The following is a 46310-nucleotide window of genomic DNA, read 5'->3' as shown; positions in this document are numbered from 1 at the left end:
CTCAGCATCACAAAAAAGCAGCACCGGTAGCTCAGAAAGCTCAGGCCGCTAAAAAAGCTCAGCATCACAAAAAAGCAGCGCCAGCTACTGCTGCAGCACCAAAAGCATAAGTTTAAAAGTTTAGATATCAGTAAGGCCGCAGATTATTCTGCGGCCTTATTCTTTATGCTCTAAGTTTAAAATCTAAAATTGACGCACCATAGCACCACATATCTCTACTTAATACTGCCAACGCAAACACTTCAACCAACGTCTAGCGCTATACCCAGAGTAAAATTCTTTAGGGTTCTACACGCTAATATTTTGCTCTATTTTATTTAGCTAAGAATATACTTATTTATTTATATTCCACACCTTGAACATGGGTATGGGTATGGGTAATAGATAGAATGCTTAAAAATAATTAATAGGTAACTACGTAAAAGTAATAACGCTTGTTATTTTAATTTTAAATATTAGAACTATTAATCACAGGGATGCCATGATGATCATTTTAACCAGCTTATTACTTAAGTTGTTTTTTAAGCAGCTAACCTTGCGCAGTGCCGCCTTCATTGCTGCTCATGTCGTGATGTTAGTGTTTGTCTTTGAAAATTTAATCTTTATTGATATATAGAATCTATATATCCTTTCACACAACTCATGCTTTATTAAAATATTCCCATAATAATCTAAACACCACGGACATGAGTCATATAAACACTCACATTAAACCTAATATTTATTTTATTACCGCGCTATAGATCATCAACTTTGGCTAATAAACATCTGTCATATAATTCATCTTTTTACTGTTGCTACCGAAGGTCATATCGTAGATGGAACACAAAATATGGCTGACTATACGTAGCCGATTATCGATATGTGTCATTGTTTAGCCCCCTACCTCATACCATCCGCATAGAGGTTAATCCTATCCTGGGTGGGTTGAATGCGAGCCCATAGTTTTTCGCCTTAATGAAACGTCGGCTTGGCGACACATTTGACATGATTTGTAAGGATTATTTCATTTTTGCGGGCGAATCGCATTGCAACCTCCTGTTATGATCTATGCTTGTAAAAGACTTACTAAAAGGATGACATAAAATGAAAAAAATTCTTTCGATGCTCTGTATCGGCGCAGCAGTTTTGATGGTAGCCGGTTGTTCAAGTGATTATGTGATGTCGACGAAATCAGGGGAGATGATCGTCACACAGGGGAAACCGAAAATTGATAAAGACACAGGAATGACAAGCTACGTGGATCAGGACGGCGTCAATCGTCAGATCAATACCAATGACGTTGCGCAGATGATTGAAAAAGAATAAATCAAACCCGCTAAAAACAAAAAACCCGCATTTTGCGGGTTTTTTTATGCCATCAGTAAATGAATTACTTCTGGAATTTTTTCATAACCAGCGTGGCGTTAGTACCACCGAAGCCAAAGCTGTTAGACATCACGGTATTCAGATCGCGCTGAGTTGGCTCAGTCACGATGTTCATACCCTGAGCCTGCTCGTCCAGCTCTTCAATGTTGATGCTTGGCGCTACAAAGCCGTGTTCCAACATCAGCAAAGTGTAGATAGCTTCGTGAACGCCAGCGGCACCCAGAGCATGACCGGTCATGGCTTTAGTTGAAGAAATCGCAGGGGTGTTGTCGCCGAAGACTTCACGGATCGCACCCAGCTCTTTCACGTCACCCACCGGTGTAGATGTACCGTGTACGTTCAGGTAATCCACTGGTGCATCCAGATCTTTCATCGCCATACGCATGCAGCGCGCTGCGCCTTCACCTGATGGAGCAACCATATCGTAGCCGTCTGAAGTTGCGCCGTAGCCAACGATTTCAGCATAGATATGTGCGCCACGTGCCAGAGCGTGTTCCAGTTCTTCAACCACAACGATACCGCCGCCGCCAGAGATAACGAAACCGTCACGCTTGGTGTCATAAGTACGTGATGCTTTATCAGGGGTTTCGTTGTACTGAGTCGACAACGCGCCCATCGCATCAAATTCACAAGCCAGTTCCCAGCACAGCTCTTCGCCGCCGCCAGCAAACACAACGTCTTGTTTACCTAGTTGAATCATCTCTACCGCGTTACCGATACAGTGAGCGGAAGTCGCACACGCAGAGCTGATGGAATAGTTAACGCCACGGATTTTGAACGGTGTTGCCAAGCAAGCAGACACGCCAGAACCCATTGCTTTGGTCACCATGTATGGACCCACGCCACGCAGACCGCGTGAACGCATGCCGTCAGCGCCTGCAACCTGATTGCGTGGAGAACCACCGCCGGAACCGACGATCAGGCCAGTACGGTCGTTAGAAACCATATCATCGGCTAAACCAGAATCTTTGATCGCTTCCTGCATGGAGAGGTAAGCGTAGATGGATGCATCACTCATGAAGCGCATCACTTTACGGTCAATCATGCCGGTGGTATCCAGCTTGATGTTGCCCCATACGTGGCTACGCATACCGGCCTCTTTAAGTTCAGGCGCGAAGGTGATACCCGAACGCCCTTCTTTCAGAGACGCCAGAACCTCCTGCTGGTTGTTACCGATGCTGGAAACAACGCCCAAGCCAGTAATTACTGCACGTTTCATGTCTTAACCTCTTACACAGATATTGTTCATTCGGGATTTTGAGACGCACTTTAGCGTACACTTGTACGCCGAGCAAGTCCGATCAGATGTGGTTGAACCAGATAGAGGCATATTTGCCGTCCCTGTCCGAGACCGTTAAAATCCCTTTATATCTGTATTTAGAGTAAAAACCCGTGAGCAATTCAATTATTCAGAATGCAAAATTAAGCTGGAATGAACAGGGAACACCGGTTTCGCAACAGTTTGATGATGTTTATTTTTCCAATCAGGACGGGCTTTCAGAAACTCGTTACGTATTCTTGCAGGGTAATCATCTAGCAGAACGCTGGCTACAAGCACAAGAGCGCACTTTCACCGTGGCAGAGACGGGGTTTGGAACCGGCCTTAACTTTTTAACCCTGTGGCAAGCCTTTGATGCCTTTGAACAACAGCATCCTGACAGCCCATTCAAGCATCTTCATTATGTCAGCTTCGAAAAATATCCATTACTGGCTGACGATCTTGCCGCTGCTCACGCACGCTGGCCCGAATTAAAACATTTCAGTGAACAGCTGTGCGCTGTTTGGCCAGCCGCACTTCCCGGTTGTCACCGCGTATTTTTAGCCAATGGGCGGATCACGCTTGATTTATGGTTTGGCGACGTCAATGAGCTTATTCACGCTTTGCCGCACAGCCTCAACCAACAGATCAATGCCTGGTTTTTAGACGGCTTCGCTCCATCCAAAAACCCAGATATGTGGACGCCTGAGCTGTTTGACACCATGGTCAAGCTAGCAAAAAAAGACGGCACGTTTGCCACCTTCACCGCCGCAGGCTTTGTGCGCCGTGGTTTACAGGAGGCCGGTTTCAACGTGCAGCGCGTCAAAGGCTTTGGTCAAAAACGTGAAATGCTGACGGGGATCCGTGCAGAGAGAGAATCACCCTCTTCGCCAACGCCGTGGTTTGATCGCCCCAAGGCGCAAAATACCCACGACATTGCCCTCATCGGCGGCGGTATCGCCTCCGCGCTAGCGGCCTTGGCGCTACTCAAACGCGGCAGTCATGTCACGCTATACTGCGCCGATCCGAAGCCTGCGCTTGGCGCATCGGGTAACCGCCAAGGTGCTCTCTATCCGCTGCTTAACGGCCGCAATAATCCGTTAGAACGCTTTTTCATCAGCGCCTTCGCCTTCGCGCGTCGCCAATATGATGAATTGTTAAGCATTGGCCTTACGTTCGATCACCAATGGTGCGGCGTTAGCCAGCTGGGCTGGGATGAAAAAAGCAGCGATAAAATTACGCAAATACTCACCACTGACTGGCCACAGTGGCTGGCCGAACAAGGCGACGCAGCTACGCTAACACGGCTTGCAGGATTGGATATTCCTCATGATGGCGTGACCTACGGTGCCGGTGGCTGGCTTTGTCCTTCACAGCTCACACAGGCCGTGATTGATTTAGCTCAGTCTCAAGGATTGGTCACCCGCTTTAACGCCGAACTCACGGAGCTAGCACACGATGAAAATGGTTGGCGGCTGGCATTCAGCAATAGCGAGATCAAACAGCACGGCTGTGTGGTTTTGGCTAACGGACATCGTTTAAATCATTTCATGCAAACCGAGGCGCTGCCGCTTTCGGCGGTACGAGGTCAGGTGAGCCACATTCCGACCAATCCGGTTTTAGGCCCGCTTAAGCAGGTTCTGTGTTACGACGGATATCTAACACCGGTGAACCCCGCTAATCAACATCACTGCATTGGTGCCAGCTATCAACGCAATGAAACCGACCTGAATTTCTCTGCATCCGATCAGCAAGAAAATCGTGACCGCCTATTGAAATGCCTTCCTCAGGTTGCATGGCCGAACCAAGTCGATATTAGCGGCAACGAAGCACGCGTTGGCGTGCGCTGTGCCATTCGCGATCACATGCCGATGGTGGGCGCTGTTCCAAACTACGCAGCAACGCTCGCGCACTATCAGGATCTGATGGCGCAAAAATCCACGCCTGAATCCGTTATCTCAGCGCCGGTTTATCCCGATTTATTTATGATTGGTGGACTCGGCTCACGTGGCTTATGCAGCGCTCCGCTATGTGCTGAAGTGCTCGCGTCGCAAATTTATGGCGAAGCGATACCGCTGGAGCAAGACGTATTGAATGCGTTGAATCCGAACAGAATGTGGGTGCGGAAATTATTAAAGGGAAAAGCGGTTTAATTAAGATATGCGTCGGTAATTACCCTCTCCCAACCTCCCCCTTGTCAGGGAGAGAAGCCGATCAGGTTTCAACTTGCACCGAACGCCCCCTCCTTGCAAAAGGAGGGGTAAGAGGGGGGTATGCCGAGGTTTAGCCAGAAACCTTAGCAAACAGCGATTCCCACATATTGTTCACCAGAATCTGGTCAGGTGGGGAAAGCTCACCGGCTTTAATGGCTTTGTCCAAGCTGTGCTGAACCGCGTCATTGAGCGCCGCCGGCGTATGTTCGCCCTCAGCTTCCAATTCAGCCACTGCCAACGTTAAATGCCCACGCAGATAGCCTCCGGCAAATAATTCGTCATCACTGGCGTGTTCAACCATGTCATCAATCAGCGCCAGAATGCGGGTTTCAAAATCTGCGATCATCGTGGGTCCTCGGGATTATTATAAATCTTCCGGATAGGGGAACCTATCAGCGGTTAGCGTTGGCGTATTGTAAAACGATTGTAACGCTTGAATAAAGCGCGCTGGACGTTCTGGAATGCCGTTTTCTAAATACCAGAGAACCTGCTCACGCACTTTTCGCTGAAACGCGATGCGATCGGGATCGAAATCCCCCTCAAGATTGTCGCAACTGACGTTAAATGGATAACCTGCCGCTTCGCAGAATAGCCAGTCAAACGCCTGCGGTTTAATCTCTACCACTTCAAATTCACACTGTGTTTTAGCATCGCGACCGTCTGGGCAATACCAATAACCATAATCAACCTGCTGACGACGCGCTTCACCGGCAATACACCAGTGAGAAATTTCATGCAGGGCGCTGGCGTAAAAGCCATGGGCAAAAACGATACGGTGGAAAGGTGATGTTTCATCCGCAGGTAGATAAATCGGCTCATCATCACCGGCTACAAGCTGTGTTTGATAGTCGTCACTGAAGGTCTGATTGAACAGATCGATTAATTGCTGAAAATGGTGAGTTTGAGACATGATGGCCGTCGACAAAAAAATCATTAAAAAGCGGCATCGTTGAAACGATACCGCTAACCCATACCCAAGATAATTGGAGTTGCATCAAGGCGGCAAAGGAGCGAACCCCGATGAGCTTACTCAAGTAAGTGATTCGGGTAAGTGAGTGCAGCCAACGCTGATGCAGCTTCAAATATGACGGGTATGAGGAAATTATCTCACGCTCACCGCAAAGGCGCACTATCAATAGCGTTAATACGCAAATAAAGTGTGGTTATTCAGAACCAATGGCCTAGCCATTGCATAATTTCTGGCCCATGGTTGTCATACATCAGCTTACAGGTCATTGCTAACGACACAAAAACGATCATCGGCCTTATCAGCTTTTGTCCTTTACTGAGCACCATTTTTGCACCCGCTCTGGCACCAATCACCTGCCCTACCAGCATTACCAAGCCAATCGACCAAATGACTTTGCCACCGATGATAAAAAACATCAGCGCGGCCACGTTGGAAGTAAAATTCAAGACTTTGGCGTGCGCCGTAGATTTGGCGAGATTAAATCCGCATAGCGTGACATAAGCCAACGCATAGAACGAACCCGCACCAGGGCCAAAAAAGCCGTCATAAAAGCCCACACAGCCGCCTGCCACGACGGCAAACGGGATATACGATAACCGCCGCAGACGGTCTGATTCACCTAATCGAGGCGTGAGCAGAAAATAGACGCCAATTCCCGCCACCAGCAGCGGCAGCAGTTGGCGCAGAATATCTGCCCGAATATTCTGTACCAAAATCGAGCCGATCATTGACCCGATAAAGGTCAACGCAATCACCAGTTTCTGGTCGTTTAGATCGATGGCTTTGCGACGAATAAAATACAGGCTGGCAGAAAACGAGCCGCCTACCGATTGCAGCTTATTGGTTGCTAGCGCCTGCGCAGGCGGTACGCCCACGGCTAACAGCGCGGGAACGGTTAATAACCCACCGCCTCCAGCAATAGAATCAATAAAACCCGCCAGCATTGCGACGAAAAAGAGTATCCCCAATAGCTCAAGACTTACCGGCAGCCCACTGATTAAATCCATCATATTTCACCCATATTTCCTGCCAAACATTTGTTCATTGCTCACGCCGAACCAAACAGCATGAATTCTTATTATTTAGCGCACCGGTAACGCTGAGTGAGCAGCGCAAGATGGGTGCTGTCTTGTGATTCGCCGCACACCTTACGCTGTACGTAACAAAAAATAAACATCACACCCAGCAATGTTCAACTTTCCCTCGCCAATCTTCATTATCATTTTTCATAACCATTTTATCAGCGCTCATTTACCTATGCGTTTTGCGCATTACGACTAAGCAATCGGCATTTATCCTTTTAAGTTCAGATTGATAGTGTGTGGAACAAGCAAATGGTCAATGAGGTTGAATGTATGCAGCACACGATAGGTATTCTTGGCGGGATGGGCCCCGCCGCCACGGCAGATATGCTGAGTAAATTCGTACATTTTCGACATGTGGGGCAAGATCAGCAGCATATTCCGATTATCGCTTGCTCGATTCCGGATATTCCCGACCGCAGCGCGTGTCTGCTTTCTGGTGGCCCTTCGCCCTATGATTATCTTGAGCGCTATCTGCATATGCTCGAGAGCGCAGGTGCCGAATGCATCGTCATTCCCTGTAACACCGCGCACTACTGGTTTGAACGCCTTCAGCACAGCGCCCATGTTGAGATGATTAATATTCTTGATGCCACGTTGTCCGAACTGCCCCAACACAGCCAAACCGTAGGATTGCTAGCAACCGACGCCACGCTGGCTACCGGACTTTACCAACGCAAACTGGTGCAGCAGGGGAAAACGTTATTCGTTCCTGAAGGGAAACATCAGTGCGCGGTGATGCAGGCGATTTATGCCTACAAAGCAGGCAATCTTTTGCTGTCTCAGACGCTGTTATTCCCGCAGATTGAGGCGTTGATTGAACACGGCGTTGATACGCTGATTATGGGCTGCACGGAAATACCGTTGATTATCAATACGGAGGTAGCGCGGTTTAACTGTACCTTTATTGACTCAACCGCCGCACTGGTGAGGGCCGCGATCCGCTGGTACGAAGAAAAAAATGGAGAAACGGTTTCCCCTGAACGCCCTGAATTACTCGGTGTGGAATAATTTTCTCAGATCGCGCCAAAAGCTCTCTGCGGTCATGCTCATACGCGTATCCATTCGATACGCGTAAGCATAAATAGGAATCGTCAGAGCCTCTTCGTCCAGACGTATCAATGTCCCCTGCTCTAACTCAGGTGAAATTAAACAATCTGGCAGCCATGCCACTCCAGAACCATCAAGCACAACCTGCTTTAATAGCTCGCTCATCGATGAAACAAACACGGTACGAAAACTCAGATGCGTATTTTTGGCCAGCATTCGATTGACCAAACGTCCCATGTACGACGTTTGACTGTAATTTAGCAGTGGAAAATCGTGCTGTTCCAACGAGTAAAGTGGCTGTCCCTGTTCATCACAGGCGCATACTGGAAACAGCTGGGCTTCGAATAACCGAATATGTGCGAAAGGTGCCTGCAATAAATACTCGTCGTGATAGGAAAATATAAAATCGCTTTTCCCTTCACGCAGCGTGTTAACCGCGCTGTCCACGTCGATGGCTTCAACCGCGTAGGCAAAACGACTCGGCATTTGTTTCACGATGGAAGGCAGTAGCCCTAAGGATAATGAATGCGCAGCCGCTATTTTGATTTTGTGTTCAATAAAATCGCTGCCGCCGCGCAGCTCGGTGAGGTTGCTTTCAAGCTGCTGTAATAAATTGCGTACCTGCGAGTGAAATACCTTACCGGGTTCAGTCAACTGTAAAGGAGAGACTTCTCGGTTGAATAACTCGACGCCAGCGGCCTGTTCTAAAGAACGAATCCGACGGCTGAAAGCGGGCTGCGATAGATTGCGCTTCACTGCGGCCTGAGAAAAATTTCGACACTCTTCCAAGGTCAAAAAATCATATAGCCATTTCGTTTCAATATTGTGCACAATGCTCATCTCAATTCCTGTTGTCGCACCGAGTCTCATCCAAAACATACTATTAGCATGAGGATCGGCGCGACAACAGACAAACCGTTATTCGAAGGTTCCTTTCACGCAGGCTTTGCCCTCTTGCACCATCAGACGCCCATGGGCATAAACCTGATGAATTGCCAGCGCCGGTGTTAACACCACAAAATCAGCATCGTTACCCACCGCGATTTCACCTTTGCTTTCCAGCCCAAGGAATTTTGCCACGCTGCGGGTAAATGGAATTAACGCATCAGCAAGCGGCATATTCTGTTCTTGCACCAGCGCCACCAGTGTTTCGAGCAGGCTCTCAAAGCCTGCGACGCCAATCCCCGTGAGGTTACCCTGAGCATCAAAGACAGGCTGGCTTCCGTTACCGTCAGAGCTCACAGAGAGCAAATCAAGCGCGACACCAGAGTCTACGGCTCGTCTCACCGCCTGTGACGGCGTGACAGGGCCCGGAATCCCGCTGGTGATATCGATATGTCCGCCCTTTAACGCAAACTCGATGGCCGCATCAAACAGCGTTTCGCTGCGATTAACATGCGTTGGCAACAGCTTACTCATAGGCACATCGCTGTTTTCCAGAATGGCGTAGAGCGGCGCTAATCCTTTTTTGCTGCTCCCCATATGAAACACGCTGATGCCAGCTTTGTTACCGAGTAATCCGCCCACCCGTGACTGAGCCGCCATGTTCGCTAATGCGGCGTCATGCGGTGCTGAAGAGCGGTGATCGGACACCGCACACTTCACGCCGATAACGCGGTCGATCAACGCTACGTCGCGCTCGATACTGCCGGTAATCGTTGGCGACGGAATGCTGTAGGCGCCCGTCAGCATATAGGCAGTAATTCCTTCTTCGTTAAGCGCCCGTGTTTTTGCTAATAATGACTCAGGATGTCGAGTCACCGAATCGGTGCCGAGCAGGCCGATAGCCGTTGTCACGCCCGCCTCAACCAACTTCGATAAACGCACTTCCGGCGTGCGCGTGGCAGGCCCCGCTTCACCACCACCACCGATGAAATGAATATGCTGATCGATAAACCCGGGACACAGTATTAATCCATTTAGATCGATAACCTTGCAGTCGGGTAAAACATCGCTTGGGATCTGCGGGGCAACGGCCAATATTTTGCCGTAGGCCAGTAAAACATCCTGAACCCCCAATGACTGAGGTGCATAAACCTGAGCCCCACGTAACAACATAAATCCTGCGGAAGTTAAGTCCATTTCAGGCTCCTCGTTATCTCACAATCAGTTGCATAACCCAGATCGACAGCAGCGAGTTAATCACGCAAATGCCGATAATATGGGGATAATATTTGGCGTTAACTTCCGCCGTACCGAGGCAACGCCCAACGTTTTGAACCGGGTTTCCCATCAAGTAAATGGCAGGTAATAACACAGTAACGTCATGCCCACTGAGCGTTCCCGCCGTCACTAAACTCGCGGCAACCCCAACTGCGCCGCCCATACTGAGCAATGACGCCAGCAGAACCGTCGCCGCTTCACCGGGCAATCCCCATAGAGCCATGATCGGCTGACAAACGTCACCCACTAAAGTGAGTAATCCGGTAATTTTCAATGCTTGAATAATAACGAACGCCATCACCACGTTAGGCAGTAAATTCGTTGTTGCGATGGTAAAGCCTCGTCGAGCGCCATCAATAAACATATCCATCACATTTTTGCGTACTTGAGCCGTCATGGTTTTAGTCCTTATTTTTGGCAACGCGCTGCTCAGCAACATTGATATATATCCGCAGAATGTTCGCACCGACGAATTTAAATAATAAAATAACGCCAAGTGGAACAATTACCGAAGTTCCTAAAAAAGCAAATACGGCAACGCCTGATGAAAAATAGTTAGTAATAATGGCACTTCCGCTGGTTTGATAGGCGGCAAAAATAACTTTTTCCTGCTCGGTGATTTCACCATCTTGCGCCAATTCTTTAGTCATCCCTGCTGCTGCATCGGTATTTTGTAGGTTGGCAATCAGCGCCAGCGAGCAAATCCCTGGGATGCCGAGCAATGGGCGTAATATAGGCGTCATCAGCTGCTGGGCGGCGCGCAGCCCTCCGAGTCCATCGGTAACGGCAATAATTCCCAGCGATAAAATCACCGACGGCGCCAGCTCAAGCGCAAACAGAAAACCATCTTTAGCGCCTGTCCCATTCACGCCTCGGAATGTTAATGCCGTCTTTGCACTATCACCATTTACGTGACCAAAGGAACCGTTAAGAACGGTGAAATCAAAAACTCGCCACCAGCCATCACTGCCGGAAAACATACCTGAAAAGAAAATAATGGTGAGAAAAAATGAAAGGTAACCTACCCACGTGACTTTTATTTTCTGGCTGGGTATTGCCAGTTCTGATTCTTGATTTGCCATATATTCCCTGTCCTGTGTTTATAAATATATCCCTGCCATATTTGAAATTACTGTTTCGATGCAATGCCAATTATTGGGGATATAGATTAATAATGTTTATGGAAATCTATTCTGCACTTCTTCGCGCGCTTAATAATTTAAATAGCATGGCCAGAAGACCGATTTCGAACATAACATGTGATGAATAAAACAGGAAAATGCAAGAATGGTTTTTGCTATGCAAAAAACGCATAGCGAGGGAAATAGCGATAAAAAAACGCTCCATGATAGGAGCGTTTTTATTTCACCGAATTAACCCGCAAAGTGGTTATCCAACAATGCCTGACACGATGGTGGCAATGGCGGCGGCGTTGATGGCCTTGACGGTTTACTCCCCGGAGGCGGTGGCTGGAACCAGCTCGCCAATTCGGCACCACAGCCATCACCGGCCGGCGGTGGCATTTGGTCTTCACACTCAAGACTGTTTGCCGGGCAGCGCAAACGTACATGCATATGAGCACGATGCGCAAACCAAGGTCGAACCTTGCGCAACCAGTCACGGTCGCTGCCTGCGGTGTCACACAGCTTTTGTTTAATCGCTGGGTTAACAAAAATGCGCGTCACTTCGTTATCTTTTGCCGCCAGCTTAATCAGCTCACCGGTTTCAGGGCGCCATTGTGAAGGGATCACGTTGCGGCCATTCACAGCCACTAAATCAATCGGCGTTGGCTTCAAAAGCTGCTGCTGGCTCCAGCGCTGTTTAGGCAGTTGCAGCCAGATATCAACGTCTAAGCCGGACTGGTGGCTCGCATGTCCGCCGTTGAAACGCCCACCGGCAGGCATTGCCATATCACCAATCAGCAGCGTTCCCATTTGGCGTTGATTCACTTCTCCCGCCAAACGGTTAATAAACGCTAACAAATCCGGATGACCATAATAGCGGTGCTGATCGGGACGCATCACCTGATAGTCATTAGCCTGTAACGGTAGCGGGTTAGCTCCCACGATGCAGCCATTGGCAAAACCACCAATCGCCTGTGCGGCACCCGGTACAGGCTGAGTAATCTGCTGCCACGGCGTGAGCGCCATCGCTTGTGCGCTGACCGCCAACGCAAACAAACCCGCCATGTAACACTTCATTTTTTGCATAAAAGACAACCCATCATCAAAAATGAGCCCAAGGCCATTTAGAAACGCGGAACGTTAGAAATCACGTCCCCACACTGCGCACGCTGGCGCAGCAAATGATCCATCAACACGATCGCCATCATCGCTTCCGCAATCGGCACCGCACGGATGCCAACGCAGGGATCGTGACGTCCACGCGTCACCATTTCAACGGCTTCGCCTTGGCGATTGATGGTTTTGCCCGGTACCATGATGCTAGACGTCGGCTTTAAGGCTAAGTGCGCAACAATATCCTGACCGCTGCTGATGCCGCCCAAAATGCCGCCAGCATGGTTGCTTTGGAAACCTTCCGGCGTAATTTCATCGCGATTTTCACTGCCGCGCTTGTTCACAACCGCGAAACCATCACCAATTTCAACGCCCTTCACCGCATTGATGCTCATCAGCGCATGGGCCAAATCCGCATCTAAGCGATCGAATACCGGCTCGCCTAAGCCAACCGGCACTTTTTCAGCAACCACGGTCACTTTAGCCCCGATGGAGTCGCCCTCTTTTTTCAGCGCACGCATCAGTTCGTCTAAGTTTTCTAGCTGAGAAGGATCGGGACAGAAGAACGGGTTTTGCTCTACCTGATCCCAATCTTTGATTTCGCAGGTGATATCACCCATCTGAGTCAGACAGCCACGGATCTGTACGCCGTATTTTTCTTTTAAGTATTTTTTGGCAATAGCGCCAGCGGCAACGCGCATCGCGGTTTCGCGCGCAGAAGAACGACCGCCACCGCGGTAATCGCGCGTACCGTATTTTTGTTCATAGGTGTAATCCGCATGGCCTGGACGGAATAAGTCTTTGATAGCGCCGTAATCTTGCGAACGCTGATCGGTGTTTTCAATCATCAACCCAATGCTGGTGCCGGTGGTAATACCTTCAAACACCCCCGAAAGAATACGTACCTGATCGGGTTCACGGCGTTGAGTGGTGTAGCGCGACGTCCCTGGGCGACGGCGATCTAAATCGTGCTGAAGATCGGCTTCGGTCAGAGGAATGCCCGGCGGTACGCCGTCAACGATACAGCCTAATGCGATACCATGTGATTCACCGAACGTGGTGACTCGGAAAAATTGCCCAATGCTATTGCCTGCCATGCGCGGCTCCTTAGCGTTGTTTTCTGACTTGCAGATGAATGTTGTGTTTTAGTGTCATGAACCGCGCAGAGTCTCTACGCCCCTTCCGTTCATTAAGAAGAGGCGCATACCTGCGCGATTTGCACGCGTAACCTGTTTCTACGAACGGTAGAGCGCGAAGTGTGGTGCACAGTCGATCAGTTGCTGTTTGGTCAGCATGAAGACGCCGTCTCCGCCGTTTTCAAACTCTAACCATACGAATGGAATATCCGGGTACTGATCCATCAGATGCACCATGCTGTTACCCACTTCGCAAATCAATACGCCGTCATCGGTAAGATAATCAGGCGCACAGGCCAGAATACGACGTGTCAGTTTCAGACCATCGCTGCCTGCGGCCAAGCCCAATTCGGGTTCGAAGCGGAACTCTTCCGGTAGATCAGACATATCCTCTTCGTCCACATACGGCGGATTAGTCACGATCAGATCGTACTGCAGCGGAGGCAACTCGCGGAACAGATCCGAGCGGATCGGCGTAACGCTTTGATCCAGACCATGCTCCTGAATATTTTGCTCGGTGACAGACAGCACGTCCGTTGAAATATCGACGGCGTCAACTTCGGCTTCAGGGAATGCATAGGCGCAAGCAATGGCAATGCAGCCGCTGCCGGTACACATATCTAAAATGTGGCTTGGATTGTGGTCGATAATGCCGCTGAAACGATTGTCGATCAGTTCACCAATCGGAGAACGCGGAACCAGCACACGCTCATCCACATAGAATTCATGTCCGCAGAACCACGCTTTGTTGGTCAGATAAGCAACTGGGATACGATCGTTCACGCGGCGGATCACGCGCTCAACGATACGATGACGTTCGCTTAGCGTTAGACGCGCAGAACGCATGTCTTCTGGAATATCCATTGGCAGGTATAAGGTCGGCAGCACCAGTTGCACCGCTTCGTCCCACGGATTATCTGTGCCGTGACCATAGTAGATATTCGCTGCATTAAAACGACTGACGGTCCAGCGCAGCATATCTTGAATGGTGTGCAGCTCATTCACCGCTTCATCGACGAAAATCTTGTCCAAATTAGCCTCCAACAGACCTGTTCTTTGGCTTCATGCGCGCCATAAAAGCGGTCATGAAACCTCAATAATGAGAAAAGTAAGCAATCCCGTAGTTTGCCATGAAGAGCCCCACAAATCAGCAGGAATATAGCCGTCGCGGATATGAGCGCCTAGCGTTGAGGAAAGATAGGTGACGAGTTTTTCTTAGATGCAGCGTGAAGTTTAGATACACTATGCATAAGAGTGACTAAGGCAGATTAATAATGAAGAAAAATAAAACAATCAGCGGCGAAGATGCCGCCCTTTTTCGTGAGTCCATCAGCGGAGCACGTAGGATTGCGCAAGATACCGTGGTACATAAGCCCAAGCGCAGTACACGCAAAATAGCGCCAGAAAAAATGCTGCAAGAGCAAATTGATGCCAGCTTCTATTTTTCAGATGAATTTCAACCACAGTTGGATAGTGAAGGGCCGACGCGTTATATCCGCCCCGATGCCAGTCATTTTGAGCTCAAGAAACTACGCCGTGGCGATTATTCCCCCGAGCTATTTTTAGATTTACACGGTTTAACCCAGCAACAGGCAAAGCAGGAGTTAGGCGCGCTGATCGCGGCGTGTCGGCGGGAACATGTGCATTGCGCCTGCGTGATGCACGGTCACGGCAAACATATTCTTAAACAACAAACGCCGCTTTGGCTCGCTCAGCATCCAGACGTAGTCGCATTTCACCAAGCGTCTCGTGAATGGGGCGGCGATGCGGCGTTGTTAATATTGATTGAAATTGATGAGCGGGAAGAACGTCGGTAATCGATAGATATTCGATATAGATATTCGATAGATGTGGCGGCGATTGCCGCCACATCGGCAAAACGAGAAGCGTTAAACTTTTGCCATGACCTGTGCAGGACCAACCTGCCAGTCAAATACGCCGCGTTCGGCGTTGATGTCAAAAGAGACACCGGCAACCGCAGACGTTGCAAACATCGGAGGTGCTTCTTCAGGGCAGAGCTCAGATACCAGATAGCCAACCAAGGGCAGATGCGAAATCACTAACACGCTGCCGATACCGGTTTTCGCTAACGCTTCCAGATAGCACCCTACCATAGCGGCATCGCCGCCTGGTGTTAGCTCTGGCATCACCTCAACATCTTCAGGTAATGCTAAGCCTTCTCGTACTGCCGTCAGCGTTTGCTGGGCTCGCAGATAAGGGCTAACCAACACCTTTTCAATTTTGCATGATTGCGTCTGTAGCCAAGAGGCCATACAGACTGATTCATCGTGACCACGGGTCGTCAGAGGCCTAATTGAATCGCTAGCTGCTTCAAGAGCGGCCTCACCATGACGCATAATAAAAACTTGCATATTGCACCGCTATTGTTGGCTGAATCCTGCACCGTCAGGCCAATGGGCATTTGACGGTCGGGCATTCTGCCTGATTCGACACAGAATTAACACGCTAATTTTACCGCGCGTTAGTCACGCAGACTGAAAACAGCTACGTGGGTATTGATAACAACATACATAACTGCTGTTTATCTTTTATCCAATATCTAAATATACTACGAAACGCCGTTCGGCGCATCAGCACCGATATCGTTAAGTCTAAGGTCGTAAATTACCCTGCACAGAATTGCCTGTACAGAGGCGAACGCTGAAAGAGTTGCAAGCAGTGATCGGTCTCTCATTCCCAGATTAATGCTTGCAACCAAGTAACCTGTACTTCTAGATGACGCTCTGCGGGCTACGAATAAAAGCGCTGATTTTGCGCTTTCATTCGCAATAATCTCTCACATGGCGTGAAATGCGCACCATGGCGCAGGCTGAGCGTTTGCAATACATCAACCATCTTATCAATGCCTAAACGGTCCATATAACGGAAAGGCCCCCCTAGGAATGGCGGGAAACCGATGCCAAAAACGGCACCAATATCGCCGTCTCTGGGGCTGCGAATAATCCCTTCATCCAGACAACGGGCAGCCTCGTTGAGCATCAGCATCACACAACGCTGAAAAATATCCGTCTCACTCATCTGTGGTTTCGGCGTCACACCGAGCAATGAGTACACTGAGGTATCAACCTCTTTCTTGCCCTTTTTCCCTTTAGCTTTATAGAGATAAAAACCTCGGCCGTTCTTACGCCCTTTACGGTTATCTTTAATCAACGCATCAAACGCTGGGGGTGCCGCAAACCGCTCACCCAGTTCAGCGACCAGAATGGGAATAATTTTGGTGCCTACGTCGATACCCACTTCATCCAACAACGCAAATGGCCCAACCGGGAACCCCCCTTTCAGCATCGCTTGGTCTATTCCATTGATGGACTCCCCTTCCAATAAACAACGTGCCGCTTCGCTGATATAAGGAGCCAAAATTCGGTTTACGTAAAAACCAGCGCGATCGCCTACCACAATCGCCGTTTTTCCCTGCTTCTGCGCCAATGCCACCGTGGTCGCAATAGTTTGCTCGCTGGTTCCGGCATGTGGGATCACTTCCACCAGCGGCATTTTGTCGACCGGACTGAAATAGTGCAGGCCGATCACCTGTTCTGGTCGCTGCGCCTGCGCCGCAATCTGGCTAATCGGCAACGACGATGTATTCGAGGCAAAAACAGTATGCGGTGCGCCATAATGTTCAATATCAGCCACCATTTGCTGTTTGAGCTTCAGATCCTCAAACACGGCCTCTATCACTACGTCCATCTGATTAAATCCGCTGTAATCCGTGCAGCCAGACAACAATTGCATCTGCTTTTGTCTCTCTGCTGGGCGCATACGGCGGGCACGAACGCGCTTGGTTAGCGTGTCCCAGCTATAGCTGAGTGCATGGCTAATCCCCTGCTCGCTGATATCTTTGATACGCACCGGCAGTCTGCCACGTGTGGCCGTTACACAGGCAATACCGCCGCCCATCAGCCCACCGCCTAATACGCCGATATGATGTAATTCATGCGGCTTTGCGGCACCTCCAGCCTCTTTTTTCAGCGACGTAGAAGCAAAGAACAGGCTGCGTAACGCCGCAGACTCTGGCGTCATAACCAGTTCACCAAACGCTTTCGCCTCGGCTTCATAACCACTGGCGCTGCCATGCTCCACCCCTTGGCGAACCACCTGAATGATTTTTTCCGCCGCCGGATAGTTGCCCTGCGTTTTGGCTAAGGTTTTCTTGCGTACGATGCTAAACAGCAGCGAACGCCCTAATGGCCCGTTAAGCAAACGTTCGATCACTGGCAGTTCAGGGCGGGTACGCCATCCCTGACGTGCTAGCTGGATCGCGCTTTCTAACAAAATCGAGGCAGGAACCGCGTCATCGACCAGCCCCATTTTCAGTGCTTGTTTCGCTCGCACATGCCTACCGGTCAGCATCAAATCCAAGGCTAACGAAGCGCCAATCAAACGCGGTAATCGCTGAGTACCACCGGAGCCCGGCAGCAAACCAAGCTGCACTTCGGGCAGCCCTAAAGCGGTTTTATCATCCAGTGAACAAATACGACGATGGCAGGCTAATGCCAACTCCAAGCCGCCGCCTAAGCAAGCGCCATGGATCGCTGCGACCACAGGAATAGAAAGCGCGGCTATCTTCGCCAGCGTAACCTGCCCTTTTTGCGCCAGTGAACGCGCCTGCTGCTCACTTTGGCAGGCATCCAGCATGGTGATATCCGCACCAGCAATGAATGAATCCGGCTTTCCAGAAATAATCACAATGCCCTGTAACTTGTGCGTTTGCGCCTGTTGTAATACCTCTTCAATCTGCTGCACAAATTCTGCTTTAAGCGTATTCACGCGCTCGCCGGGAACATCGATGGTAATCACACCGATATCATTATCTACCACGCTAAAACGAAAAGCGCTCGGCTGAGTTTCTTGCATGGCGAGGTTTTCCTGAGCTGACATTATTCCACCTCCACGATCATGGCGGCACCGAGCCCACCCGCGGCGCAGGCGGTCGTCAACCCAAGCCCTCCGCCGCGACGGCGTAATTCATTCAACGTCTGTGTGATCATGCGCGCTCCGGTGGCGGCAAAAGGATGACCATACGCAATAGAGCCGCCCAACACGTTGAACTTGCTCATATCGACTTCACCAATCGCCTGCGGGCGGCCTAATTTTTCACGAGCAAACTCATCGCTGGCAAACATTTTCAAATTCGCCAACGTTTGTGATGCAAAAGCTTCATGCATATCGATCAGGGTAAGATCCTGCAACGTGATACCGGCGCGGTCTAACGCCAGCGGGGTCGCATACGACGGCCCGAGCAACATATCCTCCCAAACATCAATAGCGGAGAACGCGAAGCTGCGCAGATAGCCCAAGGGGACTAACCCCAGCTCACGCGCTCGTGATTCGCTCATCATCAGCACCGCGGCTGCACCATCGGTTAATGGCGTACTATTCGCCGCCGTTACGCTACCGTGGCGACGATCAAAGGCGGGCTTTAGCTTGCTGTAAGAGGCCATAGAAGAATCGCCGCGCACGTTATTATCTTTATCGAGCGATTGTTTATAAGGCGGGATATAGGCAGTGATAACTTCGTCGCGCAAAACGCCGGACTCCCACGCTTTGGCGGCTAAGGTGTGTGAGCGATGCGCCAAAGCATCCTGCTCTTCTCGGCTAATGTGATGGCTTTTTGCCATCTGTTCCGCGGTGTCGCCCATACGCAGACCCGTTGAATACTCCGCGACCGCAGGAGGCACCGGCAGGAGGTCGCGCAGCTTCAGCTTGCTAAATAGTTTCAAACGTTGAGACAACGTGCGTGCTTTATTGGCATCGACCAAAGTACGCGCTAGCGCCTTGCTCACGCCGATTGGGAGAACCGAAGACGAATCCGCCCCGCCCGCAATACCCACGGAAATAGTGCCCGCCATAATGCTCTCAGCAACGTTGGCTATCGCTTGGAAGCTAGTTGCACAGGCTCGCGACACGCTGTAAGCGTCGGTATGAATACTCATTCCAGTGCCCAAAACAATTTCTCGCGCAATGTTTGGTGCCTCTGGCATTTGTACCACCTGCCCAAACACCAGTTGATCGATGACCTCAGGAGAAATATTGCTTCGAGCCAGTAACTCACTGACCACCATATTGCCTAAGTCAACGGCAGGAATGCCATGGAACGCCGTCGCCTGGCGAGCAAAGGGCGTTCTTAATCCCTGCACAATCGCAACGCGATCGCCTGTGCGAGTCGTCAGAGCCAATGGGGATGACAAAGGAAGTGCCTGACTCATTTTGTGCTCCTGCGCAATACGCTAAAAATATCAAAATTGTTACAAACCCTGAAAAGTGAAAGTTAGCCGAGCGTCATTCGCTTCTTGCTTTCAGTTAACAGGTCTGACCTGATAGCGTAAATTCTTAACTAAATTTTTACATTTAGCAAACAACAAAACGTAAGAACTGAGAACAGAAGCAGGTTTCTTATTCAAGGAGAATGCGGGAGGAGGAAAATGGATTTCGAAGAAATAATAAATTCTGTGAATATATGCAAGGATAAAAATAGAAATACAGCAGCACTAGAATCTTTATTTGAATATAAAAAAAGCGCGGCCTAAGCCACGCTTATAATACGACCAACTAACGCGATGCGATTAACGCAGGCCCAGTTGGAAAATCAGAGTTTCAGCTTCGCAGGCAAAAGCAAAATCAACGGTCAGCGCATAGCCTTCTGCAGTTTTAGCGATGTTGCTCTTGATTTCACATGGATCGGATTCAATACCACGTGCTTTTTGTGTCAGCTGTTCCAGCATGGCTTTCGCATCAGCTTCCGTAGCAAATACATTGCTATAGGATGCGGTGCAGTCGGTGTTATCCATGATGGTGCCGACATCAACGCAACAGCAAGCGGCTGTTTCTTGTGCACTGCATTTTTTAATAGCATCAGTCATTTCAATCATCTCCTCGATGGGGAATGAACCCCTCTTTATATCGCCAATTATGATCTGGCTCAAAAAATATAAAAACTGTGGGTATTTTACTCCTCTCCCACTACAGAGACTAGCGATATGCCAGATGAATGACATTAAGTGAGCAAAATCACATTATTTGGCGGTTATTTCTTCGCACTTGTAATCAATTCTTTATTAGTTCCGTTGTTTTTTGTTACGAAGATCTCTTTTCTTGAATCATTTATGAAATATTCAATAAACATTCTTGCAACATACCGAGAGGTCAGACCTATACTCTGCTCACTGGTCTGATTTGTCAGATCGAACTCGGACCCTACAATCCGCGCTCCTTGTTACAGTACGTAACATAGTTTAAATAAAACACACAATAATGAGGTTTCGGTCATGCGCCAGAAAAACCTGTTTACTAAGTCAGCATTAGCTGCAGCAGTGGCACTGCTTTCATCAAACGTCAATGCCGCTGGTTTCCAGCTGAATGAGTTCTCAGCCGCTGGCTTGGGCCGAGCCTATTCCGGTGAAGGCGCCATCGCAGATACTCCGGCATCTGCCAGCCGCAACCCGGCACTATTGAGCATGTACGATCGCCCAGCGATGTCCATCGGCGGCGTATTTATCGATCCAGATGTTGATATCTCTGGTCGTTCTCCAAGCGGTCAAAGCCTGAACGCGAAAAACATTGCACCAACCGCGTGGGTACCTAACTTCCATTACGTGCAGCCGATCAACGACCAATGGGCCGTCGGCGCGTCTGTCACCTCTAACTATGGTCTGGCAACCGAGTTTAACGACAACTACGCAGCAGGCTCCATGGGCGGTACTACCGACCTGACCACTGCTAACCTGAATCTGAGTGCAGCATACCGTGCCAACGAACATTTCAGCTTCGGTTTAGGCTTTGATGCTGTCTATGCCAAAGCTAAGATTGACCGCTACGCAGGTGACCTACCGCTGCTGATTGCCGGTTCAGGCCAGCTGCCACCGCCTGTTGCGGGTCAAATCGCGCAAATCCCTGCCAATACTCAGATAAGCCACCTGAAAGGTGATGAGTGGGGCTTTGGTTGGAACGCCGGTATCCTTTATGAAGTAGATGAAAACAACCGCTTCGGCTTTACCTATCGTTCAGAAGTTAAAATCGACTTCGATGGCGATTACAAAAGCGACCTGCCATCCGCTCTGAACGGTATTGGCTCAATGATTGGTCTACCAGCGGGTACCGATGGCAGAACCGTACCGGGTTCTCTGACTTTAAACCTGCCTGAAATGTGGGAAGTCTCTGGTTACCACAAAGTGGCACCACAATGGGCCGTTCACTACAGCTTGGCATACACCAGCTGGAGCCAGTTCCAAGAACTGAAAGCGAAAGGCTCTAACGGTCAGACGCTGTTCTATAAAGATGAAGGCTTCAAAGATGCTTACCGCATCGCGATTGGTACCACTTACTTCTACGACGACAACTGGACCTTCCGTACCGGTATCGCATTCGATGATAGCCCAGTACCAGCCGGCACTCGCTCTATCTCGATTCCCGATCAGGATCGTGCATGGATCAGTGCGGGTACCAGCTATGCGTTCAACAAAGACGCTTCTGTTGACGTAGGTATTTCCTATATGCACGGCTCGAAAGTGACCATCAATGAAGGTCCATACGAGTTCAAGTCTGAAGGTAAAGCATGGCTGTACGGTGCTAACTTCAACTACGCGTTCTAATTTTAAAACGCATCACTATCTAAAAGCGCCCTTCAGGATAATGCAGAGCGTTTAAGAGATCGAGATACACGGGGCGAGTACACCGCGGGGCGCTCCGGCAGCGAAAGCTGCTACGACCCCATCGGTGTACTCCCCCTAAAATCATGCTCAAGTAACCAGCATTACCCTTCTGGCCGCTTTTTTATTAGGCGCAACACAAACTTCAGACACAAAAAAAGCGCCCTTAGGCGCTTTTTTCACATCAAGCTCAGCATCAGTTTGAATCGATATCTTTCAATTCATCCTGAATCACAGCCGCATTCGGATTAACTGGCGCAGTTAGCTGACCGCCGGTTGCCAAGAAATCGTAGCGCTGGAAATAGGCTTCACGCATAAACAGATAAGGATCCGAAGAGTTTTTCAGCAGGCCATCAGAATCCAGCAGCTGTGCACGTGTTTCGATACCTTCAATCATCCATTTACCCGCAGACATCCAGAATGTCAGCCAGCTTAGCGTTGGATACAGATAGTCAACGTAGTCGCCGCCATCCTGGCGCGGCGTCACGCTGCCGTAACCCGGAAGCACAACATACGGGCCATAAGGCACGTCGTAATAGCCTAGCGTGCTACCAAAACGGTGTGGTTCCTGCTTCGCTAACTTAGGATTCGCCATCGTGGCAACGTCAATGAAGCCACCCATACCTAAGATGGTATTCAGGAAGAAACGGTTAAAGTGCACGAAGCCATCGTAAACCTTGCCCTCAAGGAAGCTGTTCACCATGCTGGCAGGTTCTTCGAGGTTGCTCGTGAAGTTCGAGATACCGGTTCGTGCAGGTACGGGCACATAGTCTCGCCAAGCGACGGCGACAGGACGCAGTACGTACGGATCCAGATAGTCGTAGTTCACGCTAAACATCGCGCGGTTAAAACCCTCTAACGGGTCAGATCGCCCCTGAGCTTCTGGTTTTGATGAGTTAGACGCACACCCAGCCAGCAATACGCTTGCCAGAGCCACTCCTGTCAGCCGAAGTTTCATATCTTCTCCATGAAAAGGGACCGCTGATAACAGGCTGAAAATTAACGCTGCCCTCAGCGATCCTCATATTTTATTCTGATCGTTCTTATGCCCTGATGCTTAGGTCTTTGCAACAGACGATTTATGGTACTTGATGATCAATCTGTAAGCTAATCTGACTCTCTTTATTATAGGGCATAACCGCACTTTCACCGAACCAGTCGCCCGGCTGTGGATTGGCTAAACCGTCTCGAGAGATCCGCGCACGCACCTTCACCTGCTTTTGTGCCGAAAGCAAACGCTCTGGCATCATAGCGTTAGCATCGGATAGCGATACCTTCACCGGGAAATGCCCCAAAGGCAGTTGTTTAACCGCAACAGGAATTGGCGCGACGCCATCGGTTACCGAAACAACCAGCACCGCCGTTGGCGGCAATTGGCGTTCGACATCCGGTGACAGATTAATCGTGACACTCAGCTGCGTATTATCCTCTCCAGACTGCGCTTTGGCTTGCTCAATACTGCGCTTTAATACTTCGCGACGGCTATCATTTTCCGGCAACACGCGCAGCATCATCTCCCACGCACCGATTGCTTTCTTATAGTCACCCTGCTCGAAAGCATTGAAGGCGAGCAGGCTAAGCACTCGCACATCTTGATGGTTGCGCGCCATCATGTTACCCAGCATATCAGCAGCTTGCTTATTGTCTTCAGGATCGTTGGAGCGAGTGAGCACTTCTGCATAGCCCAATGCGACTTCCGGCTCATTCGGTGCTAATTGATAAGCATGGGAAAACGCCTGTGTCGCGGTCGTCGCGTTATTCAGCGCCATACCGATACGGCCTAACATCACCCAGTCAGCCACGTTACGCGGATCGGTTTGCAGCTCGGTGCGAAGACCTAATCCCAAACGTGCAATCTCTTCCATAGTTAGCGGCTGCTTATCCTCATTCATCACGCGCTCACGCAGGGAAGGCATTTCGCTCATCACCAAATTCCAGCCCTGAACCTGCGCCAGACCGCCGGTTTTAAGATAAAAACCAACGGAAATTAGCACCAAAATAACCACGCCCGGCAGTAAAACCCAACGGTTTAACGGTTCAGCTCTCTCCGCCTGCGCATCAGGAACATCAGACAGCAGATTTTGCTGCAGTTCTTCAATCATCACCTGACGTTCAGCCACCACGCCCTGTTCTTCGTCTTGCTCAAGCTCCTTCAAACGCTGATGGTAAAAACGCGTATTAAGGCGATCGCGATCTTCCGGTAGATCTCGCTGAGGCTGACGTAGCACTGGAACCAGCAATAATGCAGCAGCGATAATCAACAATACTAAAACTATCAACCAAAATGCCATTATCAATGTTCCCTGTCGCTGTCGTTAAGTAGCTGGTTTAAACGTTGTTTCTCGGCTTCGCTGAGCGTTTCACGGCTAGAAACCTCAGGCTCGTTAGGACGGCGGCGGCGTGCTCGGGTAATCACCACGATAGCGCCCAGTAACACAAACAGCGCAGGGCCTGCCCAAAGAATAATGGTCGCTGCAGTTAGCGGCGGCTCATAGGTAACGAAATTGCCATAGCGCGCCACCATATACTCGGTGATCTGCTTGTTGGTATAGCCCTTTTCCATCAATTCATATACTTTCTGACGCATATCGGAGGCGATGATAGCGTTAGAATCAGCGATGCTGTTGTTCTGGCATTTTGGACAGCGCAGCTGTTCGGTTAACTCGCGATACTGCTGCTCTTGTTCCACGCTTTTGAAGCTATAGGTATCAATGGCCGCCCACGCGCTTACCGAAAGCATAATGCCCGCCAGTGCGCTAGCAAATCGTAGCATTCGCATTATTTAGCTCCTTCATATTGGCGATATAAAGGCTCGATCTCTTGTTGCCATACGCGATCGTTGAGATCGCCCGCATGGCGGTAGCGAATGATACCGTTGCCATCGATCAGGAAAGTCTCAGGAGCGCCATAAACGCCGAGATCCAACCCCAGCATGCCGTCGCCGTCATACAGGCTTAGCGCATAGGGATTTCCCAAATCATTCAGCCATTTGACCGCTTTCTGGCGATCGTCTTTATAGTTAAGCCCAACGACGCGGATCCCTTTCGCCGCCAGCTTATTCAGATACTGATGCTCGGCATAGCAGGTTGGGCACCATGTCGCCCACACGTTCAGCAACATGGGTTTACCATCGTGCAGCACGCTTTGGTCAAAGGTTTTACCCGGCTGATCCAGCGATTCTAACTTGAATTCAGGAACGGGTTTACCAATCAGCGCAGATTCCAGCATAGTGGGATCTTCCCCACCCGCGTTGCGCTGTAGCTGGATAACAAACGCCAGCACCAGCAGCATAAATAACACTAACGGGATAAAGAGCAGCTTGCGATTCATGCTGTTTTCTCCGCTTTCTCTGGTTCTGCCTTTTCTTTACGGCTTGAGCGATAGCGCGGATCGAGCATGCATAACACGCCGCCGATCGCCATCAGCACGCCGCCGTACCAAATCCAGCGCACAAAAGGCTTGTAATAAAGACGTACAGCCCACGCGCCGTCATCGAGTTCTTCACCCAAGGCCGCATACAGATCGCGCGTTAAACCGCCGTCAATGGCCGCTTCGGTCATCATGCTACGCGCAGTTGCGTAATAGCGCTTTTCTGCACGCAGCGTGGCTTCTGGCTTGCCGTCGCGCGTAACATCAATGATGCCCACGCCGCCGGTATAGTTCGGGCCTTTGATGTCATGCACATCGCGGAACACGAAGTGATAATTATGAATATCTACGCTATCGCCGGATTTCATGCGCACATCGCGCTCGATGCTGTAGCTTTGACTGAAAGCGATACCGATCACCGTCACGGCAACGCCTAAATGACCTAACACCATGCCCCAGTGGCTGCGAGGCAGCTTGGTCAGCCCCTTCCAGAAACCGTAGCGATGCGTAGCGCGCTCGTGCAATTCCATCAGCGTAAGGATCACGACCCAGAATGCCATCAGCAGACCCACTACCGTCATACCTTCAACGCGGTCCTGCATCAGCCAAGGCAGCAGCACGGAAAGGATCACGGTCACAACCATCGCAACCAACAAACGTTTCCAGAACTTAGCCGGTTCATCACGACGCCAGCGCACCAACGGTCCAACGCCCAACAGCAGCGCGAACGGCGCCATCAACCAAGTAAACATCGAGTTAAAGAAAGGCTCACCGATGGAAATACTGCCCAAGCCAAGCTGTTTATGTACCAGCGGCAACAGCGTCCCTAACAGCACCACCAGCATGGCGGCAACTAACAGCACGTTGTTTCCTAGCAAGAAGGTTTCGCGTGAAAACACCTCATGCTGCGTACGGCTGCGCACCTGAGCACCTTTCACCGCATACAGCAGCAGTGAGCCACCGATAACGATCACCAGATAGGCCAGAATGAACATCCCACGCGCCGGATCGGAAGCGAAAGAGTGCACGGAAACTAATACGCCGGAACGCACAAGGAACGTCCCCAACAGACACAGCGAAAACGCGGTGATGGCCAACAGTACCGTCCACGCTTTGAAGGTCCCGCGTTTTTCGGTTACTGCCAACGAGTGCAGCAGCGCCGTACCCGCCAGCCATGGCATAAAGGAGGCATTTTCTACCGGGTCCCAGAACCACCAGCCGCCCCAGCCCAATTCGTAATAGGCCCACGCAGAACCTAAAACAATGCCCATGGTAAGGAAAATCCAGGCCGCCATCGTCCACGGACGTGACCAGCGCGCCCATGCGGTATCTAAACGCCCTGCCATCAGTGACGCAATGGAGAATGCAAAGGCGACCGAGAATCCAACGTAGCCCATATACAGCAACGGTGGATGGAAAATCAGGCCAATATCCTGCAACAGCGGATTCAGATCGCTGCCGTCAATAGGAAAGTTCGGTAGCGTACGCGTGAAGGGATTGGAGGTGAGAATAATGAACAGCAGGAAGCCGACGTTAATCATCCCCATCACTGACAGCACGCGTGCCACTGAGTCCTGCGGCATGCTGCGGCTAAATAGCGCCACGGCCAGCGTCCAACAGCTTAACAACAGCACCCAGAGAAGAAGCGATCCCTCATGTGCGCCCCAGGTTGCCGCGATGCGGTAATAGACCGGAAGCTGGGTATTTGAGTTTGCCGCCACATAGGAAACCGTAAAGTCGTTGGTAATAAAGGCATACACCAAACAACCAAATGAAATCGCGATGCTAAAGAACAGGCCATAGGTCAATGGCCGCGCCACCGACATCATACGCACGTCTTGCCGCGCAGCACCCCATAGCGGATAAATGCTCAGCAATACGGAAAGCGCTAATGAGAGCGATAGCAGGAAATTGCCAATTTCAGGGATCATGACTGCGGGCTCCCCGCATTCGCATTGCCACTATTCTGCTGATAAGAATCAGCTGGGCGATTATGGTTTTGCTCCATCGCTTCTTTTACCTCAGGTGGCGTATATTTTTCATCGTGTTTTGCCAATACTTCTTTGGCATGCACCACGTTGTCTTCGCCCATCACGCCTTGTGCAACCACGCCCTGCCCTTCACGGAACAAGTCCGGCAAGATGCCTTCGTAGGTCACACCAATAGCGCCATGCGCATCGTAGATTTTAAATGAGACTTTCAGGCTTTGCTGATCGCGCTTCACCGAACCAGGCATCACCATGCCGCCAATACGCAAACGCTGGCCCACTTCAGGCTTCTCATGATTTTCACCTTTACCCTGCAGGATTTCCGTCGGGGTATAAAACAGGTCAATATTCGAGCGCAATGCATAAAGCACCAGAGTGATCGTCACTGCTAAGCCGAGTAAAACGACAATGGCCAGATAGAGGCGACTCTTACGACGCGGGTTCATGATGATTGCTCTCCTTGTGAAGCTGACGAAGCGCGCTGCTGACCCTGCGCTTGTTTAATTCGCTGCTCGCGCGCCTGATGGCGGCGAACTTCAGTCAAAATTTGGCGGCGTTGCCACTGGGTATGGCAAACCAATAAAAGTAATGGGATAAGCGTTGCGGCAACAGAAAGCCAAACGTAAAAGGCATAACCGCCCATCGCGAAGAAATCTTGCCAAGAGGAAAATGCAGGACTCATCAGGAACGCTCCTTAGGCTGATTTTTTAGGCGAGGGTTCACTAACGCATTCACCCAAGGACGCCGACGCTCTTGCAGTAAAATTAAATTACGTAAACGCATCAACGTTAAGGTGATAAAGAAAAACAGGTAACCAAAGATTGCCCAACGCAGCGGATAGCGCATGCTGGGATCAATGGTATTTTGCATATTGGTCGAACCCTGATGCAGGGTATTCCACCACTCAACGGAGAAATGAATAATCGGCAGATTGACCACGCCAACCAGCACCAGAATGCCGGCGGCACGACCGGCAGTGCGGCGATCGTCAAAGGCGTTATACAACGCAATGGCGCCTAAATAGAGGAACAGCAGCACCAGTTCGGAGGTTAAACGAGCATCCCAAACCCACCACGTTCCCCACATCGGCTTACCCCAAGCCGATCCTGTCGCCAGCGCAATAAAGGTAAACACCGCGCCAACCGGTGCCATGGCTGCACTCACCAGATCGGACATTTTCATCTGCCAGACCAAACCGATGAACGCCGCAATCGCCATCGAGGCATAGATCCCCATCGACCAGATAGCCGCTGGCACATGGATGTACATGATGCGATAGCTGTTGCCCTGCTGATAATCTGACGGCGCATAGCCAAAACCCCAGATCCAACCGACTAACAGGCATACCGCCCCGGCTAATCCAAGCCACGGGACGAACTTACCGCAAAGATGATAAAGCCGCTCAGGCTTGGCAAGCTGATGAAGCCATTTCCACATTGAGATTTATGCTCACAAAACGAAAAATTATTGTCTCGGCGTCACTGCCGAAACCCCACAAAAAGGCGCTGTCTTCTACTGCTTGCAGGCTCTTTTCAGACAATCTACTTTGATACCGCCATACATCTTTAATTGTTAGTTTGACGCATGTTGCTAGCGACAAACAAAAAGGTTTTGTAAATAGCTGAATTCGGCTTTACCGAATGGGCTATTGCACGCTAACGCGAAGCGCGGCTGCCGCGGCAAAAGGCGACAGCGTGATACTTCCCGCCAGCATCGCCCCCAAGATGGCTAAATACCCACCGATAGGCATCCCCATCGAAGCCGCATCAATCGCAGACGTCGCAAAAATAAGGATAGGTATATAAAGCGGCAGCACCAACAAACTCAGCAAAACGCCGCCTTTGCGTAACCCAACCGTTAATGCAACGCCAATCGAGCCAATAAAGCTCAAGGTAGGCGTACCCAGTAACAGCGTTAATGCCACCGCCCACCACGTTGCCATATCAAAAGAGAGTAATAGCGCCACTAACGGAGAAAGGATAAGCAGCGGCAATCCGGTCACCAACCAGTGCGCAAAGACTTTTGCCAACACCGTTAACGCCAGCGGCGACGGGGTGAGCATCAGTTGCTCTAGCGTGCCATCCAGATAATCGTCTTTGAATAATCTCTCGAGCGATAGTAACGCCGCCAGCAGAGCCGCGACCCAAACCACGCCGGGTGCGATACGCGCCAACAGCTGGGGTTCAGGGCCGATACTTAATGGGAAGAGCGTAATGACGATCAAAAAGAACCACAGCGGGTTGATAATTTCAGCGCCGTTGCGAAAAGCAATTTTCAGCTCGCGGCGCAAAACGGTCATGATCATCGTGCCGTTTCCTCTCCGCTTAGGCGCAATTTACGCATGCGATAATCCAAATCCTGATGCGTGGTCAGCAAAATAATGCCTCCCGACCGCGTGTGTTGCTCAAACAATGCGATCAACTTGGCAACGCCAGATTTATCAATGGCGGTAAGCGGTTCGTCTAGGATCCAGAGTTTTGCGTTGCTCAGCCAAAGCCGCGCCAGCGCAACTCGGCGCTGTTGCCCGGCAGAAAGCTGAGCAACGGGAACGTCTTCATAGCCAATAAGATCAACCTGAGCCAGTGCGTCCCAAATCGCGTCTTGATTATTATCGCCCTGCATTTCTTGGTAGAACGCGAGGTTTTCAAACGGTGTTAACACCGATTTCACCCCGGCCTGATGACCAAGATAAATCATCTGCTGTTGATACTCTTCGCGCTGTTTACGAATAGATTTTTGTTGCCACTGAATATCGCCACTTTCCGGTTGAGACAACCCGGCAATCATTCGCAGCAACGTGGTCTTTCCTGCCCCATTAGGGCCTTCAATTTGCACCATTTCACCCGGATTAACCTGAAAACTAAGCTGGCTAAACAGCACTCGCTCGTCACGGCTACAGGTTAGTAGGGAGATATTCAGCATCGAAGAATGTATTCCTAAAATCGAGATAGCACATCATATCATAAGCCTATAACAGCTCGTACCCCGCAGCCTGTGCGAAACGTACCTACATAGAGGTAAAATTGTGGTTCAAATCAATAACCACACGCCGTCAAAACATAAGTTGCATCGCCATATTTATCTCCCCACGTAAGCCTTAATCTGCCATAGGTCAATTTTTGCGTTAATTTTTGATATATCAAAAAATGACACAAAAAATGCTGAGCGTAATTCAAATTTTTTGCCCGCCATTGCCCTTTATGATTTTGCGATTCCAACAGGAGAATCATGATAGGAAAATCATAATGAAAAAATCGATATTAGCACTTACATCTGCGGCACTACTTGCTTCACCAGCGGCATGGTCAGCCAACTCAGGGATTACGTTAGATGGGCAAACACTTACGCTAGACGATGTATGGAACATCGCCTATGCAAACGCAGAGGTAAAAATTGCCCCTGCGGCAATGAAGAAAGTTGAGGACGCAAACCATTTATTAATGGCGGCAGCCGGTAAAGGCATTCCCGTTTATGGCTTAACCGTAGGCGTTGGATTAAATAAAGACAAATCGCTGTTTGATACCCACGGCAAACTCACCCCTGAAGCCATCGCAGCATCAAAAGCATTCAATATTAACGCATTACGCGCCCACGGCGCGGGTATTGGCCCTGCTATGCCGGACGCACTGGTGCGCATGGCGATGGTGATCCGCTTGAATACCTTACTGGTAGGAAAAACCGGGGCACAGCCACAGGTAGCCACACTGTACCAACAGTTGCTCAATAAACATATTACTCCCGTCGTCCCTTCACGGGGAACCGTAGGAGAAGCTGACATTACCCTTGCCTCTCATATCGGCGACGTCATGATGGGAGAGTGGCGTGTTCATGTAAACGGCCACGAGCAGGATGCCGCTAGCGCCTTACAACAAGCTGGAATAACAAAATTAGAACCTATCGGCAAAGATGCACTATCAATTTTATCAACCAATGCCATTTCTGCGGCCTACTCAGCACAGGCCCTACTCGCGACCCAACAGATAATTAATGTCACCCCCGAACTCTTTGGACTCTCTCTGGAAGGTCTCAACGGCAACGTTGCTCCCTTTCTGGAACAAAGCCTGAGCGTGCGCCCATTCCCTGGGGTGCAGGACACAGCGAAATCGATACGTTCTGCATTAAAAGGCTCGTACCTTTGGCAGCACCAAGATGGTCGCGCGTTACAAGACCCTCTTTCCTATCGAACCACGGTATTTGTTCTCAATGAAGCGCGCAAAGAGTGGGCCGAAGCCTATCAGATGCTATCCATCCAGATGAACAGCTCAGATGATAACCCTGCGGTCATCGTCAATGCTGATAAGTCGTTGATAGATAATAGTCAAGTTGCACAATACTACGTTCAGGATGGCAAAGTCAGTGGCGCAATCTTCCCAACGTCTAGCTTTGAGCCCCTCCCGCTAACGCTGGCTATCCAAAACCTATCCGTCGCCGTGGGGCACTTAGCTCATAATAGCGTGCAAAGAACGCTGCACCTCTCTGACGATCATTTTACTGGTCTGAGCCGTTTTCTGGCTGCAGAAGAGAATAACGGTCACGCTTTTGGCGCTATTCAGAAACCACAGATAGCTATGCTTACCGACATTCACTCACTGATCAACCCAGTATCCTTAGACGGTCAGCCAATGGCGGGCAGCATAGAAGACACCTATACCAACAACCAGCTGGCTTCAACCAGACTCACGCAAATTGCAGAAGATACACGCTATATCTACGGCCTTGAGCTGTTGCATGCTAGCCAAGCCATCGACTTACGCAAGCATAAAAACCCTGACCTCAAACTCGGTGAACAAACCAATAAGCTCTATTCAGCCTACCGTGGAAAAGTAAAGTTCGTAGATAAAGATCGAATTTACAGCGATGACATCGAAAACTCATCTCGCCTATTGGCAGCATATCCTGCGCTACCGCTGAATCGCTGGGGGCACAATGAATAATAAAATCAACAATTCTCGCCGGGCCTTCATTGCTAAAGGGACGCTGTTGACGACCGGAGCCGCTTTTGCGGCTTTTTCCCATTCTGCCAATGCAGCGCCAAACACGTGTAGCAATGAAGAAAGCATCCGTTATCACCGCGTTTATGACGTTATCGTCGTTGGCAGTGGCTTTGCCGGACTGGCAGCAGCGCTTGAGGCTGTCAAACTTGGTCGAACCGTTTTAGTCATTGATAAAATGCCTGTATGTGGAGGCAACTCTGCCATTAACGGCGGCGCAGTCGCCGTGGCTAACTCCCCGCTGCAGCAAAAAGAAGGCATCAGCGATTCACCAGAACTTATGTACAAAGACATGCTGAAAGCAGGTCGTGGGCTCAACGACAAAGAACAACTCATGATTCTGGTTAATAACACCACCGCAGCCTACGAGTTTACGTTGCAACATGGCGTGGTCTATAAGCCCTTTGTACAACACTTTGGCGGGCACTCTGTCCCAAGAACACTGCAAACGGTAGAAAGTTCCGGTGCAGGAATTGTGATGCCATTAAAGCACTCTGCCATGACCTTAGGAGTGGTATTTCGTACACGCTGCAAGTTACTGGGATTTAATCAAAATGCGCAAGGCAGGGTCATCGGTATCACGGTACGTGACGGCTATCGATTCCCAGATGAAAGCAGTGGGGACGTTCGCCACTATGGCGCTCGTTACGGCGTGGTGATGTGCTCTGGCGGTTTCTCAAACGATTTACGCTTTAGAAAAATGCAAAATCCACGGCTGGATGAGCACGTCGATTCCACTAACCACCCAGGTGCGACCGCTGAATGCCTGGTGCAAATGCTACGTATTGGCGCAACTCCTGTTCAGCTTGATCTGATCCAACTCGGCCCGTGGTCATCACCTGACGAAAAGGGGTTTGGCTACGTATCTCAGTTCAACACCATTTCAGGATTTCCCAACGGGATTATGGTTAACCCACGAACCGCCAAACGCTTTACTAACGAATTGGCGGATCGTAAAGAGCGCGAAGATGGCATTTTGGCTCAGGTAGATAAAGAGGGAAATCCTCTCTATCCGATCTGTTTTACCACCTTAGAAGGTGCCAAACAGGCCCAAAGCCTAGTACATGCGCTGCATTACAATGTCGCTTGGCAATTTGATACGTTGCAACAATTAGCAGACCACTTTGCCATGCCCTACGCCACGCTGCAGGCAGAAGTTGACGAATATAACGCAGCGGTGGAACGCAAAGGCGGCGACCGCATGAATAAGGACGTCAGCCGTGCAGTCCTATTAGCTCCCGGGCCTTTTGTCGCTGTTAGAGTTTGGCCAAAAGTTCACTATGTCATGGGCGGCGTCAAAATAAACGTAAAGGCGGAGGTATTGAACGCAGCCGACAGCGCCCCTATTCAGGGACTCTATGCGGCAGGAGAAGCAACCGCCGGCTCGCACGGAGGCAGCCGATTAGGCAGCTGTGCCGTTGCTGACTGTTTGGTTTTTGGTCGTATTGCAGGTGCAAGCGCCGGTTCAGCAAACCCAAGCAATGATTTCCTAGCCAACGACAAGGATGTCTAAAATGACGAAAATACTTTTAATCTTCATCACTATGGTAATGGGTTGCCTAAGCCAAAACTGCAACGCGTCTGATGCGGAAACGCTCTTTCACAACAAGCTCAACAGCATGCATGCCAAACCCTATCATCAAACGCTAGAAGCAATGGGAAAAGACAATTCATGCCAACTGTGCCACGGCACGAAAACACCCGTTTCTGCTCCAGATGACAATAATTGCCTTAATTGTCACGGCTCACGCGATCAAATAGCGGCGCTAACCACGCCCGATCCCAAAGATAAAAATGCGGAGCCTAACCCGCATGACTCCATGCACTATGGTAAAGATGCTTCTTGCACCATGTGCCATAACGAGCACAAGCCCTCAGAGATTTATTGCAACAGCTGCCATCTTTTTAAATACCCCAACATGAAACCTTAAGGGATCGCCATGACCCATTTATCTTTGAAAAATCAGATAAAGCGATGTCTGCTTTTCGCGATACTCATATTTTCACAAATGTATGTCTGGGCTGAAACAACACCTTCACTTTCGACCACGGTGACTCAATTAAACCAAGCGTGTCTGAACTGCCATGCTGACACGGATATTCACAGCATTGTCACTTCTAAACCACACGACAAATTATTACTTTCCAGCACTGACTACCAAGAAAGCGTTCATGGTGGGCTCCCCTGCATTGCTTGTCATCGAAGCGCACCAAACACTCAGGGCTTTGATGTCACACCGCATCAATTAGCACCGCAACAAGATACGGGCTGCGAAAACTGCCATGCGCTCGTTTTACATGACACCATCGCCGCCGAAAATGCGAGCGTGCACCAACAAAAAATTGAACAAGGGCAGTTTTCCTGTTCGGCATGCCACAACGCACATACCATGCACAGCGGGGAGATCTCTTACCCCAATAGCACGCAGATCGCTAAAAGTAATCAATCATGTATCAACTGCCATTCGAGAGCGAACGTTTATACCCAGCTAGCCAAAGGGAAATCCTCTACCGATCAGGATTTGGCACACAGCATGCTCCCTTACCCTGAACAGCATTTAGCCAGCTTGCGCTGTATAGACTGCCACGTTGCGGCTGACGATAGTACTTTACACAAAATCTTGCCCGCATCTGAAACGGTTACCTGCAAACAATGCCATAGTGACTCTTCCCTACTCGCCGCTCGGCAAAAAACCGCCTTACCTCTGTTTGCCTCCACGGCGGGAAGCTTACTTGGCAAAGGCTGGTTTAATGACGCTGAGATACGAAAAAAACTGGCTGCCCTAAATAAAGCCGACACAAAAGCAGAACCGGTAAAAATTGTTCAAGGGACACTATTCAATAACACCTACATGATTGGCAACAACGGCAGTAGTCATTGGGATAAACCTTATGTTTACGCGTTAGTCGTTTTATTAAGCCTGCTGATATGCCACGGACTAGGGCGCATCATTGCAAAAAAATTATCACCCCATAGCGATGAAATGGCCGAAGAAGACAAGGTCTATCTTTATACTCTGTTGGTTCGTTGCTGGCATTGGCTCAATGCTTTGTGCTGTATTATTTTGCTGATAAGCGGCATCGCAATGCACGTTGTAGCAAAAGGATTCCCTATTTGGGTCAATATTCATAATATTGCTGGGCTCACGCTCTGCATCATTTGGTGCCTATTTATTGCTACGATACTTTCAGGAAATGGCCAGCATTACCGCATTCATTGGCAAGGGATACTTACCCGAATTTATCGACAAACACGCTATTACTTGTTGGGTATTTTTCTTTCAGAGCCACACCCAGAGCATGCGAGTCAACAGAGTAAGTTTAATATTTTGCAGCAACTAGGCTACATTGGGATTATGTTTATTATTTTCCCTTTATTTATTGTAACTGGCTTATTCATGCTCTTCCCAAGCTATTCACCGAATAAAATATTAGCTTGGCCTGGGAAACAGGTTATTGCATATTTGCACTATGCGCTGGCGCTGGTTATGGTCATGTTTATCCCGATACATCTTTATCTCTGCACCACAGGCCATACCTTAACCTCACTGGTTAAAGGTATGATTGATGGTTTTCATCGCAGTCGGAAAGAAAAATAGGTTATAAACCACGTAGTCTTAGGTAAACAATGAGAAGCCAAAATGATACATTTTGGCTTCTTTATTTCTAAAATAACCACCTATTGGATTATCGAGTAAAGACCCCTAATTTTTTCATCTTGCTATATAATGTATTACTGTTAACGCCTAATATTTCCGCAGCTCCATTTTTTCCAGATATTCTGCCATTACTCTGACGTAGTGCTTTAACAATATGCTCACGCATGGCTTCATCAAGAGGTAATATATTATTCTGTTTTTTTACTCTCGGCATAGTGAACATTAATTCGCTTCCTTGCTGAAAGAATTCTGATGATTCAACAAGATGAATAAGCTCACTTATATTCCCCGACCAATGATATTCCCATAACACCTGCGTTGCCTCTGGACTTAAACGTGGTATTTTATTAATACCATCCGAAGTAAATCGCAATGACAAATAGTGAGTTAACAGTAATGGAATGTCTTGATAACGACATCGTAGCGGGGGGATGACAACCATTAAGCAAAGAATCTGATGGTGAAACTGACTGAATAAATACTGTTGAGTCTGCTCTTCGTCATCCTCATAAGTTTGGCTTTGAATAGCTATAATCTTAATACGGCAGAAATCAGGGTATCGACTCATAAGTTCCAGAATAAAAACCTGCCAATTTTCGGGCAAAGAAAACAGTTCGTAAACCAATAAACAACCGCCATGTAAAGGAAGAAAATATTTTATATCTAGGCTTTCATCCCAGTTAAGAACAATACTCTCTTGTATTCCTAACTCAGGGGACACATAGATCAACTGATGGTTCTTTACATCAAGGATCCCATATATGCCCTTCTGATTAGCTATTTCACGTATATACGAAGCGACACTTTTTTACCCACACCGCGTTCACCAAAGATCAAAATAGGTGACTGACTGTTTGCCAATGTTTTTAAAGACGCATAAAGCGCCGAGAGAGCGGTATTATTTGAGCTGACAACAAAGGGTTCATCTGTCAGCAAGGGAGGGACAGTTTCTAAAGAAGGGACGCTCGTACGCTTATCGCTGGGTTCTAAAAGATTATGCTGAGAAAGTGTGATAAACGAAAGTAACGAGAATTCACCGTGCACGGCCTCAATCAATGCCACATGTTCAGCAGAATAGGCTTGTGGCTGATAACTGAAAAAACCAATCGCGCCTAAACGCATCCCATCGAGTGACATACGCATTAGAATAACAGATTTTATATTTCTAAATCCGCGCTCGACGACATATTCAGTTAACACATCCTGTTTAAGATCGTTGATAAGTTGAACCTCAACATCCTGTCGCTGCTCAAACTGCTCAGCAATGTAATCGGGGATAGAGATAAGATCTCGCTTAAGCCGAGCGGCTTTATGAGTCGCTAATGCAATAAACTGTATGCTTCGAATATCGTGGCGATAGTAGTTAAGGAAAATCCCATCACAGCAAAAACCATGAGGGATGGCATGAATGAATGCCTGCATCGCTTTTTCAATTTGCGAGCTACTGCATAAGGCTGTACGTAAAAATGAGATAGCACTATCCATAGACCACCCAATTAGTTCTTACATGTAGTTATGCAAATAATAATGTACCGCCGTTTTTGGAGGTATCATGATGATACTATTGGTATATTTTTTATTACTTCAGATCAAAAATAAAACAATTTATGTCATACACATCGTATAACGGTGGGAGATAAGCCCCAGCTCCCCTTCCCCTCATCGCCATACAAATCGTCTAATTATTCCGCAGAGAGCGGCAAAATGCAGATAAAATGAGCTAACGATGAATCTAGCCCTTATCCTATTGATAAAAGTGCGTATAATGGCGCCCGATGTCCTCTTAGTTAAATGGATATAACGAGCCCCTCCTAAGGGCTAGTTGCAGGTTCGATTCCTGCAGGGGACACCATACACATCTCTACTGACATCTACCAAATTCAATAAAACCCTCTTATAATCAGTTATAAACCCTCTATTCTGGCTATGCGACGTCAACTGATGTCTACCCATTTCAACGTGAATCAACAAACGTTTGGGGGCCTTAGTGGGGGCTTATCCTGTTCAATGAAAAATAAGGCCCCCAATATGACCTTAAATGCGCGTCAGGTCGAGACTGCAAAACCCAGAGACAAAGCCTATAAGCTCGCTGATGGCGGAGGGCTCTATCTCATGGTCAATACTAATGGTTCAAAGTACTGGCGCATGAAGTATCGATTTGCCGGCAAAGAGAAAAAGCTCTCATTCGGAACCTATCCTGACATCTCACTTGCGGAAGCTCGCACTAAACGAGATGAGGCAAGAAAGTTATTGGCGAATGATAAGGATCCCGGAGAGGTCAAAAAGGCCACGCAGTTAGCCAAAAAACTCTCGGTTACCAACACATTTGAAGCAATAGCTCTCGAATGGTACAGTGCAAAAGTATCCGGTTGGTCGAAGAGTTATGCTGATTACGTCAAGCGAGCCTTTAAAAACAATGTCTTCCCCTATCTCAGTTCTCAGCCAGTGAATGAAATAAAGCCACTGGAGCTTTTGTCGGTATTACAACGAATGGAAAAGCGGGGAGCATCTGAGCTCGCAAGCAAAGTACGTCAGCGTTGTAGTGAGGTTTTTCGCTACGCGATTGTTACAGGTCGTGCTGATTACAACCCAGCAGCTGATCTTGGTAGCGCTTTGCAAGGCCATGAGAAACAGCACTATCCCTTTCTTACCGCCGCCGAACTGCCTGAGTTTTTGCAAAAGTTATCTAGCTACTCAGGAAGTCTTATTACTCTTCTCGCAACCCGGTTGCTCATGCTGACAGGCTTGAGAACAGTTGAGTTACGTCTGGCTGAATGGAGTGAAATTGACTTCGATAATCGAATCTGGGAAATCCCCAAAACTAGAATGAAAATGAAACGTCCTCATGTTGTCCCGTTATCGGCTCAATCCTTGAGCGCTCTTCGTCAATTGGAAGAACTAACAGGAACCTACCAGCTTATTTTTGCAGGACGAAACGATGTTAACAAAGCGATGAGTGAAGCAAGCGTCAATATGGTTATAAAAAGGGTTGGCTACGATAAGAGAGCGACTGGGCATGGTTTTCGCCATACCATGAGTACCATTCTGCATGAGCAGGGGTTTAATACAGCCTGGATCGAGATACAGCTCGCTCACGTGGATAAAAACAGCATTCGCGGCACATACAACCATGCACAGTATCTGGATGGAAGACGAGAAATGATGCAGTGGTACGCTGATTATATTGACAAGCTTCTCAGTTCATCGACAAACAGTTAGTGGTTGTTCTCTGCACCTTTAGGTGCGGAGAACGCCATTCTTTTATTTTTTGTTTGTTCTATAGCCTTCTGGCATATTTAACACGCTGCATGGACTTTAGCGTGACGCGATCCAGTACTGCTTGCCATGTCGGAGCAAGTTCAGGTGAGCAAGGCGCTCAGTCAGATCACGCCGTATAGTTTTTTTGCAGACGTTAAATTCGTCAGCAAGGCCCCTGACGGTCAGTGACTCCCCATTATTGAGGCGTGTCAGTATCAGGCCTGACCTGCTCCCCGTTGATTGAACCGAGTAGTGATGTTTGTCGATCTCCACATGGTAATTCAGCATGGACTCTGACTTTTTTGCCTGGGTACAGCTATAACTAGCATCTGGTAGTGATTCAGCTCTGGTTTATCAAGATGGATGAAGAGGCTGGCCCGCGAACAACCCAGCTTTTGCATTACTTTGCTATTCAGTCTTTCCATTAGTTCCCGGATGCGTTGATTAAGTGACGCGAGGCTGTAGAAGGTTTCAAGCATGATACGGGCCATGATCCAACTTTCCCATAGAACCGCCCCTTGCCCCCTCGGCACTCAGCGCACCAATTCGAAAACACACCATTAAAATCAATCATATATAGTAAGAAAAAGTCATATCTGTCTGCCACAAAACAGACGCATACTATCTGTTAATTCAACGATTGAGATTACAAAAATCAAAATTGTGACCAATACCTAGGAATAATTAATTCCTTTAGTTGATAATTAATGAAATAAAAAATTCCTTCAACTTTAACGTTGTATTCCGAGTAACAAAAGGGTCGAAATGAAAAAAATAGTCGCCATAACGTTTAGTGTATTACTTGCAGGTTGTGTCAGCCATGTTGCACAACAACCTCTCACTGATGTTCAGCTAGAAGGTTTGTGGAAAGACCCACATAAAAGTGCAGAACTCATTCTTTCACAAATGACGACTAAAGAAAAAATTGGTCAGATGCTGATGCTGGATATTCGTCAGTGGGACGAAAATCCGCAGGGATATGCTGGGGAGCGAAAAGAAGAAACCAGCGTTCATGCCTTGCCTGAAGCGCTGGCGCATATGATTTATGACTATCGACTCGGTGGTATTATCCTGTTTCGCGAAAACTTCGTGACTACCACCCAGTCTTATAAATTGATCGAAGATATTCAGGGTGCGCGTTATCGTTTACCTCTGCTTATCGGAACCGATCAGGAAGGCGGCTATGTCACACGCTTACGTGAAGGTACCGAGATGCCAGGCAATATGGCATTAGCGGCAACTCGTGATATATCTATGGCACAGGTTTCAGGTGAAATTCACGGTTCTGAACTTTCCGCGCTAGGCGTGAATATTAATTTCGCCCCGTCTGTTGATGTCAATGTGAATCAAAACAATCCAGTGATAGGTGTTCGTTCATTCAGTAGCGATACCGATCTGATTAATGGTATGGCTAGCGCTTACATTGCCGGTTTACAGAAAAATCACGTTATTGCAACCATCAAACACTTTCCTGGTCACGGCAATGTTGAGACCGACTCACATGTTGGCCTGCCTGTTGTGCCGTATTCTGAACAAGAATGGCGACAGAATGATTTAGTTCCGTTCAAATATGCAATTGATAACGGTATTAAGGCTATTATGACCGGACATATCGTGGTGCCTGTGCTAGATAACACCAAAGTGATTTCCAAGCATGATGGCAAGGAAATGGGTCTACCTGCGACCTTATCGAAAAAGATCCTCACCGATATTTTGCGTAATGAACTCCATTATAAAGGCCTGATCTTTACTGATGCGTTAGATATGGGCGCTGTTGCCGATAACTTTGGCTCCAATGAAGCGGTCGAGCAGGCGTACTTAGCAGGTGTGGATGTTGCTGTTATGCCAGTCCATATCTGGGATAAGCAAAGCATGGATAAACTTGCCAGTCTGTACCAGTATATTGAGAAAAAAAGTCAGGTGAACCCAGAGCTAATGAAGCGTATCAACGAGTCCGCGCTGCGAGTTGTTGAATACAAATTGGATAACAAACTGTTACCGCAGCCGATGTATACCGGAGCACATGCTTTATCTGTTGTGGCTTCAGCAGAGCATAAAAACTACGAACGCAAAGTTGCTGAGAAATCAGTTACCTTAATTAAAAATAAAGGTGTTTTACCTTTTTTGCTTAAAAAACAGAATAACATTCTAGTTATTTCTGACGAAAAAGCGCGTAATGAATTGATTAAAAGTGAGTTAAATAAAATCAGTAGCGAGTTGCAAGATAAGACTATCTCAGCTACTGGCATTGATGTTGACCTTGAGGGTCAAACCTTACCGCAAGACGTGAATAAGCAAATTACACACTCAGATTTTATTATCCTCGTGACTTACAATTTGAAAGCACAAGATAATGCAGCGCAATCCATTATCAGCCTGGCAGCTAAATATAAAAAACCTGTCGTCGTTATCTCTTCCCGGAACCCATACGATATTTCGGCATTGAAGAATGTGAAGGCGAACATTGCAATCTACGGCATTACCGGCTTTGATATTACCAATGCGGGCCGTAACTCTTTAGAGGCAAATATTAAAGCAGGTGTTAGAAGCCTGTTTAAAAATACCCAGGATGTAACCTTTAATAACCCTACAGGTAAACTGCCTGTGGAAATTAAAGACGCCAATAACAACGTTATGTATCCACTAGGTCATGGCCTGACATATTAATGTCTTGTGGATAATTTAATAAATGGCCATAGTTCTTATGGCCCTCCTACGGATAGTTTCATAAAAAATATAACATCTCTTTAAAAGAGATTAATTAAAATTGGTAGATCCCCTATGAATTATGCAAAAAAAACATATTTATTTCTAATATTGACTGGTTTATCCTCCACGAGTCAGGCGGTAATTGATGATCCTCTTGAAGAGGCAGCGACAGAGCTAGCAGCCCAGCAATCTAATAAAAAACTTACCGAAGAATCTAAATTTAATATTTCCAGTAATACATTTTTGGAAATAGAAGAATTTAAAGGCTATACAATTAACAACAAGAAAATCTTTGATAAAATTAGCCCGGTAGTTCAAGTAGCTATTCAGCCAGTGGACTCCACGTGGAGTTATTTTATGGAGTATAAAGTCTCCATGCGTAACTACACGACCAATTTTCACTCAGAACAGACTTCCTATAATCGTAACCGTTTACAATTACAAGCTAACCGAAATTTGATTAAAAATCAGGACGCCACTCTGAATCTTAGTTTCGTTTATCGTAAAGAATCAAATGATGTAAAAAATGGCATGCCAGCAAAAAACTCTTACCACTCTTATTGGCTGATCCCTGGCGGTAGTTATAACTTTAGCGAAAAATTTGCATTCGTTTTCTGGGATGCCGGTTATTACTACGATAATGCTTTCTCCGGTCCGGGCTACAATGACTGGGAATGGGAAAGTGAGCATGGTTTCCAGTATCGAATCAACGATAAAATGCTGGCTAAACTGATGTATTACACTGACTGGACTTGGAACAGCCATGGCGATAAAACCTGGGAACAGAATCAGATCCGTGGTTATTTCCCCACCAAGATTAACGAGCAGTGGGATATTCAGCCTTATTTCCGCTATTTCCTCAATGAAAAGAATTATGACCCTGCGACGGGAGTCACCACAAACCGTGCAGATAATGGCGGGTTGCGCTTGGGACTGATTGTAAACTACAACCTAACACCTAAAACAACCCTGTGGACGAATCTGGCGTGGGAACAGACAACATGGCAACATTCAAAGAACAGCCAGCTGGTTCACCTGACGTACGGGGATGATAATACCCAGGACTTCCGCCTCTACTCAATTGGCATACGTCACATCTGGTAGTTATCGGGTTGTGTAATAATACAAAAATTACCCAGAGGAAAGTGCCTCTGGCTTTATTTTAATTTATCTATTATTTCTTTACTTCGGTTAATATAACGCTGACTTCTTTCATTCTCTTCTTGCAACAGACAAACAAACAGTAAGTCAGTAATAGTATTCTGAGCGGTTCGTGCTGATATAGACGAACTGCGCCATCGTGTTTCTCCAGCCAGAGTATCCAGAGTGTAATCCGCTATTTTTCGTAACGGACTTTCCTGCAGTGAGGTGACAGCAACTAGTTGTGCGCCGTTATTTTTGGCAACTTGCGCGGCCAGCAATATTTCTTTGAGTGACCCCGAGTAGGAAATAGCGATCTGAATATCTCCCGGGGCTAAAGACTGAGCCACTGTTATTTGTACGTGGCCGTCCAGTTCATTCATTACCGGATAACCAATTTTCATCAATTTATAAGCGAGATCTTTAGCAGCCAGAGCTGAACCACCAATACCGGTAATTTGGATACGGCGAGCGAATTTTATTAACGAAATGATTTTTTCTAGCTGGGAGAAATTAACATTATCGGTTGAATCTCGTAGTGCTTCTTGTTTTTCAAGGCAGAGTTTTTCAGCAATGATGGTCGGACTATCATAAATAGTGATACTACTGTGCAAGTGCTGGTCAGCGCTATTAATTTGCTTATTAAGCTGTCCCCACTCTTCGATTAAAGCCATCTTAAGGTCAGTAAAACCTCTGAAGTTTAATTTCTTGGCAAATTTTACAATACTGGACTGGCTTATGTGTAACTGACTGGCAATTTCTTGTGACGAGCATTGCTTTAATATTTCTGGATGCGCTAATAGATAGTCGGCGATCGTTCGTTCACCCGGTGTAAGTTGTTCTTTATTCAGCGAAATAAGTTGTAAAATACGCATCAGTGTTAACCCTGAAAATAACAAGAGTTCCTATCATAGCGGCAATGGCCTGTAGAGCGATACATGGGAGACAGAACAATATTTTCTTTTTCACGCTGATTCCCCGCTGTCAGTATCATCACAAGGTATTAATCGAGAACGTAGGGTGATAAAAATAATTTATTCCAAAGTTACCCCACTTAGTATAATTGTATTAACCTGCTGATTTTATAGTTTTTTATTCGCGTTTAAATGCGGATAATAAATCGTTTAACGTGATTTTACCACTAGCTAGTGGTAAAATTGAACGTCTTATCACCAGCAAATTACTTTGACAGATTAAGCATAACGCAAATTAACTCGAAGAAAATGATCACTGAAAGTCGCAGTCCTGCCAGTGAGTAAACAAGACATGCATTCATAGAGTTGACGCTCATGTAGTATGCCCAATTTTCGGTGGTGATTCTGATGACTGTGGTTGCAATCAAGGGTTGGTTCTATGGGAAAGCTGAGCCTGTCAAAACATACGAAACCGGAGAAGAAGGCACACCAGCTATCGCTGTCATATATTCTGCCGGACTTTTCAGCTTGGTTATATTTACCGCGCCTCCCTGCCGAGGATGAAGGCCAGTCCGTTGCCGGAAGAAGGGCGAGAGAAGTTTCTGTTACGTGCCACTAAAGGCTTGTCGTTCTTTAATACCTCACCGATGGATCTCGGTAAAATTGGGCAGAATGACATCAAGGCGAACCTTGAGAACTACTTTCAGTATTTTTCAAAGGATGCGCGAGAAATCTTTGAGCATTTCAAATTTAGTGAGTTTGTTGGTCTGTTAGATGATGCCAACCTGCTGTTCAAAATCGTTAAGAAATTTGCCACCACCGACCTGAGCCCAAAGGCCATTTCTAATCATGAAATGGGGTTGGTGTTTGAAGAGCTGATCCGTCGTTTTGCGGAGAGCTCAAATGAGACGGCAGGGGAGCACTTTACCCCACGTGATATCGTGCGCTTAACCACTTCGCTGGTGTTTATGGAAGATAATGATGCATTGTCGAAAGACGGCATTATTCGCACCATTTACGACCCAACGGCGGGTACGGGGGCTTTCTCTCATCCGGCATGGAATATGTGCACGAACTTAATCCAAATGCGGTGATGCGTGCCTTCGGCCAAGAGCTAAACCCAGAGTCTTACGCCATCTGTAAAGCCGACATGTTGATCAAAGAGCAAGACGTCAGCCACATCAAGCTTGGGAATACGCTTTCCAACGATCAGCTCCCGCAGGACCAGTTCGACTATATGCTGTCTAACCCCCCGTTTGGTGTGGACTGGAAAAAGATTGAAGGCGAGATTAACGACGAACATCTGCAAAAAGGGTTCAACGGGCGTTTTGGCCCCGGTCTGCCGCGTGTCTCTGACGGCTCGCTGCTGTTCCTATTGCACCTGATAAGCAAAATGCGCGATAGCCGTAACGCCGATGGTTTGGTGAACAACGGCGGACGTATCGGGATCATCCTCAACGGTTCACCGCTGTTTACCGGCGGGGCGGGAAGTGGTGAAAGCGAAATCCGCCGTTATATTCTGGAAGCCGATTTGCTGGAAGGCATCGTTGCGCTGCCGACCGACATGTTCTACAGCACCGGCATTGCCACCTATGTATGGGCCCTATCGAATAAAAAAGCGCCGGAGCGCGAAGGCAAAGTCCAACTGATTGATGGCACCAACCTGTGCGGCAAGATGCGCAAATCGTTAGGTTCCAAGCGTAACCTGATGGGCGAAGACGACATCAAGCTTATCACCCGCACCTTTGGTGAGTTTGCCGTTGAAATGCCACCTCTCTTGAAGAGTTGGGGCTTGAGAAAGCACCTGAGCAAAAATCTAACCGTGGCCGCCAATCTGCTACCGCTAAAACCGAAGCGCCGAAAACTTTCGCCAGCAAAATCTTTAACAGCACCGATTTTGGCTACCGTCGCCTGGCCATTGAACGCCCGCTGCATTGCCTGCCATTTTAGAAGGGTGTGACGTTCGGGCGCAGGCCAAAACCGGCAGCGGTAAAACAGCCGCTTTTGGTATCGGTCTGCTACAGCAGATTGACGACGACTCAGGCGCTGTGCTATGCCCAACGCGTGAGCTGGCGGATCAGGTCAGCAAAGAGCTGCGTCGTTTAGCGCGTTTCACCAGAACATCAAAATTTTGACACA

41 protein-coding genes, 1 tRNA gene and 3 pseudogenes are annotated in these 46310 nt (G+C 48.3%); 15 read left to right on the top strand and 30 right to left on the bottom strand.

What is annotated here, in order from left to right; genetic code table 11:
• Window positions 1–1086 precede the first annotated feature (1086 nt).
• A complete protein-coding gene (locus tag BN1044_RS22965) occupies window positions 1087–1308 on the top strand; it encodes a YgdI/YgdR family lipoprotein (RefSeq protein ID WP_025797788.1) in 222 nt (73 codons plus the stop codon).
• 64 nt (window positions 1309–1372) lie between these two features.
• Here the strand turns inward: BN1044_RS22965 and fabB are convergent, their stop codons facing one another.
• Complete coding sequence (fabB, locus tag BN1044_RS22960; protein WP_025797786.1) at window positions 1373–2587, bottom strand: beta-ketoacyl-ACP synthase I; 1215 nt, start codon at window positions 2585–2587, stop codon at window positions 1373–1375.
• Window positions 2588–2760: 173 nt separating this feature from the next.
• Between fabB and mnmC the strand changes: the two genes are divergently transcribed.
• Window positions 2761–4779, top strand: coding sequence for a bifunctional tRNA (5-methylaminomethyl-2-thiouridine)(34)-methyltransferase MnmC2/FAD-dependent 5-carboxymethylaminomethyl-2-thiouridine(34) oxidoreductase MnmC1 (gene mnmC / locus BN1044_RS22955; RefSeq protein WP_072310630.1), 2019 nt, complete (start codon window positions 2761–2763; stop codon window positions 4777–4779).
• Window positions 4780–4909: 130 nt separating this feature from the next.
• Here the strand turns inward: mnmC and BN1044_RS22950 are convergent, their stop codons facing one another.
• The 3 genes from BN1044_RS22950 to BN1044_RS22935 form a co-directional block, all read right to left on the bottom strand.
• Complete coding sequence (locus tag BN1044_RS22950; RefSeq protein ID WP_025797782.1) at window positions 4910–5185, bottom strand: YfcL family protein; 276 nt, start codon at window positions 5183–5185, stop codon at window positions 4910–4912.
• Window positions 5186–5203: 18 nt separating this feature from the next.
• On the bottom strand, window positions 5204–5749 hold the full coding sequence (locus BN1044_RS22945) for an elongation factor P hydroxylase (protein ID WP_025797781.1): 546 nt from the start codon (window positions 5747–5749) through the stop codon (window positions 5204–5206).
• Window positions 5750–6006: 257 nt separating this feature from the next.
• Complete coding sequence (locus BN1044_RS22935) at window positions 6007–6819, bottom strand: sulfite exporter TauE/SafE family protein (RefSeq protein ID WP_072310628.1); 813 nt, start codon at window positions 6817–6819, stop codon at window positions 6007–6009.
• A 345-nt stretch (window positions 6820–7164) separates the two neighbouring features.
• Here BN1044_RS22935 and BN1044_RS22930 point away from each other — a divergent pair, with 345 nt between their 5' ends.
• On the top strand, window positions 7165–7902 hold the full coding sequence (locus tag BN1044_RS22930) for a cysteate racemase (protein WP_072310633.1): 738 nt from the start codon (window positions 7165–7167) through the stop codon (window positions 7900–7902).
• Here BN1044_RS22930 and hypT read toward each other — a convergent pair.
• The 7 genes from hypT to prmB all read right to left on the bottom strand — a co-directional run bounded on the left by hypT (window position 7885) and on the right by prmB (window position 14509).
• Complete coding sequence (hypT, locus tag BN1044_RS22925) at window positions 7885–8781, bottom strand: hypochlorite stress DNA-binding transcriptional regulator HypT (RefSeq protein WP_072310627.1); 897 nt, start codon at window positions 8779–8781, stop codon at window positions 7885–7887. The two genes, BN1044_RS22930 and hypT, sit on opposite strands and share 18 nt — an antisense overlap.
• A 78-nt stretch (window positions 8782–8859) precedes the next feature.
• Window positions 8860–10023 (bottom strand): beta-aspartyl-peptidase, encoded by a 1164-nt coding sequence (gene iadA / locus BN1044_RS22920; RefSeq protein ID WP_072310626.1) that lies wholly within the window; start codon window positions 10021–10023, stop codon window positions 8860–8862.
• Between the two features lie 13 nt (window positions 10024–10036).
• Entirely contained in the window at window positions 10037–10501 is a 465-nt protein-coding gene (locus BN1044_RS22915) for a YjiG family protein (protein WP_025797773.1), read from the bottom strand.
• Between the two features lie 4 nt (window positions 10502–10505).
• On the bottom strand, window positions 10506–11186 hold the full coding sequence (locus BN1044_RS22910) for a nucleoside recognition domain-containing protein (protein ID WP_072310625.1): 681 nt from the start codon (window positions 11184–11186) through the stop codon (window positions 10506–10508).
• A 291-nt stretch (window positions 11187–11477) separates the two neighbouring features.
• Complete coding sequence (gene mepA / locus BN1044_RS22905; protein WP_432612977.1) at window positions 11478–12293, bottom strand: penicillin-insensitive murein endopeptidase; 816 nt, start codon at window positions 12291–12293, stop codon at window positions 11478–11480.
• Between the two features lie 59 nt (window positions 12294–12352).
• Window positions 12353–13438, bottom strand: a complete 1086-nt coding sequence (gene aroC, locus BN1044_RS22900; protein WP_072310624.1) for a chorismate synthase — start codon at window positions 13436–13438, stop codon at window positions 12353–12355.
• 138 nt (window positions 13439–13576) lie between these two features.
• Entirely contained in the window at window positions 13577–14509 is a 933-nt protein-coding gene (gene prmB / locus BN1044_RS22895) for a 50S ribosomal protein L3 N(5)-glutamine methyltransferase (protein WP_046457615.1), read from the bottom strand.
• 242 nt (window positions 14510–14751) lie between these two features.
• Here prmB and smrB point away from each other — a divergent pair, with 242 nt between their 5' ends.
• Window positions 14752–15294, top strand: coding sequence for an endonuclease SmrB (smrB, locus tag BN1044_RS22890; RefSeq protein WP_072310623.1), 543 nt, complete (start codon window positions 14752–14754; stop codon window positions 15292–15294).
• Window positions 15295–15366: 72 nt separating this feature from the next.
• Here smrB and sixA read toward each other — a convergent pair whose 3' ends face one another.
• The 4 genes from sixA to BN1044_RS22870 form a co-directional block, all read right to left on the bottom strand.
• Window positions 15367–15849, bottom strand: a complete 483-nt coding sequence (gene sixA, locus BN1044_RS22885) for a phosphohistidine phosphatase SixA (RefSeq protein WP_072310622.1) — start codon at window positions 15847–15849, stop codon at window positions 15367–15369.
• Between the two features lie 379 nt (window positions 15850–16228).
• Window positions 16229–18376 (bottom strand): fatty acid oxidation complex subunit alpha FadJ, encoded by a 2148-nt coding sequence (fadJ, locus tag BN1044_RS22880; protein WP_072310621.1) that lies wholly within the window; start codon window positions 18374–18376, stop codon window positions 16229–16231.
• A complete protein-coding gene (fadI, locus tag BN1044_RS22875) occupies window positions 18376–19704 on the bottom strand; it encodes an acetyl-CoA C-acyltransferase FadI (RefSeq protein WP_072310620.1) in 1329 nt (442 codons plus the stop codon). Before fadI ends, fadJ begins: the two co-directional genes overlap by 1 nt.
• A gap of 357 nt (window positions 19705–20061) precedes the next feature.
• A complete protein-coding gene (locus BN1044_RS22870) occupies window positions 20062–20358 on the bottom strand; it encodes a YfcZ/YiiS family protein (RefSeq protein ID WP_072310619.1) in 297 nt (98 codons plus the stop codon).
• A 405-nt stretch (window positions 20359–20763) separates the two neighbouring features.
• Between BN1044_RS22870 and fadL the strand changes: the two genes are divergently transcribed.
• Window positions 20764–22086 (top strand): long-chain fatty acid transporter FadL, encoded by a 1323-nt coding sequence (gene fadL / locus BN1044_RS22865; protein ID WP_072310618.1) that lies wholly within the window; start codon window positions 20764–20766, stop codon window positions 22084–22086.
• Window positions 22087–22339: 253 nt separating this feature from the next.
• On the opposite strand, the gene mlaA is transcribed toward fadL, so the two are convergent.
• The 10 genes from mlaA to ccmA form a co-directional block, all read right to left on the bottom strand.
• On the bottom strand, window positions 22340–23101 hold the full coding sequence (gene mlaA, locus BN1044_RS22860) for a phospholipid-binding lipoprotein MlaA (protein WP_072310617.1): 762 nt from the start codon (window positions 23099–23101) through the stop codon (window positions 22340–22342).
• A 121-nt stretch (window positions 23102–23222) separates the two neighbouring features.
• Window positions 23223–24434, bottom strand: a complete 1212-nt coding sequence (gene ccmI / locus BN1044_RS22855) for a c-type cytochrome biogenesis protein CcmI (RefSeq protein ID WP_072310616.1) — start codon at window positions 24432–24434, stop codon at window positions 23223–23225.
• 2 nt (window positions 24435–24436) lie between these two features.
• Complete coding sequence (locus BN1044_RS22850; protein WP_072310615.1) at window positions 24437–24922, bottom strand: cytochrome c-type biogenesis protein; 486 nt, start codon at window positions 24920–24922, stop codon at window positions 24437–24439.
• Window positions 24922–25473, bottom strand: coding sequence for a DsbE family thiol:disulfide interchange protein (locus tag BN1044_RS22845; RefSeq protein ID WP_004092781.1), 552 nt, complete (start codon window positions 25471–25473; stop codon window positions 24922–24924). The genes BN1044_RS22850 and BN1044_RS22845 overlap by 1 nt, the downstream gene beginning before the upstream one ends.
• Complete coding sequence (locus tag BN1044_RS22840; protein WP_072310614.1) at window positions 25470–27443, bottom strand: heme lyase CcmF/NrfE family subunit; 1974 nt, start codon at window positions 27441–27443, stop codon at window positions 25470–25472. The genes BN1044_RS22845 and BN1044_RS22840 overlap by 4 nt, the downstream gene beginning before the upstream one ends.
• The gene (gene ccmE / locus BN1044_RS22835) at window positions 27440–27946 is read right to left on the bottom strand and encodes a cytochrome c maturation protein CcmE (RefSeq protein ID WP_040045542.1); all 507 of its coding nucleotides are present in this window, start codon (window positions 27944–27946) and stop codon (window positions 27440–27442) included. Before ccmE ends, BN1044_RS22840 begins: the two co-directional genes overlap by 4 nt.
• On the bottom strand, window positions 27943–28182 hold the full coding sequence (gene ccmD, locus BN1044_RS22830) for a heme exporter protein CcmD (protein ID WP_040045541.1): 240 nt from the start codon (window positions 28180–28182) through the stop codon (window positions 27943–27945). Before ccmD ends, ccmE begins: the two co-directional genes overlap by 4 nt.
• Window positions 28182–28937, bottom strand: a complete 756-nt coding sequence (locus BN1044_RS22825) for a heme ABC transporter permease (RefSeq protein WP_072310613.1) — start codon at window positions 28935–28937, stop codon at window positions 28182–28184. The genes ccmD and BN1044_RS22825 overlap by 1 nt, the downstream gene beginning before the upstream one ends.
• 208 nt (window positions 28938–29145) lie before the next feature.
• Complete coding sequence (ccmB, locus tag BN1044_RS22820) at window positions 29146–29805, bottom strand: heme exporter protein CcmB (RefSeq protein ID WP_040045539.1); 660 nt, start codon at window positions 29803–29805, stop codon at window positions 29146–29148.
• Window positions 29802–30422: a cytochrome c biogenesis heme-transporting ATPase CcmA gene (gene ccmA, locus BN1044_RS22815; RefSeq protein ID WP_072310612.1), complete on the bottom strand. Its 621-nt coding sequence runs from the start codon at window positions 30420–30422 to the stop codon at window positions 29802–29804. Before ccmA ends, ccmB begins: the two co-directional genes overlap by 4 nt.
• A gap of 323 nt (window positions 30423–30745) precedes the next feature.
• Between ccmA and BN1044_RS22810 the strand changes: the two genes are divergently transcribed.
• Genes BN1044_RS22810 through phsC form a run of 4 tightly spaced genes read left to right on the top strand, consistent with a single transcriptional unit; the run spans window position 30746 to window position 36090 of the window.
• Window positions 30746–32434, top strand: coding sequence for an HAL/PAL/TAL family ammonia-lyase (locus BN1044_RS22810; protein ID WP_072310611.1), 1689 nt, complete (start codon window positions 30746–30748; stop codon window positions 32432–32434).
• Window positions 32427–34004 carry a flavocytochrome c gene (locus BN1044_RS22805; RefSeq protein ID WP_072310610.1) on the top strand — a complete coding sequence of 526 codons (1578 nt, stop codon included), beginning with the start codon at window positions 32427–32429 and terminating at the stop codon, window positions 34002–34004. The genes BN1044_RS22810 and BN1044_RS22805 overlap by 8 nt, the downstream gene beginning before the upstream one ends.
• Window position 34005: 1 nt before the next feature.
• Window positions 34006–34422: a cytochrome c3 family protein gene (locus tag BN1044_RS22800; RefSeq protein WP_072310609.1), complete on the top strand. Its 417-nt coding sequence runs from the start codon at window positions 34006–34008 to the stop codon at window positions 34420–34422.
• A 9-nt stretch (window positions 34423–34431) separates the two neighbouring features.
• On the top strand, window positions 34432–36090 hold the full coding sequence (gene phsC, locus BN1044_RS23250; protein WP_081329658.1) for a thiosulfate reductase cytochrome B subunit: 1659 nt from the start codon (window positions 34432–34434) through the stop codon (window positions 36088–36090).
• An 88-nt stretch (window positions 36091–36178) separates the two neighbouring features.
• Here the strand turns inward: phsC and BN1044_RS24075 are convergent, their stop codons facing one another.
• Window positions 36179–36871: an AAA-type ATPase lid domain-containing protein gene (locus tag BN1044_RS24075; protein WP_254663952.1), complete on the bottom strand. Its 693-nt coding sequence runs from the start codon at window positions 36869–36871 to the stop codon at window positions 36179–36181.
• Between the two features lie 56 nt (window positions 36872–36927).
• On the bottom strand, window positions 36928–37635 hold the full coding sequence (locus tag BN1044_RS24070) for a P-loop NTPase family protein (protein WP_247650234.1): 708 nt from the start codon (window positions 37633–37635) through the stop codon (window positions 36928–36930).
• Window positions 37636–37927: 292 nt separating this feature from the next.
• On the opposite strand from BN1044_RS24070, the gene BN1044_RS22785 reads away from it, so the two are divergent.
• A tRNA-Arg gene (locus tag BN1044_RS22785) sits at window positions 37928–38002 on the top strand.
• 176 nt (window positions 38003–38178) lie between these two features.
• Entirely contained in the window at window positions 38179–39369 is a 1191-nt protein-coding gene (locus tag BN1044_RS22780; protein ID WP_139130998.1) for a tyrosine-type recombinase/integrase, read from the top strand.
• A 96-nt stretch (window positions 39370–39465) separates the two neighbouring features.
• Here the strand turns inward: BN1044_RS22780 and BN1044_RS24065 are convergent, their stop codons facing one another.
• A complete protein-coding gene (locus tag BN1044_RS24065) occupies window positions 39466–39594 on the bottom strand; it encodes a sporulation transcriptional regulator SpoIIID (protein WP_254663953.1) in 129 nt (42 codons plus the stop codon).
• Between the two features lie 57 nt (window positions 39595–39651).
• Window positions 39652–39911 (bottom strand): annotated as a pseudogene (locus BN1044_RS22770) (IS21 family transposase); the annotation flags it as partial.
• Between the two features lie 262 nt (window positions 39912–40173).
• Between BN1044_RS22770 and BN1044_RS22765 the strand changes: the two are divergent.
• A complete protein-coding gene (locus BN1044_RS22765; protein WP_072310608.1) occupies window positions 40174–42075 on the top strand; it encodes a glycoside hydrolase family 3 protein in 1902 nt (633 codons plus the stop codon).
• A 114-nt stretch (window positions 42076–42189) separates the two neighbouring features.
• A complete protein-coding gene (locus BN1044_RS22760; protein ID WP_072310607.1) occupies window positions 42190–43221 on the top strand; it encodes an OmpG family monomeric porin in 1032 nt (343 codons plus the stop codon).
• A 53-nt stretch (window positions 43222–43274) separates the two neighbouring features.
• On the opposite strand, the gene BN1044_RS22755 is transcribed toward BN1044_RS22760, so the two are convergent.
• Window positions 43275–44132, bottom strand: a complete 858-nt coding sequence (locus BN1044_RS22755; protein ID WP_072310606.1) for an SIS domain-containing protein — start codon at window positions 44130–44132, stop codon at window positions 43275–43277.
• 602 nt (window positions 44133–44734) lie between these two features.
• Here BN1044_RS22755 and BN1044_RS24265 point away from each other — a divergent pair.
• Together BN1044_RS24265 and BN1044_RS22745 are read left to right on the top strand one after the other, a co-directional pair.
• Window positions 44735–46103 (top strand): annotated as a pseudogene (locus BN1044_RS24265) (HsdM family class I SAM-dependent methyltransferase); the annotation flags it as partial.
• Window positions 46100–46310: pseudogene (locus BN1044_RS22745) on the top strand (DEAD/DEAH box helicase); the annotation flags it as partial. The pseudogenes BN1044_RS24265 and BN1044_RS22745, both read left to right, overlap by 4 nt.

Source organism: Hafnia alvei, from assembly GCF_900095695.1.
In the GTDB taxonomy this organism is placed as follows: domain Bacteria; phylum Pseudomonadota; class Gammaproteobacteria; order Enterobacterales; family Enterobacteriaceae; genus Hafnia; species Hafnia alvei_B.
Note: the sequence above shows the minus strand (reverse complement) of the source record. Positions and strands in the feature narration are given on the sequence as shown.

Excerpts from the sequence above, each read along its gene's own strand:
- fadI (WP_072310620.1), bottom strand. The coding sequence starts at position 19,704 with ATGAGTCAGGCACTTCCTTTGTCATCCCCATTGGCTCTGACGACTCGC.
- BN1044_RS22760 (WP_072310607.1), top strand. The coding sequence starts at position 42,190 with ATGAATTATGCAAAAAAAACATATTTATTTCTAATATTGACTGGTTTA.
- fadL (WP_072310618.1), top strand. The coding sequence starts at position 20,764 with ATGCGCCAGAAAAACCTGTTTACTAAGTCAGCATTAGCTGCAGCAGTG.
- BN1044_RS22810 (WP_072310611.1), top strand. The coding sequence starts at position 30,746 with ATGAAAAAATCGATATTAGCACTTACATCTGCGGCACTACTTGCTTCA.
- ccmD (WP_040045541.1), bottom strand. The coding sequence starts at position 28,182 with ATGAGTCCTGCATTTTCCTCTTGGCAAGATTTCTTCGCGATGGGCGGT.
- ccmE (WP_040045542.1), bottom strand. The coding sequence starts at position 27,946 with ATGAACCCGCGTCGTAAGAGTCGCCTCTATCTGGCCATTGTCGTTTTA.
- hypT (WP_072310627.1), bottom strand. The coding sequence starts at position 8,781 with ATGAGCATTGTGCACAATATTGAAACGAAATGGCTATATGATTTTTTG.
- BN1044_RS22870 (WP_072310619.1), bottom strand. The coding sequence starts at position 20,358 with ATGACTGATGCTATTAAAAAATGCAGTGCACAAGAAACAGCCGCTTGC.
- BN1044_RS22800 (WP_072310609.1), top strand. The coding sequence starts at position 34,006 with ATGACGAAAATACTTTTAATCTTCATCACTATGGTAATGGGTTGCCTA.
- ccmI (WP_072310616.1), bottom strand. The coding sequence starts at position 24,434 with ATGGCATTTTGGTTGATAGTTTTAGTATTGTTGATTATCGCTGCTGCA.
- BN1044_RS22850 (WP_072310615.1), bottom strand. The coding sequence starts at position 24,922 with ATGCGAATGCTACGATTTGCTAGCGCACTGGCGGGCATTATGCTTTCG.
- BN1044_RS22915 (WP_025797773.1), bottom strand. The coding sequence starts at position 10,501 with ATGACGGCTCAAGTACGCAAAAATGTGATGGATATGTTTATTGATGGC.
- mlaA (WP_072310617.1), bottom strand. The coding sequence starts at position 23,101 with ATGAAACTTCGGCTGACAGGAGTGGCTCTGGCAAGCGTATTGCTGGCT.
- iadA (WP_072310626.1), bottom strand. The coding sequence starts at position 10,023 with ATGGACTTAACTTCCGCAGGATTTATGTTGTTACGTGGGGCTCAGGTT.
- smrB (WP_072310623.1), top strand. The coding sequence starts at position 14,752 with ATGAAGAAAAATAAAACAATCAGCGGCGAAGATGCCGCCCTTTTTCGT.
- BN1044_RS22950 (WP_025797782.1), bottom strand. The coding sequence starts at position 5,185 with ATGATCGCAGATTTTGAAACCCGCATTCTGGCGCTGATTGATGACATG.
- phsC (WP_081329658.1), top strand. The coding sequence starts at position 34,432 with ATGACCCATTTATCTTTGAAAAATCAGATAAAGCGATGTCTGCTTTTC.
- BN1044_RS22840 (WP_072310614.1), bottom strand. The coding sequence starts at position 27,443 with ATGATCCCTGAAATTGGCAATTTCCTGCTATCGCTCTCATTAGCGCTT.
- BN1044_RS22755 (WP_072310606.1), bottom strand. The coding sequence starts at position 44,132 with ATGCGTATTTTACAACTTATTTCGCTGAATAAAGAACAACTTACACCG.
- aroC (WP_072310624.1), bottom strand. The coding sequence starts at position 13,438 with ATGGCAGGCAATAGCATTGGGCAATTTTTCCGAGTCACCACGTTCGGT.
- BN1044_RS22945 (WP_025797781.1), bottom strand. The coding sequence starts at position 5,749 with ATGTCTCAAACTCACCATTTTCAGCAATTAATCGATCTGTTCAATCAG.
- ccmB (WP_040045539.1), bottom strand. The coding sequence starts at position 29,805 with ATGATCATGACCGTTTTGCGCCGCGAGCTGAAAATTGCTTTTCGCAAC.
- BN1044_RS22805 (WP_072310610.1), top strand. The coding sequence starts at position 32,427 with ATGAATAATAAAATCAACAATTCTCGCCGGGCCTTCATTGCTAAAGGG.
- BN1044_RS24070 (WP_247650234.1), bottom strand. The coding sequence starts at position 37,635 with ATGGATAGTGCTATCTCATTTTTACGTACAGCCTTATGCAGTAGCTCG.
- BN1044_RS22845 (WP_004092781.1), bottom strand. The coding sequence starts at position 25,473 with ATGAATCGCAAGCTGCTCTTTATCCCGTTAGTGTTATTTATGCTGCTG.
- mepA (WP_432612977.1), bottom strand. The coding sequence starts at position 12,293 with ATGGCGGGTTTGTTTGCGTTGGCGGTCAGCGCACAAGCGATGGCGCTC.
- fadJ (WP_072310621.1), bottom strand. The coding sequence starts at position 18,376 with ATGTCAGCTCAGGAAAACCTCGCCATGCAAGAAACTCAGCCGAGCGCT.
- sixA (WP_072310622.1), bottom strand. The coding sequence starts at position 15,849 with ATGCAAGTTTTTATTATGCGTCATGGTGAGGCCGCTCTTGAAGCAGCT.
- BN1044_RS22765 (WP_072310608.1), top strand. The coding sequence starts at position 40,174 with ATGAAAAAAATAGTCGCCATAACGTTTAGTGTATTACTTGCAGGTTGT.
- BN1044_RS22965 (WP_025797788.1), top strand. The coding sequence starts at position 1,087 with ATGAAAAAAATTCTTTCGATGCTCTGTATCGGCGCAGCAGTTTTGATG.
- fabB (WP_025797786.1), bottom strand. The coding sequence starts at position 2,587 with ATGAAACGTGCAGTAATTACTGGCTTGGGCGTTGTTTCCAGCATCGGT.
- ccmA (WP_072310612.1), bottom strand. The coding sequence starts at position 30,422 with ATGCTGAATATCTCCCTACTAACCTGTAGCCGTGACGAGCGAGTGCTG.
- BN1044_RS22935 (WP_072310628.1), bottom strand. The coding sequence starts at position 6,819 with ATGATGGATTTAATCAGTGGGCTGCCGGTAAGTCTTGAGCTATTGGGG.
- BN1044_RS22780 (WP_139130998.1), top strand. The coding sequence starts at position 38,179 with ATGACCTTAAATGCGCGTCAGGTCGAGACTGCAAAACCCAGAGACAAA.
- BN1044_RS22825 (WP_072310613.1), bottom strand. The coding sequence starts at position 28,937 with ATGTGGAAATGGCTTCATCAGCTTGCCAAGCCTGAGCGGCTTTATCAT.
- BN1044_RS22910 (WP_072310625.1), bottom strand. The coding sequence starts at position 11,186 with ATGGCAAATCAAGAATCAGAACTGGCAATACCCAGCCAGAAAATAAAA.
- BN1044_RS22930 (WP_072310633.1), top strand. The coding sequence starts at position 7,165 with ATGCAGCACACGATAGGTATTCTTGGCGGGATGGGCCCCGCCGCCACG.